This is a genomic window from Cryobacterium sp. SO2 (genome assembly GCF_026151165.2).
Classification (GTDB): domain Bacteria; phylum Actinomycetota; class Actinomycetes; order Actinomycetales; family Microbacteriaceae; genus Cryobacterium.
Window position 1 is genome coordinate 3,463,167 of the sequence record NZ_CP117849.1, and the last position, 57,671, is coordinate 3,520,837.

Annotated in this window: 44 protein-coding genes and 3 tRNA genes (2 of these 47 cut by a window edge); 23 read left to right on the forward strand and 24 right to left on the reverse strand. The window is 68.5% G+C overall.

Going from position 1 to position 57,671, the window contains the following annotated elements; all coding sequences use genetic code 11:
- A protein-coding gene (locus BJQ94_RS16365; RefSeq protein WP_265398545.1) for an NlpC/P60 family protein crosses the window boundary here: on the reverse strand, positions 1-1,306 show its 5' portion. Its footprint begins 86 nt before the window's first position; the window shows 1,306 of its 1,392 coding nt (coding positions 1-1,306); it begins with the start codon at positions 1,304-1,306; the stop codon falls past the left edge of the window.
- Entirely contained in the window at positions 1,299-2,702 is a 1,404-nt protein-coding gene (locus tag BJQ94_RS16370; protein WP_265398544.1) for a M23 family metallopeptidase, read from the reverse strand. The genes BJQ94_RS16365 and BJQ94_RS16370 overlap by 8 nt, the downstream gene beginning before the upstream one ends.
- Before the next feature lie 315 nt (positions 2,703-3,017).
- Between BJQ94_RS16370 and BJQ94_RS16375 the strand changes: the two genes are divergently transcribed.
- From BJQ94_RS16375 to BJQ94_RS16390, 4 genes are all read left to right on the forward strand, one after another.
- Positions 3,018-3,090, forward strand: a tRNA-Glu gene (locus BJQ94_RS16375).
- Positions 3,091-3,167: 77 nt separating this feature from the next.
- Positions 3,168-3,244: transfer RNA gene (locus BJQ94_RS16380), tRNA-Asp, on the forward strand.
- Positions 3,245-3,313: 69 nt separating this feature from the next.
- Positions 3,314-3,386, forward strand: a tRNA-Phe gene (locus BJQ94_RS16385).
- A 128-nt stretch (positions 3,387-3,514) separates the two neighbouring features.
- Positions 3,515-4,306: a transglutaminase family protein gene (locus tag BJQ94_RS16390; RefSeq protein ID WP_265398543.1), complete on the forward strand. Its 792-nt coding sequence runs from the start codon at positions 3,515-3,517 to the stop codon at positions 4,304-4,306.
- 15 nt (positions 4,307-4,321) lie between these two features.
- On the opposite strand, the gene BJQ94_RS16395 is transcribed toward BJQ94_RS16390, so the two are convergent.
- From BJQ94_RS16395 to BJQ94_RS16405, 3 genes are all read right to left on the reverse strand, one after another.
- Entirely contained in the window at positions 4,322-5,338 is a 1,017-nt protein-coding gene (locus BJQ94_RS16395) for a hypothetical protein (protein WP_265398542.1), read from the reverse strand.
- The gene (locus BJQ94_RS16400) at positions 5,335-6,576 is read right to left on the reverse strand and encodes an MFS transporter (RefSeq protein WP_345893454.1); all 1,242 of its coding nucleotides are present in this window, start codon (positions 6,574-6,576) and stop codon (positions 5,335-5,337) included. The genes BJQ94_RS16395 and BJQ94_RS16400 overlap by 4 nt, the downstream gene beginning before the upstream one ends.
- Positions 6,577-6,694: 118 nt before the next feature.
- Positions 6,695-7,078, reverse strand: a complete 384-nt coding sequence (locus BJQ94_RS16405) for a hypothetical protein (protein WP_265398540.1) — start codon at positions 7,076-7,078, stop codon at positions 6,695-6,697.
- 730 nt (positions 7,079-7,808) lie between these two features.
- Between BJQ94_RS16405 and BJQ94_RS16410 the strand changes: the two genes are divergently transcribed.
- The 6 genes from BJQ94_RS16410 (at position 7,809) to BJQ94_RS16435 (ending at position 13,765) form a co-directional block, all read left to right on the forward strand.
- A complete protein-coding gene (locus tag BJQ94_RS16410; protein ID WP_265398539.1) occupies positions 7,809-8,396 on the forward strand; it encodes an acyltransferase in 588 nt (195 codons plus the stop codon).
- Positions 8,393-9,601: a hypothetical protein gene (locus BJQ94_RS16415; protein ID WP_265398538.1), complete on the forward strand. Its 1,209-nt coding sequence runs from the start codon at positions 8,393-8,395 to the stop codon at positions 9,599-9,601. Before BJQ94_RS16410 ends, BJQ94_RS16415 begins: the two co-directional genes overlap by 4 nt.
- 2 nt (positions 9,602-9,603) lie before the next feature.
- Positions 9,604-10,449: a WecB/TagA/CpsF family glycosyltransferase gene (locus tag BJQ94_RS16420; RefSeq protein WP_265398537.1), complete on the forward strand. Its 846-nt coding sequence runs from the start codon at positions 9,604-9,606 to the stop codon at positions 10,447-10,449.
- Complete coding sequence (gene wecC, locus BJQ94_RS16425) at positions 10,442-11,698, forward strand: UDP-N-acetyl-D-mannosamine dehydrogenase (RefSeq protein ID WP_265398536.1); 1,257 nt, start codon at positions 10,442-10,444, stop codon at positions 11,696-11,698. Before BJQ94_RS16420 ends, wecC begins: the two co-directional genes overlap by 8 nt.
- A 250-nt stretch (positions 11,699-11,948) precedes the next feature.
- A complete protein-coding gene (locus tag BJQ94_RS16430; RefSeq protein WP_265398535.1) occupies positions 11,949-12,680 on the forward strand; it encodes a hypothetical protein in 732 nt (243 codons plus the stop codon).
- 80 nt (positions 12,681-12,760) lie between these two features.
- Complete coding sequence (locus BJQ94_RS16435) at positions 12,761-13,765, forward strand: glycosyltransferase family 4 protein (protein WP_265398534.1); 1,005 nt, start codon at positions 12,761-12,763, stop codon at positions 13,763-13,765.
- A gap of 39 nt (positions 13,766-13,804) precedes the next feature.
- Here BJQ94_RS16435 and wecB read toward each other — a convergent pair whose 3' ends face one another.
- Entirely contained in the window at positions 13,805-14,968 is a 1,164-nt protein-coding gene (gene wecB / locus BJQ94_RS16440; protein WP_265398533.1) for a UDP-N-acetylglucosamine 2-epimerase (non-hydrolyzing), read from the reverse strand.
- Positions 14,969-15,356: 388 nt separating this feature from the next.
- Between wecB and BJQ94_RS16445 the strand changes: the two genes are divergently transcribed.
- Positions 15,357-16,856 (forward strand): DUF4082 domain-containing protein, encoded by a 1,500-nt coding sequence (locus tag BJQ94_RS16445; RefSeq protein WP_265398532.1) that lies wholly within the window; start codon positions 15,357-15,359, stop codon positions 16,854-16,856.
- 39 nt (positions 16,857-16,895) lie between these two features.
- Here BJQ94_RS16445 and BJQ94_RS16450 read toward each other — a convergent pair whose 3' ends face one another.
- The gene (locus BJQ94_RS16450; RefSeq protein ID WP_265398531.1) at positions 16,896-17,780 is read right to left on the reverse strand and encodes a glycosyltransferase; all 885 of its coding nucleotides are present in this window, start codon (positions 17,778-17,780) and stop codon (positions 16,896-16,898) included.
- 133 nt (positions 17,781-17,913) lie between these two features.
- On the opposite strand from BJQ94_RS16450, the gene BJQ94_RS16455 reads away from it, so the two are divergent.
- Together BJQ94_RS16455 and BJQ94_RS16460 are read left to right on the forward strand one after the other, a co-directional pair.
- On the forward strand, positions 17,914-18,762 hold the full coding sequence (locus BJQ94_RS16455) for a glycosyltransferase (RefSeq protein ID WP_265398530.1): 849 nt from the start codon (positions 17,914-17,916) through the stop codon (positions 18,760-18,762).
- Positions 18,759-19,967, forward strand: coding sequence for a glycosyltransferase (locus BJQ94_RS16460; RefSeq protein WP_265398529.1), 1,209 nt, complete (start codon positions 18,759-18,761; stop codon positions 19,965-19,967). Before BJQ94_RS16455 ends, BJQ94_RS16460 begins: the two co-directional genes overlap by 4 nt.
- Here the strand turns inward: BJQ94_RS16460 and BJQ94_RS16465 are convergent.
- Positions 19,927-20,619 (reverse strand): hypothetical protein, encoded by a 693-nt coding sequence (locus BJQ94_RS16465; protein ID WP_265398528.1) that lies wholly within the window; start codon positions 20,617-20,619, stop codon positions 19,927-19,929. The genes BJQ94_RS16460 and BJQ94_RS16465 overlap by 41 nt on opposite strands.
- A gap of 117 nt (positions 20,620-20,736) precedes the next feature.
- Here BJQ94_RS16465 and BJQ94_RS16470 point away from each other — a divergent pair, with 117 nt between their 5' ends.
- Both BJQ94_RS16470 and BJQ94_RS16475 read left to right on the forward strand, forming a co-directional pair.
- Positions 20,737-21,450, forward strand: a complete 714-nt coding sequence (locus BJQ94_RS16470; protein ID WP_265398527.1) for a hypothetical protein — start codon at positions 20,737-20,739, stop codon at positions 21,448-21,450.
- A 7-nt stretch (positions 21,451-21,457) separates the two neighbouring features.
- Positions 21,458-22,891 (forward strand): O-antigen ligase family protein, encoded by a 1,434-nt coding sequence (locus tag BJQ94_RS16475; RefSeq protein ID WP_265398526.1) that lies wholly within the window; start codon positions 21,458-21,460, stop codon positions 22,889-22,891.
- 19 nt (positions 22,892-22,910) lie between these two features.
- On the opposite strand, the gene BJQ94_RS16480 is transcribed toward BJQ94_RS16475, so the two are convergent.
- From BJQ94_RS16480 to BJQ94_RS16515, 8 genes are read right to left on the reverse strand one after another with little or no spacing between them, the layout of a single operon-like run.
- Entirely contained in the window at positions 22,911-24,440 is a 1,530-nt protein-coding gene (locus tag BJQ94_RS16480; protein ID WP_265398525.1) for an oligosaccharide flippase family protein, read from the reverse strand.
- Between the two features lie 3 nt (positions 24,441-24,443).
- A complete protein-coding gene (locus BJQ94_RS16485) occupies positions 24,444-25,547 on the reverse strand; it encodes a DegT/DnrJ/EryC1/StrS family aminotransferase (RefSeq protein WP_265398524.1) in 1,104 nt (367 codons plus the stop codon).
- On the reverse strand, positions 25,544-26,788 hold the full coding sequence (locus BJQ94_RS16490) for a glycosyltransferase family 4 protein (RefSeq protein ID WP_265398523.1): 1,245 nt from the start codon (positions 26,786-26,788) through the stop codon (positions 25,544-25,546). Before BJQ94_RS16490 ends, BJQ94_RS16485 begins: the two co-directional genes overlap by 4 nt.
- Positions 26,785-27,456, reverse strand: a complete 672-nt coding sequence (locus tag BJQ94_RS16495; protein WP_265398522.1) for a NeuD/PglB/VioB family sugar acetyltransferase — start codon at positions 27,454-27,456, stop codon at positions 26,785-26,787. Before BJQ94_RS16495 ends, BJQ94_RS16490 begins: the two co-directional genes overlap by 4 nt.
- Complete coding sequence (locus tag BJQ94_RS16500; protein ID WP_265398559.1) at positions 27,453-28,592, reverse strand: DegT/DnrJ/EryC1/StrS family aminotransferase; 1,140 nt, start codon at positions 28,590-28,592, stop codon at positions 27,453-27,455. Before BJQ94_RS16500 ends, BJQ94_RS16495 begins: the two co-directional genes overlap by 4 nt.
- A 14-nt stretch (positions 28,593-28,606) precedes the next feature.
- Positions 28,607-29,617: an NAD-dependent epimerase/dehydratase family protein gene (locus BJQ94_RS16505; RefSeq protein WP_265398521.1), complete on the reverse strand. Its 1,011-nt coding sequence runs from the start codon at positions 29,615-29,617 to the stop codon at positions 28,607-28,609.
- Positions 29,618-29,667: 50 nt separating this feature from the next.
- Positions 29,668-33,633 carry a DUF4082 domain-containing protein gene (locus tag BJQ94_RS16510; RefSeq protein WP_265398520.1) on the reverse strand — a complete coding sequence of 1,322 codons (3,966 nt, stop codon included), beginning with the start codon at positions 33,631-33,633 and terminating at the stop codon, positions 29,668-29,670.
- Positions 33,626-34,702: a Gfo/Idh/MocA family oxidoreductase gene (locus BJQ94_RS16515; protein ID WP_265398558.1), complete on the reverse strand. Its 1,077-nt coding sequence runs from the start codon at positions 34,700-34,702 to the stop codon at positions 33,626-33,628. The genes BJQ94_RS16510 and BJQ94_RS16515 overlap by 8 nt, the downstream gene beginning before the upstream one ends.
- Positions 34,703-35,221: 519 nt before the next feature.
- On the opposite strand from BJQ94_RS16515, the gene BJQ94_RS16520 reads away from it, so the two are divergent.
- The 7 genes from BJQ94_RS16520 (at position 35,222) to BJQ94_RS16550 (ending at position 43,766) form a co-directional block, all read left to right on the forward strand.
- Positions 35,222-36,826, forward strand: a complete 1,605-nt coding sequence (locus tag BJQ94_RS16520; protein WP_265398519.1) for an exopolysaccharide biosynthesis polyprenyl glycosylphosphotransferase — start codon at positions 35,222-35,224, stop codon at positions 36,824-36,826.
- Between the two features lies 1 nt (position 36,827).
- Complete coding sequence (locus BJQ94_RS16525; protein ID WP_265398518.1) at positions 36,828-38,090, forward strand: DUF1972 domain-containing protein; 1,263 nt, start codon at positions 36,828-36,830, stop codon at positions 38,088-38,090.
- Positions 38,087-38,920, forward strand: coding sequence for a CDP-alcohol phosphatidyltransferase family protein (locus BJQ94_RS16530; protein ID WP_265398517.1), 834 nt, complete (start codon positions 38,087-38,089; stop codon positions 38,918-38,920). The genes BJQ94_RS16525 and BJQ94_RS16530 overlap by 4 nt, the downstream gene beginning before the upstream one ends.
- Positions 38,889-39,860, forward strand: coding sequence for a glycosyltransferase family 2 protein (locus BJQ94_RS16535; protein WP_275875515.1), 972 nt, complete (start codon positions 38,889-38,891; stop codon positions 39,858-39,860). Before BJQ94_RS16530 ends, BJQ94_RS16535 begins: the two co-directional genes overlap by 32 nt.
- The gene (locus BJQ94_RS16540) at positions 39,857-41,098 is read left to right on the forward strand and encodes a glycosyltransferase (RefSeq protein ID WP_265398515.1); all 1,242 of its coding nucleotides are present in this window, start codon (positions 39,857-39,859) and stop codon (positions 41,096-41,098) included. The genes BJQ94_RS16535 and BJQ94_RS16540 overlap by 4 nt, the downstream gene beginning before the upstream one ends.
- 80 nt (positions 41,099-41,178) lie before the next feature.
- A complete protein-coding gene (locus BJQ94_RS16545; RefSeq protein WP_265398514.1) occupies positions 41,179-42,639 on the forward strand; it encodes a polysaccharide biosynthesis tyrosine autokinase in 1,461 nt (486 codons plus the stop codon).
- On the forward strand, positions 42,639-43,766 hold the full coding sequence (locus BJQ94_RS16550; protein ID WP_265398557.1) for a glycosyl transferase: 1,128 nt from the start codon (positions 42,639-42,641) through the stop codon (positions 43,764-43,766). The genes BJQ94_RS16545 and BJQ94_RS16550 overlap by 1 nt, the downstream gene beginning before the upstream one ends.
- Here the strand turns inward: BJQ94_RS16550 and BJQ94_RS16555 are convergent.
- The 6 genes from BJQ94_RS16555 to BJQ94_RS16580 form a co-directional block, all read right to left on the reverse strand.
- Positions 43,668-44,753, reverse strand: coding sequence for a glycosyltransferase (locus BJQ94_RS16555; RefSeq protein ID WP_265398513.1), 1,086 nt, complete (start codon positions 44,751-44,753; stop codon positions 43,668-43,670). The genes BJQ94_RS16550 and BJQ94_RS16555 overlap by 99 nt on opposite strands.
- Complete coding sequence (locus BJQ94_RS16560; protein ID WP_265398512.1) at positions 44,750-45,676, reverse strand: glycosyltransferase; 927 nt, start codon at positions 45,674-45,676, stop codon at positions 44,750-44,752. Before BJQ94_RS16560 ends, BJQ94_RS16555 begins: the two co-directional genes overlap by 4 nt.
- Entirely contained in the window at positions 45,673-50,769 is a 5,097-nt protein-coding gene (locus BJQ94_RS16565) for a PKD domain-containing protein (RefSeq protein ID WP_265398511.1), read from the reverse strand. Before BJQ94_RS16565 ends, BJQ94_RS16560 begins: the two co-directional genes overlap by 4 nt.
- A 167-nt stretch (positions 50,770-50,936) precedes the next feature.
- Positions 50,937-51,647 (reverse strand): hypothetical protein, encoded by a 711-nt coding sequence (locus BJQ94_RS16570; protein WP_265398510.1) that lies wholly within the window; start codon positions 51,645-51,647, stop codon positions 50,937-50,939.
- A 97-nt stretch (positions 51,648-51,744) separates the two neighbouring features.
- The gene (locus tag BJQ94_RS16575; RefSeq protein WP_265398509.1) at positions 51,745-53,862 is read right to left on the reverse strand and encodes a PKD domain-containing protein; all 2,118 of its coding nucleotides are present in this window, start codon (positions 53,860-53,862) and stop codon (positions 51,745-51,747) included.
- Between the two features lie 194 nt (positions 53,863-54,056).
- Positions 54,057-55,793 (reverse strand): hypothetical protein, encoded by a 1,737-nt coding sequence (locus BJQ94_RS16580; RefSeq protein WP_265398508.1) that lies wholly within the window; start codon positions 55,791-55,793, stop codon positions 54,057-54,059.
- Between the two features lie 249 nt (positions 55,794-56,042).
- On the opposite strand from BJQ94_RS16580, the gene BJQ94_RS16585 reads away from it, so the two are divergent.
- Entirely contained in the window at positions 56,043-56,576 is a 534-nt protein-coding gene (locus tag BJQ94_RS16585; protein ID WP_265398507.1) for an adenylyltransferase/cytidyltransferase family protein, read from the forward strand.
- Between the two features lie 30 nt (positions 56,577-56,606).
- Here BJQ94_RS16585 and BJQ94_RS16590 read toward each other — a convergent pair whose 3' ends face one another.
- Both BJQ94_RS16590 and BJQ94_RS16595 read right to left on the reverse strand, forming a co-directional pair.
- A complete protein-coding gene (locus BJQ94_RS16590) occupies positions 56,607-57,659 on the reverse strand; it encodes an acyltransferase family protein (RefSeq protein WP_265398506.1) in 1,053 nt (350 codons plus the stop codon).
- Positions 57,656-57,671 carry the 3' portion of an acyltransferase family protein gene (locus BJQ94_RS16595; protein WP_265398505.1) on the reverse strand. Its footprint extends 1,082 nt past the window's final position, so 16 of the gene's 1,098 nt are visible here — the last part of the coding sequence; its start codon lies beyond the right edge, outside the window — the gene reads right to left on this strand; the stop codon is at positions 57,656-57,658. The genes BJQ94_RS16590 and BJQ94_RS16595 overlap by 4 nt, the downstream gene beginning before the upstream one ends.

Below are 57,671 nucleotides of genomic sequence, written 5' to 3' on the forward strand. Positions count from 1 at the left end.
CGAGGATCTGCCCGCCGCCGACGTAGATCGCCACGTGGTAGTAGTCGCCGGGCACGCCCCAGAACAGCAGGTCACCCACCTGCACATTGGAGAGCGAGACGAGTTTTCCCTGGCTGGCCATGGTGTTGTACTGGTTGGTGGCGGAGTGCGTTCCAATGTAGATGCCGGCAGCGGCATACGCCGCCTTGGTCAGGCCGGAGCAGTCCCACACGTCGGGGCCGGAGCCGCCGAGCGCATACGCGTCGCCGAGCTGGGACTGCGCGAAGGCCACTGCGGTGGCCACGGCGGAGGCGCTCGGCGCGGCGGGGGCCGCGGGCGCCGGAGCCTCGATGGGCGTGGACCCGCCGGAGGCCGGCGCGCTGGCGGGCTCTTCTGCGGCCGGGGCCGCGGGAGCCGCCGGAGCGGCCGGAGCGGCAACGACGGGAGCCGCCGGAGCCGCGGGGGCAGCCGGGGTCTCCGGAACGGACTCGGCCGGTGGCTCGGCGGCGGCGGCCTCGGCGGCAGCGGCCTGCGCCGCGGCGAATGCGGCGGCAGAGGCGGCGGCATCCAGCCCGGTCTGGTACTCGCGTTCGACCTCGGCGGTGGTGTCCTTGAGCAACGCCAGCTGTTCGTACAGCTCGGCCGACTTCTTCAGCTCTACGTCAAGCGCCGCCTGGGCGCTCACCGCGGCGGCGTTCGCGGAGTCGTACTTCTCCTTGGATTCCACGGCCAGGCGCTTCCGCTCCGCGGTGGCCGCGGCGGCCTGGGCGATGAGGGATTCCGCGGTGTTCTTGTCCTGCACGGCCTGCCGGTAGATGGTCTCCGACTGCTCGCTGAGCTTGCTGGCGGTGCCGAGCTGGCTGAGCAGATCGTCTGCGGTGTTGCCGTTGAGGAAGAGGTTCAGCGAGAGGTCCTGGGCACCGGTCTTAGCCAGGTGCGCGGCGATCAGGCCGGCCCGCATCTTCGACGTGTCTGCGGCGGTCTGGGCGACGGCGGACTGCTTGTTGAGGCTGTCCTCGCGCGCTGTGGCCGCGTCGAGGTCGTCCTGCGTGATCCGATAGGCCTCAGCGGTCATCTGCGAAGCGCGCGACGCCGCCGAGGAGGACTCCTGCAGCCCGTCGAGCAGGCCGGTGAGATTCGTGATCTCCGTGGCCTTGGTGGCCTCACTCTCCTTGGCCTTGGCCACCTCGTCCCAGCTCGGGTAGTCCTCGTCGGCAAATGCCGGCGCGGCGACGCCGGCTGCGGCGGTCACGGAGCCGATCATCGCGGCGGACAACAGTGCTGCCGAGGTGCGCCGTGAGCGGCGGATGGGTGTGGTGTCAGCCAAGTGGGACTCCCCTATCGGACATGAACGGAACGGCATTGATGCGGTTGCCGCCGGTGCGCACCTCGAAGTGCAGGTGGCAGCCGGTGGATGCGCCGGTGGTGCCTGAGCTGGCAATGTTCTGCCCGACGTCCACATGCTGGCCGACCGAGACGAAGATGCCGCCGTCGCGGATGTGCGCGTAACCGGTTTCGACACCGTTGCCGTGGCTGATCAGGATGAAGTTGCCGTAGGTGCCGTATCGGCCGGCGTAGGTGACGGTGCCGGTTGCGGCAGCGTAAATGGGGGCACTGCAGCCGGTGCCGATGTCGGTGCCGTAGTGGAACGAGCCGCTGCAACCACCGCTGCAGATCACGGCGCGCGGGCCGTAGCCGCCCGTGATACGGCCTCCGGCCGGGACGGCCCAGCCCTGGGTGCCGATCTGTCCGCCGGCCAGGCCGGCCCCCGCGGTTCCGGTGGCCGCCCCGCTGGACGAGTTGGCCGCGGACGCTGCGGCGGCCGCGATCGCCGCCTGCCTGGCCCGCTCGGCTTCCTCGGCCGCGATGCGCGCCCGTTCGATCACGCCGGCCTGGTAAGCGGCCGCCGTGGTGGCCTCTGCGTCCTGCATAAACTGCAGTTGCGCCTCGAGCTCAACGCTCTTGGCCTCGGACTCGGAGAGAGCGCCCGCCGCGGCCTCCGCCGCCTCCTGCGCTGCGGCCATGGCGGCCTCTGCGGCGATGCGGAGGGTCTCACGCTCGGCCTGGGCGATGGCGGCCTGGTCGCCGAGGGACTGCGCGGTGTTGTTCGCGGTCTGCGCCTGCTCGTAGACATCGGTGCTGCGCTCGACGAGCTTGCTCATGCTGCCGAGCTTGGACAGCAGCTCGTCGGCGCCTTCGCCGCTCTCCTGACCGTCGATGAAGAGGTTCACGCTGAGGTCACTACCGCCGGTGCGGTAGAGCTGGGCGGCCAGCTGACCGGCCTGGCGGGTGGCGGCGTCGGCCTCGGTCTTGCTGGCGTCAGCCTGGGTCTGCAGGTCGGTGGCACGGCGGCTGGCGTCGTCGAACTTCTCCTGGGCCTCCTGCAGTTCGAGCCCGCGGGCCTCAGCCTCGGCCTGGGTTCGAGTCACCTCGGCCTGCAGGCCGGCGATGAGGTTCTGGATCTCGGTGACCTGGTTGGCGGCGGCGGCGGTGTTGGACTTAGCGTTCTGGAGGTCGTCCCAGCTGGGGTAGTCCACGGCCATGGCCGGACTGATCGGGCTGGCGAGGGTTACCGCGAGAGTGAGGGCCGCGGTGAAACCGGTGATGCCCATTCCGAGCCGGCGGGCGCTCGAGCCCGGCCGGGCCTGGTGCCGTCGGGTCGGCCGCATCCGGTGCAGACCAGCCTTCATCGTGCGGCTGATCACGGTTGCCGTGCGCTTCATAACTCCCCGATCGGGCTTTTGTTAGTCACATCCGTCACTGTGGTAACACTCGTCACAATAACAAACCCGGCTGAACGCCCAGGCTCGGTCAAAAATCTAACCCGCCGACCCCCGAAAACCCGAACCATTCGCGGGCGCGGTGCGAAGCGACACGCCGAACCGGTTGGACGCCAAACCGGTCGACTCGCCCGGAATCATTGGGCACACGGCCCCCCGGCGAATTCCGCCCGACGCGCCGGAGTGGGCCGATTTGGGCAATCGGCCTTTTGCCACTTATGATTATGCGTCGGAAGTTGTCAAGCTTCCGGCGAGCAAGGCCCCATCGTTTAGCGGCCTAGGACGGCGCCCTTTCACGGCGTTAACACGGGTTCGAATCCCGTTGGGGCTACGCATACTGTAGGTTGTACTAGGCAAGAAAAGTAAGACAGAAACACCAGCACCACAGCACGACATGTAACAAAGTTTGGCCCTGTAGCGCAGTTGGTTAGCGCGCCGCCCTGTCACGGCGGAGGTCGCCGGTTCAAGTCCGGTCAGGGTCGCCAAGGCGACAGGCCCTTTCGAAAGAAGGGGCTTTTCGTCCTTTCGAAGGCGTCTCTTGCAGCCGCATTCGAGGCCCTGTAGCTCAGTTGGTAGAGCGTTCGACTGAAAATCGAAAGGTCACCGGATCGACGCCGGTCGGGGCCACTGGCCATTCCCTGGGCTTCTACCGGGGGGTGGCCTTCTTTTATGCCCGCAAGCCGTGAGCTGAACCCCCAAAGCGGGCGCGTTCGGGGTTCTTCTCACAGCTCGCGGATGTATGCGACGATGTGGGCATGACACGCTCTGCTTCCGCGCATCTCGAGCTCGAAGCCCTCGGGGCCGCCGAGCTGGTCCTGTCCATCACCGTCGCCGCGGATGCCACCGCCACCGAGCTCCTGCGGATCGTGCAGAACGGCATCCAGCTGGAATACCGGGAGACCCTCGACCAGCACGGCACCCGCCTGCAACTCATCTCGGTGCAGGCCGGCCGGATCGACATCGACTACACCGTCGAGGTCACCGGCGAGTCCGAGGCGCCCGAGGTGAGCGACATCGACATCGTGCGGTACCTGCGGCCCAGCCGGTACTGCGAGTCCGATCACCTGTGGCCGACCGCCCAGGCCGAGTTCCGCGGGCTCACCGGCACCGCGTTGCTCGAGGCGATCACCGCCTGGGTCGGCTCCCATCTCAGCTATGTGCCCGGCGCCAGCCTCCCCACCGACGGCGCCGTGCGCACCCTGCTGGCCCGGCAAGGGGTGTGCCGTGACTACGCCCACCTGGTCATCGCCTTCCTGCGCGCACACGACGTGCCGGCCCGGCTGGTCTCCGTATACGCGCCGGGGCTGTCGCCGATGGATTTCCACGCCGTGGCCGAGGCCTATCTCGACGGCGCCTGGCAGGTCGTCGACGCGACCGGTCTCGCGCCGCGCCAGTCCCTCATGCGCATCGCGACGGGTCGGGACGCAGCTGATACCGCCTTCCTCTCCTCGGCCGGTGCCGCCGTGCTGCTGAATGTACTCACGGTAACGGCCGTGGCCGACGTACTGCCCCGCGACGATGTGACCGAGCTCGCGCGGTTGCGCTGATAGATCTGCTCGCCGTCAGGGGCCAATGACGGCGGGTGACCAGGCGTGTTCGATGAGTCGCTCCGGCGCCCCGGTCCCGTCCGCAGGGATCGACCAGACGTCGCTGTCCCCCGGAGCATCCGCCCGGGCAAGGCCGTAGAGCAGGGTGGAGTCGTCCAGCCACTCCACCTGATCGTCGACGCTGCGATCCTCGGGCAGCACTATCTGCCGGTTGGTCGCAAGGTCGAGCACGGCGATGTTCCAGTCAGCGGCGGATGCCGCGTCGACACGGGTCTTGTACGCCACCCTGGTGCCGTCCGGCGACAGCGACGGACACTCGGCGTTGTCCCGGATCGCGACAAGAGTGCGCGCCGCCAGATCGCCCCTCAGTAACCAGGTCTGGCCGCCGGACGCCCCGGTGGCGTAGAAGGTGTTGTCGTCCGTGCCGAAGGTCACCCCCCAGAAGTTGCGGTCCGCGCTGGTCACGGGGTCTCCGTTCACGGTCAGGGTGAAGTCTTCGAGGTCGACCGGGGCGGCGGTGCCTTCCAGCGCGACGATCGTGGTGGAGATGGAGAAGCCGATGGTGGCGTATGACTCCCCGGTGATGAACGCGCTGTACGCCACCAGCCGGCCGTCGTCGGAAAACCGGGTGCGGCTCGGCACTCCGGGCAACGGCCAGGTGGCCAGCGGCTGCCACTGGCTGTCGTAACTGGTGGCCGTGAAGGTCGTGACCACACCGCGGTCGATGCTGAGGCAGATACGGCTCGATGCTGTTGCGTCGACCCGGTCGCAGGCGACCGGCATCAGAGCTCGTTCGCCAGAGGGGTCGTCCCGCGACACGCTCGCCACCGCGCCGTAACCGGCACCCTGGGCGGTGTTGCGGAACAGTATCGCCGCCTCAGTGTCGCCCATGCCTGCCGGGGCGGTGACGGTATCGACCTCGCTGGGCGCTGCCTGCCTGGCACGGTAGCCGAGGAATTCGGTGCCCGCGTAGGCCAGGACGGCGATGAGGATGGCGACCGCGCAGGTCGCCGCCACTGCCCGGCGATTCACCGAGCCGCCGGTCCCACCGGCCTGGCCGGCCTGCGCAGAATGAACCAGGCCACGGGGAGCATCAGCAGCAGGGCAGCGGCGAAGCCGAACAACGCCTGGGTCGAGCCGACCGCGTACCAGAGCACCCCGAATGCCGCCGAGGCCAGGAACCGGGCGACGGCGACGACCGTCTGGGCTCCAGCCAGGCTGGTGGCGGTCGATCCCGCCGGCGCGAACTGCGCGGCCAGTGCGGCGAGCACACCGTCGGTCGCGGCATAGAACACACCGAGCAGCAGCAAGCAGATGATGGTCGGCGCCACGGTGCCGAGCGGCACTGCGGCGCACAGATACGCGGCGGCGAGGGCGGCGTGGCCCCCGACGAAGACCCTGGCCCGCCCCCAGCGGTCGGCCAGCCGGCCGAGCGGCACCGCGAAAGCGAGGAACACCACGTTGGTGCCAACGTAGAGCAGGGGAAACCAGGCCGCGGCGAAGTCGGTCCTGGCCTGCAGCGCCAGATAAACGAAGCCGTCACCCACGGTGAACAGGCCGCAGAGCCCGGCGACCAGGAGCACCTTGCGCAGCCCAGGGTCGGCCAGAGCGCGCCACCTGAAGGACGGGCGCACCGCTGTCGCTGCGTTGGTGACGTTGGGCGGAGAGCCGATGGCTCCGACCGGGTCGCCCCTGGCAGGCTCGGGCGGGGCCGGGTACGGCGCCGGGTGGCGGGGAACCAGCAGCCCGAGCACCACCAACCCCACCAAAGCACACCCCAGCGACAGCACAAAAACTGTGCTGTACCCGGTTGGCATCAGCAATAGCACCAGGAAGGCCAGCAACGGCCCGGCTGCAGCGCCGATCGTGTCCAGCATCCTGTGCACACCGAACGAGCGGCCGAGGTCGTCCGGGAGCGACGCGGCGGTGATCATCGCGTCCCGCGGCGCCGTGCGGATGCCTTTGCCCAGCCTGTCCAGGGTGACGATGCCGACAATGGCCCCGAAACCCGTGGCCATCAGGAAGCCGACCCGGGCGAGCGCCGAGATGCCATAGCCCGCTACAGCCACCCATTTCGGTTCCGAGCTTCGATCGGCGGCCCACCCGCCGAAGATCCGCACGATCGCACTGACCCCCTGGTAGAGGCCGTCGATGACTCCGTAGGCGATCGGCGACAGACCGATGACGGTGGTGAGGTACAGGGGAAGGATCGCCGCGACGGACTCCGACGAGATGTCGGTGAGCATGCTGACGATGCCGAGGCTGACCACGACCGACGAGACCCTCGTGGTCGCGGTGCCTCGCCGTCTCGGGGACGAACCACGGTCCGCAAAAGAGATGTACATGTGCGCCGCCCGTCAAGCCCCGGAGGGGCAGCTGGGCCCCGGCTCAGACGGCGACAAGAGTTGCCAGGATCGAGTAGCCGCAGCCTCCGGCGGCGCTCGGCGTCAGTGTCACCGTCACGCTTTCCGCTCCGCGGGTATAGACCCACGCCGTTGACCCACCGACGGCCGGGGCCGGGGCCGGCTGCAGAGCGACCTGACCGAAGATCTCATCGAAGTATTCCCGAACGGTCTCCGGCGCTTTCTGGCTGGTAGCCGTGAACGCCGCCTGCACGTTGGCCCCCTCCGAGGTCACCATGGATGCCGAGACCCGCGAGTCCGGGGCCGGCTTGATGAAGCTGGGGAATCCGGCGACGAGTTCCCCCTCCGCGGTGGCTGTGGGCGGTGCGGGGGCCGGCAGGAGAGGGGCGACCGATTCTGACGGAGGCAAGGCCGGCTCCTCGGCACCGTCACCGGCCGGAGGCTGCACCTCGACCCCCGAGTCCGGGTCGACGGCGGGACCTTCCGCCAGGGGTTCCTCAGGTGCGGCGCTCGACGTCGAGGTGCCGCCCGGTGGCGTGGCGGCGGCATCCGGTGCCGCCGACGTTGGACCGGCAGGAGTGTCGCCCGCGCCATCAGGCTGGGCCGACGAGCTGGGTGTTGCGCCCGCTTGCGTCGGACTTCCGGTCAGGACAGGTCCCCCCAGTGGCGCCAGGGCAGCCACCGCAATGCCGCTACCAGCGGCGACCGCAAGTACCAATCCCAGCATCAGGCCGCGACGGCGGGCGAGAGCAGTCATCGTCCTCCCCCCTCTCGATCGACCGGCGGCGTCGGTGCAGACAGTATCCGGGTCGCCCTGCGGTTGCGACCCTCGTTTGTGGGGCAACGGCCCCGAATATGCCCTCTGGCCGGGGGTGCCGCTCGCCCCCGAACGGGTCACAGCGGGCCAATACCCATCCGAGTATGGTCTGGTCGTATCAAGCTGAGAGATCGTCAGTTCGTGACCAGTCCTCCAGCCCGCGGCTCCAGTGATGGCGGGCCCAGGACCACCCGAGGCTCCACCCGTACACCCGAACGGCAGGGAATCACCGTGACTCTCCCCCGACTACCCACCCGAACCCCCAATCCCTCACCGCCGCAACCGGGAGCAGCGCAGCCGGTCCCGCCCGGATGCGGACGCGATGATGGACATCGCCACTACCGCCGACATCGACCCCACGGCCGTCATCGGCCCTGGTAGTGCGATCTGGCACCTCGGCCAGGTGCGCGAATACGCCCTGCTCGGCCCCGGATGCACTGTCGGCCGCGGAGCGTACATCGGTCCTGGGGTGATCCTCGGCAAGAACTGCAAGGTGCAGAATTACGCTCTCCTCTACGAACCGGCTCTCCTGGAGGACGGGGTGTTCGTGGGCCCCGCGGCCGTTTTCACGAACGATCAGTTTCCGCGGGCGATCAACGTCGACGGTTCGCGAAAGTCGGCCGACGACTGGGTCCTGGTGGGAGTAACGGTGCGTACGGGGGCATCAATCGGGGCCCGGGCGGTCTGCGTCGCGCCGGTGACCGTCGGGCGCTGGGCCATGGTGGCCGCAGGCGCCGTGGTCACGCGGGACGTGCCGGACTTCGCCCTGGTTCGCGGCGTGCCCGCACGGCAGGTCGGTTGGGTGGGTCGAAGCGGGATTCCTCTGACGAGGGAGGGTGCCGGGGAGTTCAGCTGCCCGGCAACCGGCGAACGCTACCTGGAACACGAAGGGCAACTGACCCTCCAATGACATCCCCACCCCCCACTCCCGCAGCGCAGCGGCGTGATCCCACCGACCCGGCACGGGTGGACGCCCTGGTGACCCTCGCCGTGCGCGGCCTTTCTGCCTCGTTCATCCCCGACAGCGGCGGTTTCGCCCAGACCATGCGGGCCGTGCGACTCCCGGACCGCATCGACCTCGTTCGCGAAGGTCAGAGCCTCCGATACGCCGCCATCGTCGCCCTCGGTTTGTCCCGGCTCGGCGGCAGGGACCAAGCGAGCGTGCTGGGGTCTGTCACCCTGCCCGAACTCGTGACCGCGCTGACGGAGCAGGCCGCCCACGATGCAGACCCCGGCGCCATCGCTCTCGCGGCCTGGGCCTCGGCCGAAGCCGCCGGCGTTGCGCACGACGGCCTCATGCAGCGAATCGAGCGTCTGCTCACCGGCGCCCGCCCGTTGCCCACCGTCGACGTCGCCTGGATGCTCACCGCGGCCGTCGCCTCCGACCGAGCCGTCGCTGCTGCGCCGACGCTGACGGCGCCCGGCATCACCGACCGGGCCCGGCGCGTCACCCTGTTGGCGCGTGACCGGCTCCTGGCCGCCCAGGGGGAAGCGGGCATTTTCCCGCACGCGCTCCCCGCCCGGTCGCTGGGGCGCTGGCGCGCCCACGTCGGTTGCTTCGCCGACCAGGTGTACCCCATCCAGGCGCTGGCCCGGCTGGCCGGCCTCACCGGTGACGCCATAGCGCTGGCCGCGGCCAACCGCGCCGCCGCACAGATCTGCGCCCTGCAGGGTGCGGCCGGCCAGTGGTGGTGGCACTACGACGCGCGCCTGGGCACCGTCGTCGAGGGATACCCCGTGTACAGCGTGCACCAGCACGCTATGGCGCCGATGTCCCTCGCCGACCTCGCGGCAGCCGGTGGGGACGACCACGCCGACGCCATCCGGCTGGGCCTGGATTGGCTGGAGACCCATCCTGAGGTCATCGACGATCTCATCTCCACCCAGTGGGCGCAGGTGTGGCGCAAGGTCGGCCGCCGTGAACCCGCGAAGGCCGCTCGCAAACTCTCCGCCGTCACCACCTCGATCCGGGCCGACTGGCATCTACCCGGACTCGATACTGTGCTGCCGGCCAATCAGATCGACCACGAATGCCGCCCGTATGAACTGGGCTGGCTCGTCTATGCCTGGGGATCCACGGACCGACCCGGCCCGCTCCGAGGAACGGAGGACTGACCATGTCGCACGACTCAACCACCGACCATTCCCGGGATACGCACAGCGCCCGGCAGCCTCTCTTCGGCCTGGAAATCGACGCCCTGACCATGGGCGAAGTGCTCGACCGGGCCCAGCACGGCACCGAGGAACACCTGCGGTTCCTGATCGGCGTCGTCAACGCCGCGAAGATCGTCAAGATGCGAACGGATACGCAGCTGCGCTCCTCGTTGCTCGAGGCCGACGTGCTGCTTGCCGACGGCCAGTCAGTGGTCTGGGCCAGCCGAATCCTCGGCCACCCGCTGCCGGAACGGATCGCCGGAATCGATCTTTTCGAACGGCTCCTCGAAGCGGCGAACCGCGAGAGGCGCTCGGTCTACTTCCTGGGCGCCAGAAGAGAGGTCCTCGACCAGCTACTGGAGCGGGTAAGAATGCGGTATCCCCGGCTGATCGTCGCCGGCAGCAGAGACGGCTATTTCGCCGACAGCGAGGCCGCCGGCATTGCCGCGACCATCGCGCACAGTCGGGCCGACATGCTGTTCCTGGGCATCTCGTCGCCGAAGAAGGAGAACTTCCTGGCACGATACGGCGCCGAGCTCAACGTGCCCCTCCTGCACGGCGTCGGCGGGTCATTCGACGTGTTGGCCGGAGTCACTCGGCGCGCTCCAGAGCGCTGGCAGCGTCTGGGCTTCGAGTGGGCCTACCGCCTCTTGCAGGAACCTGGCCGGCTCTGGAACCGGTACCTCTTCACCAACACCGCGTTCATCGCACTCACCCTGAGGGAGCGCATCCACCCGACGACGACGTACACCGTGAACGGGCCGACTACTGCACAGCGAACAGAGACGGGCGACCCCGAAGATGGATGACACCTTCACCGGACGGGTTGCAATCCTGGGCCTGGGATACATCGGGCTGCCCACAGCCGTGGCCCTGGCCACCCGCGGAATCGAAGTCGCCGGCGTCGACATCAACGAGGCGATCGTCGAGGCGGTGTCACTCGGGCGGGTTCCGTTCGTGGAACCCGACCTCGCGATAGCCGTGAGCGGCGCCGTCAGTGTGGGCCGGCTCACCGCCTCAACGGTCGTGCCCGAGGCCGACGCCTTCATCATCGCCGTGCCGACCCCCTTCCTGCCAGACCATTCGGCCGACCTGTCCTACATCAGGGCTGCCGTCGACCAGATCGCCCCCAACCTCAAGCCAGGCAACCTCGTTGTGCTCGAATCCACTTCCCCGCCGGGCACCACTGACCAGGTCAGCAGGTGGCTGGCCGTCCTGCGGCCCGACCTGCGGTTTCCGCACGAGGTCGACGGAATGTCCGACGTCTGCGTTGCGCATTGCCCCGAACGAGTGCTTCCTGGCCGGATCATGATCGAGATGATCACGAACGACCGGGTGATCGGTGGCATCACCCGCCGCTGCGCCGACAAGGCGGCTGCCCTGTACCGGGTGTTCGCCCAGGGCAAGATCCTCACGACCGACGCCGCCAGCGCGGAGATGGCGAAGCTGGTGGAGAACGCCTACCGGGACGTCAACATCGCGTTCGCCAATGAGCTGTCGCTCATCAGCGAGCGGCTCCGGCTCGACGTCTGGGAGATCATCGGCCTCGCCAACCACCATCCCCGGGTCAACATCCTCAGCCCGGGGCCGGGTGTGGGCGGGCATTGCATAGCCGTCGATCCGTGGTTCATCGTCGGCGCTGCGCCCGACCTCGCGCGCATTATCCGCACCGCGCGTGAGGTCAACGATTCCAAGCCCCTGCACGTGGCACAGCAGGTCGGCGACAAGGCCTCACGGTTCCGGGAACCGACCGTGGCCTGTCTTGGCCTGTCGTTCAAGGCCAACGTGGACGACATGCGGGAGAGCCCGGCAGTAGATGTCGTGGTCGCCATCGCCGACGCCCACCCCGACCTCGACATCCGGGTCGTGGAGCCCTTCACGCTCTCCCTCCCGGCCCGCCTCGACGGGCGGATAAATGTGCGCCTGCAGGACCTGTCGGGGGCGCTCGACGACGCCGACATCGTCGTCCTCCTCGTCGACCACGATCAGTTCACCTCGATCCCGAAGACGCGCCTGGAAGGCCGGGTGGTCTTCGATACCCGGGGCGCCTGGCGCTAGGGTGGCGAGAGGGAGGACCTGGCTGATCGTGGCGGCAGGCTCAGTTGCCGTCATCGTTGGCGCGGCCCTGGCAATCACGGCGCTGCAGGCTCCCCCACCCGCCCCATCCGCGGTGCCGGCACCGACCATAACTCCTGCTCCCGTGCCGACAACGGCACCTGGGCCTGCCCCAGGGGCCGCCTTCGCCGGGCCAGGGAACACCGGCCCATTCGCTGCAGGATTCGCTCCCACCTCCGGATACGCCGGGCCGATGACCGTCACCGTCGACGGAACGGTGATCACGAACCGAGTCATCCCCGCCGGCCTGGTCATCGCGGCGAACGACGTGACCGTGCAGGGCAACATCATCGAGGGCCCCACCGCGCTGTCCTTCGACCAGGCGGCCCTCCGGGTGGAAGGGGAGCGGGTGAAGATCCTCGACAATCTGATCAGGGGAACCTCGGCATCCGACTGGACCCAGGACCCGATCAACGGTGTGAAGTTGGTGGGCGCGTCGGTACAGTTCGCGCGAAACGACGTCAACCACATCGCCGGGGACGGCATCAGCCTGTATGGCGAGGGCGCCACGGTCATCGGAAACTGGGTTCATGACTTCGTGGTGCGCGACGGGGGCGCTCACTACGATGGCCTGCACTACCCCACGCCAGGGAACGATCAGGCCATGGCCGCCCTCATCCAGGACAACACCATCGAACTCTGGGTTCTCGGTTCGGTCGACAGCGGCATGACTGCGGCCCTCGGACTCCCCGATCTCTCGCCGGGCATCGTGGTCGACCACAACCTCATAGCTGGAGGCAACTATGCCCTCATGGGAGGCGGCCCCGGCACGACGATCACCAGAAACCTGTTCTGGACCAAATTCTCTGACGAGGTCGGCTTCTATGGCCCGGCCGCGTACGTGGGAGAGAGCGGCGACGTCGTGTGGACTGACAACGCCTATACGGACGATGGCTCAAGCGAGGGCGCTCCCCTCGGGCCGTAGCCGCGCGGTCGCGATCGCGCTAACGTCCAGACACGACTCGTGCGGGGCAACGACTCAGGAAACGGTGGTGGCAGGTGCGCGTGGAATTCGGTTTCCCCGCAGAGACGGATCTCGGCGAATGGACCTCGGAACACGCCAACGGCCGCAGGCCGGACGCCCTTCCCTACGGGATGAACAGGCTTCGCGACAGCGGCATCGACCTGGTCACGTCTGCGCTGCCTCGACTGAGCGCGCCGGACAAGGGACGGCTCCTGGCCGGGCTCGTGTCCCGCGACGCGTCTCCGGACTGGTCTATAGCCTGGGACGAGCATGCGGCGCTTAGGCTGCGCGCTGGCGGCCACGGTGAACGATTCGCCTTCGGGGTGGTCTGGGCCACAGAACGGGACCGGGGTGCGTTGGCACGTGCTCGCGCCGGTGCCATCCTCCGCATGCTGGGCACGCCTGACCTCGTCTGGGTCACGAGTGACGCCCAGCTTGAACCGCTGCGAAAGATGGTCGGACCACGAGTGCGGGTTGAATTCTTGCAATTCGGCGTCGACACGGACTTCTTCGTCGGCCGCGAGCAGCCACAGGAACCCGCCGTCCTCTCGGTCGGCAACGATGCGGACCGGGACATACCGACCCTGCTGTCCGCCCTCTCGATCGTGCATGGCGAACGACCGGAGGTGGCTCTTCGCGTCCAATTCACGGGTGATCTGGCGGTACCGGCCGGCGTCACCCGGCTGCCCCTGATGAGCCACGCCGCGCTCAGGGAAGAGTATGCACGGGCGAGCGTCGTCGCGGTCGCCACCCGGCCCAACCTGCACATTTCCGGACTGACGGCGACCCTGGAGGCAATGTCCACCGGGCGTGCGGTGGTGGTCACAGACAGGCCAGGGGTTCAGCGCTACGTCGGCCACGACCGGTGGGGATTGCTCTCTGAGCCCGGAAGCGCCGACGCCTTGGCGTCGAACATCCTGAGCGCCCTCGACCCGGCCCGCGGAGCGCGTTTGGGCGCCGCCGGGCGCCGGGCCGCCGTCGAGGAGTTCAACACGGCCACAATGGCTAGCCAGCTGGCGGTGCTTCTGAGTGGCCACAGTTTCTGAGCGACCACAGCTTCCGAGCGACCACCCCCGGAGGCCGGGTCACACCGTGACGGCATCCCGCGTTGCAGCCACGAATTCCACCGGCCGCTCACCGATGCCGAAGTAGTGCTCGATGGCCCCGACAATCCTCCCGGCGGCCTGGCCGTCGCCGTACGGGTTGATGGCGTGCGCCATCACCGCGTAGGCGACCGGGTCGGTGAGTAGCTCGGTTGTGGCGGCCACGATACGGTCTTCATCGGTGCCGATCAGGCGCACCGTATTGGCGATGACGGCTTCGGGTCGTTCGGTCGTCTCCCGCAACACCAGCACCGGCTTTCCCAGGCTCGGCGCCTCCTCCTGAATCCCTCCGCTGTCGGTCAGCACGAGTGTGCAGGCACCCATCACATACGCCAGGTCGACGTAATCCAGCGGCTCTGTGACCAGTACATTCGGCACCCCGACCAGGGCAGGCAAGAGCGCTTCCCTGACTGTGGGGTTCAGGTGGGCTGGGAGCACGAAAAGCACCCCGGGGAAGCGGTGGGCAAGCCGGGCAATCGCGCGAGAGATGCCGACCATCGGAGCACCCCAGTTCTCGCGCCGGTGGCTGGTGACCAACACGACGCGCTCGGCGCGATCCACCCGGGACAACACCGGGTTGATCGGGGCGATCTGGCGTGCCGTGACGTCCAGCAGCGCGTCGATCACGGTGTTCCCGGTGACGTGGATGGTGTCGGGCCGGATGCCCTCAGCGAGGAGGTTCGCTCGCGAGGTGGGCGTCGGTGCCAGGTGCAGCGATGCCAGGGCGGTGGTGAGGCGACGGTTGATCTCTTCGGGGAATGGGTCGTAGCGGTCCCCCGTGCGCAATCCCGCCTCAACATGGGCAACCGGGATACGTGCGTAGAAGGAGGCGAGCGCCGCCGAGAACACTGTGCTGGTATCCCCTTGCACGACCACCAGGTCGGGCCGGCGCTCCTGAAGGATCGGGCCGAGTCCCGACATCACCAGAGAGGTGATTCCGGCCAGATCCGGTCGGCCCGTCAGAACGTCGAGGTCGTAGTGGGGGCGGATGCCGAACAGGGTGTTCACCTGGTCGAGCATCGTCCGATGTTGGCCGGTGACGACGATCACGGGATCAAGGCTCTGAGACGCGTCCATCGCACGCAACACCGGTGCCAGTTTGATCGCTTCCGGCCGAGTTCCGTAGACCACAAGGATGGTGAGCATGAACGCCCCAATGCTTCATCTGTCGAGAGCAGACTCCCTGATGAAAGCCCGCATCCTGCTGAGTGACGCTTGGCCAGATCATGGTGGGAACCCCGACCGCTCAACCATGATAATTCCTCATCAATCGAGTGAGGTATCCCCCGTTAGGGGACTTGATTCTTCCTCACAGGTGACCTTCGAGAGAGTTCCAGGCTTCCGGTTTCGTTTGTTTTCCTCGGATGGGCAATGTAAGGATGGGCTTTCCGGCGGGCCATTTGGGGGGCGTCTTCCCGTCGGTTTCCCGGCACTTTGAATCCCTACGTTCTCTGGGTCCACGTTCCTATGTACTTGGAGATGTTCCATGCAATTCCGAACCATTCATTCCCGCCCGCGATCGGCAATCGCGGGCGTGGCAGTCGCCGCGGCCGCCTCATTGGCGCTCGTCCTCGGCGCGGCCGTTCCGGCCACCGCGCTTCCTCTCGCCTCTGCCACGGCACCCGCGACCGAGACCCTGTGGGGCACAAAGGCTCCTCCTGGGGCCGTCGTCGACAGCGATCGTGCCAGCGTCGAGTTGGGCACGACCTTCACCGCCAAAAAGGCCGGCCAGATCCTCGGTGTGCGGTTCTGGAAGACCGCCGAGAACAGCGGAAAGCACACGGGTACCCTCTGGTCGGCGAGCGGAGCGAAGCTCGCCACGGCCACGTTCACGGCCGAAACAACCAGCGGCTGGCAGACCGTGCGCTTCTCGACTCCCGTCTCGGTGAAGGCGGGGACTCGCTACGTTGCCTCCTACCACGCCCCCAACGGGCGCTACGTGGCCACCACCAAGCTGAACGCGCCGGCGGTTTCGACCACCTCCCTGTCGGTCGCGGCCGGCAGCGGAACGTACGCGTACGGTTCGGCCCCGGCATTCCCGACGAAGTCCTGGAATTCGGCCGGTTACTGGACGGATGTCGTCTTCTCGGCCTCCAGCACGTCCACCTCCGCACCGACGCCGGTTCCTGCACCCACAACGGCTCCGACCACGACGCCGAAGCCGACTACGACCCCGACTCCGACTCCGACGCCGAAGCCGACCTCGGCGCCTGCCCCCGCGGCAGGAGCGTTCGCCGGGGCCACGAATACCGGTGCCGCTGCAGCCGGATTCAACCCGACCCAGGCGTACACCGGCCCGTTGACCGTCACCGTCCCCGGAACCGTCATCACGAACCGCATCATCCCGGCCGGTTTGCGCATTGAGGCCGACGACGTGACTGTGCAGGGCAACATCATCCAGGGGCCCACCGAAGTCTCCTGGGACCAGGCCGCTCTGCATGTCACCGGTGACCGCGTCAAGGTGCTCGACAACGACATCCGGGGAACGTCAGCCACAGACTGGACCAAGAACCCCATCAACGGAGTGAAGCTGGTCGGCGAGTACCCCGAATTCAGCCGCAACAATGTGTCCCGGATCGCCGGCGATGGCATCAGCATCTACGGCGACAACGCGAAGCTCGTCGGCAACTGGGTGCACGACTTCACCTTCCGTGACGGCGGCGTGCACTACGACGGCCTGCACTACCCCGGCCAGGCCGGAGACGACACCACGGAGCCTGCCCTGATCAAGGACAACACGGTTGAGCTGTGGGCCTCGGGCGGAACCAGCGGCATGACCGCGGCCATGGGATTCCCCAAGATCGCTTCGAAGATCGTCGTGGACCACAACCTGGTCGCCGGCGGGAACTACTCGATGTGGGGCGGCGGAAGCGGCATCACCTACAAGAACAACATGTTCTGGACCAAGTTCTCGTCGAAGGTCGGCTATTACGGTCCCACCGCCTACATCGGTGAGGTGGGTCCGGTGACCTGGACCAACAACTCGTACACCAACGACGGCAAGACCAGCAGCGCTCCGATGAGCAGCTACTGATCTCAGGCCGCCCCATCGCCCCCGATCGGGCGTAGGCGTTCAGGGAGTGGGTCCGGCGATGCCGCGGCCCACTCCCATCAGCGCACGCGCTGCCGCCCGGCGAACAGGCCGGTTGACCCGGATCAGCTCACCCACCAGTGCGCCGGCCCAGAACAAGGTGCTCGGCACCCGGCCGTGCCTCGACCTGAACAGCTTCACCCGGTTGCGGGAGAGTAGGGCAAACAGCGCGGCGGACTCATGGGAGTCGCCCTCGAAATGCACCGCGACAGCGGCCGGTGTGTAGCGCAGCTCAAAGCCGGCGTCCCTGGCTCGCAACGCGAAATCGGTTTCCTCCGAATACAGGAAGTACGACTCGTCCCAGGGGCCGACCGCCACCCAGCAGGGCCGTGAAATCAGCAGCGCCGCCCCCGTGGCCCAGTCCGCCCGTCCGGGCCGGTCGTACAGTTCTGGGCGCTCCTCCACCTCGCCCAGCGCCGGGATGCGGCCCGCGCGATGGCCCCCGAGCATGGCTTCACCCCAGGCGCGCGCGACGGTCGGTTCCCGGCGGAGGGATGATCGAAGCGCACCGAACTGGTCGGTCAGCCGGGGGACGACGATTCCCGCGCCCGTTGTGTGCATCTCGTCGACCATGGCCTGTATGGCGCCCGGCGCGAGCCTCACGTCAGGATTGACCAGCAGGAAGGCGTCGGCCCCTTCGGCCGAGACCATGCCCGCGTTCGCGCCGGCAGCGTAACCGGCGTTGCGGCCCGTCTGCACGATCTGTGCGTCGGGCATGAGGCTCCGGACAAGAGCCACCGACCCGTCCTGGGAGGCGTTGTCGACCACGATCAACCGCACACGGCCATTGACTTCGGATGCCTGTACGGACATGATCAGGTCGCCCAGAACCGCGGCGCTGTTCCAGGTCACAACGATGACGGCCACTGTAGTGTCCGTCGTGGGACTGTACGGCATCTGCTGGACCCCCTGGGCTTGTCGAGGCATTATGCACTGCAGGTGGCGTCACCGCCAGCCGACCCGGCAGTCGATCGCCGACAATCCGCATTTGGAGGCCCCCGTGAGTTCACCGCTGATTGCCACGGTGATCGTGCCCGCGCACAATGAGGAGTCCGGGCTTCGCCGACTTCTTCCGCAGCTCCTGGGGTCCGCCGCAGCCGGTGAGGTCAAGGTCATCGTCGTCTGCAACGGATGCACAGACCGAAGCGCTGCCGAGGCGCGCTCGTTCGGCCCGGATGTCGAGGTGGTCGAGCTGCCGGTGCCGTCCAAGGTCGCGGCGTTGGAGGCAGGCATGGCCGTAGTGGGCGACTTCCCGGTCGCCTTCGTGGACGCGGATGTCGTGCTCACCACCGACGGCCTCCGGGCCCTCGCCGCCCAGCTGAGGCATCCGGGGGTGCTGGCGGCCGCCCCGCGACGGGAGCTGAAGCGCGAGCGGGTGTCCTGGGCCGCCCGCTGGTACTACGACGTCTGGGAACGGCTGCCCACCGTGCAGGCCGGACTCTTCGGTCGCGGAGTCATCATGCTCTCGACGGCCGGTTTCAGCCGGATTGCCGCGCTGCCCCGATTCATGTCTGATGATCTGGCCTATTCCGAGGCGTTCAGGCCCGGTGAACGCCGCATCGCCCCCGACGCCATCGCCGAGGTGTGGCCGGCACGCACGTGGCGGGCGCTCCTGAACCGGCGCATCAGGGTGGTTCGCGGCGTGAACGAATTGAATCGTGCCGGTCGGCTCTCCGCGTCGGCGTCGACCGGGCCTCGCGACCTGCTGCGCATCGTCCACAACGAGCCCCTGCTGGTCGGCCCGCTGCTGCTCTTTCTGATCACGACGGCTGTCGCCCGGTGGGTGGCTCGCAGCGCCACGCCGGGGCCACTCGCCTGGAACCGCGACGACTCAAGCAGGACAGCGTGACGACCAGGCGGCCTGGCCGCGCCGATGGCGACGTCGGCAGCCAGGACTGGGATGGGCTGGTCGTGATCGCGGCCGGTGTTTCCTGGGATGACACCTGGTTGAGCGAGAAACACCTCGCGGTCCACCTGTCCCGCCACGTACCCGTGCTCTATGTGGATCCCGCTCTCTCGCTGCTCACCCCACTCGGGAAGCCAGCCCTGAAAACATCGACTCGCGGTCCGAGGCTGCGGGTGCTGGCCCCGAACCTGGCTCGGCTCACGCCGCTCACCCTTCCCGGTATCAGCCGGCCCGGATTGCGCGAGCTTGCAGCATGGTCCACCAGGCGGGCGATAGCCGGGGCGGTACGGGCACTCTCGGCGAGGGCCGACGCCCTGGTCGTGGCGTGCCTCGATGATGTCTTCAGTTCCTGGCCCGGGCTCAAGGTTCTCTACGGAACCGACGACTGGGTCGCAGGCGGCAGCCTGATGGGACTGTCGCCTGAGTGGCTGCGGCGCCGGGAACGAGAGCAGCTGCGGATGGCCGATGAGGTCACCGCCGTGTCTGAACCTCTCGCCGCCCGATGGTCGACCATGGCACGCTCCGTCGCCGTCATCCCGAATGGCTGCGACACCGATCACTTCAGCCAGACGGCATCAGCCCTCCCGGCCCCGGAGGTGACCCTTCCTGACCCCATCGCAGGGTTCATCGGACACCTGTCGGAGCGAATCGACCTGGAGGCTCTGGAACGTATCGCCGAGACCGGCACGTCGCTCCTCCTCGTCGGCCCCCGTCAGCCCACCTACGAGTTGGAGAAAATGGAGGCCCTGCTCGGCCGGCCCAATGTGCAGTGGGTCGGTGCGCAACCGTTCGACCGTCTGCCGTCCTTCATGAACCGCATCGCCGTCGGTCTCACACCGTATTCCGACAGCGCGTTCAACCGGGCCAGCGACCCCCTGAAGACACTCGAATACCTGGCGGCCGGCAAACCCGCGGTGATCAGCGACCTGCCCAGCACCCGGCGGATACCGGCCGACCTTGTCGATGTCTGCACGAATCCGGCGGACTTCGCAGCACGAGCCCTCGACGTTCTCCGGCGGCCGCCTGATGCGGACTTGGTCCGGCGTCGCATGGCCTACGCCCAGGGTCAGGGCTGGGATGCCAGGGCCCTCGACTTCCTCAGCCTGATCACGAAAGCGCGCGCGCCGTCGGCGCCGTCCGCCGGCTGAGGTCCGGGGGCAGGCGGGGCAGGTGTCGTCTCGGCTGCCCCGCGGCACCGAGCAGAGCGGCAGTGACAAGCAGCCCGATGAGCCCGGTAGCGGTGGCGGCCCGCAGCCGGCTCCCCCCTTCCTCACGAACCTGGATCGCGTCGGGGTTCAGCGTCATGCGCACGCGGGCACCCTCTGGAACGCTTTGCTCGTCCTGCATGCTCGCGAGGACAGTCTGGATCTGTGCGACGGCCGCATCGGCGAGGGCAGAGGCCTCACCGGACGTCGCCGCGACGGCCTGCACGTCGAGGATCGGGTCGGTGAACTCGTACTCCCACTGCCCGCCGAGATTCGCGTGCCGAACCACATAGCCCTCATGCACTCCCTGACTGGCCAGGGTGACGTCCGGCGACACGGCATCCGCCCGCACCGTCTCCCCCGAATCACGAATCTGGCGAGCCACGACCCCGGCGAGGTCGACCAGAGCCTCGGAGGTTTGGGCGTACCCGTTCGGCTCCAGGGAGACCGGTGCCAGCAGAACCACTCCCACCCTGGCGGAGTAGACCGGGGGTATGGTGGCGACCCAGAGCACCGCCGGTGCGGTGAGGAGGAGACCGGCGACGATCACGGCCGAGCGGCGCAGCGTGTTCCATTCCCCGAGCCACGCCGTCATCCGCCACCTGAAATCTCTCGACAATCCCGAGCAAGCTTTGCGAACGCATCATATACTCGCGCTACATTCCAGCAATGCCCAGAGAGGACTTCCGTGAAAGTGTCCGTGTGGCTCCGCGTGATTCGTCGAATTTGGTGGGTCCTCCTCGGTGGTGGCATCGTCACGCTCGGGCTGGTGAACCTTACTTTGCACCTCGTGCCGTTGACCTATGACGTCACCGCCTCCGTCGTGCTCCTCCCACCCATCACTTCAGTCGAGGCCAACGGCAATCCCTTCCTCGACCTCGGCGGACTTGACGTCGTAGCCGGCGTCCTGGCCACGGCGATCACGGATTCCGAGTCCACCGAGAACGTCGCTCCCGCCGGCTCCGGGGCCAGCTACACCGTTCAGAAGGACGCCAGTGTGTCCGGTTCAGTTCTGCAGGTTGCGGTGACCGATACCTCGCCGGACGCCGCGTTCAGCACCCTGGATGCCGTCCTCACCCTGGCGAAAGATCGCCTGGAGGAACTGCAAGTGTCGGTGTCGGCCCCCGCCGAGGACCATGTCCAGCTGATGGTGATCACGAACAACGTCATCGCCGAACCCAACACATCGTCGCTGATCCGAACACTGATCATCGTTCTGGCCGCCGGTCTCGCGGCCACGGTCGCGCTCGCCGTCGCCGTGTATTACCCGTTGCGTCGGCGCGACTCGCTCTCGGATGAAACGATCGATGCCCCGGTCGGCGCTGAACGAGTGCCGGCCGACCTGGACGAATCGGCCGAACCGGCAGGGCCGCCGGCGTCGACCGAGACCGGGGATACAGCGACGCGTGTTCCGGTACGCCGGTGATACTCGCGTGAGCGGCGCATCGCGGCCCAACAGGCTCGGGAGTGATGCATCCGGTCTGCGACGTGCTGGCCAGGGACGACCGCTCCACCTGGCAGCCGGTTGGCACGGTGTCGCCGCCCGCTGGCTGGTCACGGTTTACATCCTGCTGTTGCTCCTCGTGCCGGCTGTCCTGACCGTGCCGGCGCTGGGAGCAGCGGGTACCCCCGCGCTCATGGTCGGGCTGCTCGGACTGGCGTGGTGGCTCGGCGCACGAATCCTCAGGTCCCCTGTCCCGGGTCGGGCGCCAGCGAGCCGGGGTATCCGCTGGGCCCTGTTGGCCTTCACCGTCGCGGCCCTGGCGAGCTATGTGGTCGCGACGGTGCGTCCGATCGACGGCATTGAGCTGACCGCCGCCGATCGGGGCCTGCTGATGCTCGCTTCCTGGCTGGGCATCGCGTTGGTCACCGCCGATGGTCTCGGTGGCAGAGAGGTGCAGGTGGGAACGATCGGCGCACCTGCCGACATCGGCCGGGTCGAAAACCTCCTGCGCGTGATGGTCGCCGCCGGCGGCATCGTAGCGATGGTCGGCATCGCACAGTTCGTCACCGGGCGCGCGCTCGTCGACGCGATCTCGATCCCAGGGCTGTCGGCCAATACGACGCTCACCAGCGTCTACGACCGGGACGGGTTCAACCGCACCGCGGGCACCTCAACCCATCCAATCGAATTCGGCGTGATCCTGGCGATGATGCTGCCGATCGCCCTGCACTTCGCCGTCACGGACACCCACCGGAACGTTTTCTGGCGGTGGCTGCCTGCTGCCGCGATCGCCCTCGCGGTCCCCGTCACACTGTCCCGTTCCGCGTTGGTGGGGGTGCTGGTCGTGCTCGTCGTTCTCTTGCCGACCTGGCCCGTTCGGTGGCGCCGACGCGCGTATCTGACCCTCGCAGTCCTGGCTGTTGCAATCTTCGTGCTGATTCCCGGCATGCTCGGCACCCTGTCCCGTCTGTTCACAGGGATCAGCGAGGACAGCAGTGCGCTCTCTCGGACCGACAGCTACGCCCTCGCCTGGGAGTACATCCAGCGGTCACCGCTCGTCGGACGGGGCCTGTTCACCTTCCTCCCCGAGTACCGCATCCTCGACAACCAGTACCTGGGACTGCTGATCGAGGTTGGCGTCGTCGGCACCGTCGCCTTCATCGCCCTTCTGGTCGTGGCCATCCGCAGGGCAGCGCTCAGCCGCAGGCTGATCACCGACCCCAGGGCGCGCAGCCTCGCACAGTCCCTGGCGGCGATGATCTCGGCCGGTGCCCTCGGCTTCGCGACGTTCGACGCACTCGGTTTTGCACAGGCTGCCGGTCTCCTGTTCCTGGGCATCGGCTTCATCGGAGCCGTAGCCAACTCCGTGGACCGCTCAGAATCTGACTCTGCCGGGCTTCCCTTGTCGCCTGCCCAGGAGTGACCGGTCCGCCACAGGCTGGTCAGGTGGAGCGGGCCGACCTGCGCCGACCGGGTGTGCGGGGCTCTGGCCGTGCCCCGCGGAGGGCGCGCAGAATGCGCCAGAACCTGGAACCAACGATGGCGGCATACACGACGGTGCCCACAACGCCGCCGACGGCAAGCTCGGCAAAGCCGGACGGGAGGACGCTGGAGACCAGGTAGGCGGAGACCAGCACGGCCGCAGCGCCGGCTGCAGGCAGACCCAGGTCAGCCACCAGCGGCCAGATCCGATTTCCGGCCCGTCGAAGCACGATTCCCAGCGCCGGCACGACAACCAGCATGACCACCAGGGCGTGCGCCCACGCGACGCCGCGAATACCGAAGTAGGCGGCACCCAGCACCAGTGCGGGCACGAGTACCACCAGCCAGACGGCATGGACCCAGGCGTTACCCAGGGTTCGACCCACGGCCACCAGGTAGTCGTAGGTCAGTTCCACCAGGATCCGGCCCAGGCTGAGCACCACGAGGGCGGGGAGGGCCGCGGCGGCAGGTGCCCACCGTTCGCCGTAGAGAAAGACCACGATGGCCGGCGCATAGGCGGCCAGGAGCGCGCAGAGCAGCCCCCCGAGGGCCAGCAGCAGGAACAGCGCCTGGCGGAACCCGGCCTGGCCGTCACCGCGCTCGTGCAGGCGAGCGAACATCGGCGTCGTCACCCTGCGTGCGGCCGTGGACACCAGCGTCATCGGCCAGGTGCTCAGGTTGAACGCGAGCAGGTAGAAGCCCAGTTGTTCCGTGCCGAGGAGACGCCCGACAACGACGAAGTCGACGTTCATCAGGGCGAGGAGCAGCAAGCTCGCTCCCGCCAGCGGCAGTCCGAAGCGCAACAGGCTGACCGCGATCGTGCGGTCGAAGCCGGGCCGGAAGCGCTGAGGCGCCCAGAGCAAGGACAGAAGACCCGTCACCGCGTTCCCGATCACCGCGCCCCAGGCCAGGCTCCACGCGCCCTGCCCGGCCAGGGCGAACAGGATGGTGGCCGGCGTGCTCACCGCGAAGGCAATGAGATCGATCTTCGTGCGGGTCGCCTGCATGAAGTCCCGGGTCAGCATGGCCACGGGCACGGAGGCGATCCCGTCGATCAGCACCGCGGTCGACATCAGACGGACAACACCAGCGGCCTCTGGCACGCCCATCGCACCCGCAAACGGTTCAGCTGCGAACCAGCTCGCCACGAAGAGCACCAGACTGGTTGCCACAGCCACCGTGGTCACCGTGGGCGCGATCGCCGCGACCGGGCCTGGATGCCGAACCAACGCGACACTGACGCCCAGCTCATTCATGCTCAACAGCAGGTTCAGGGCCACCAGGGCGACCGCGTAGACGCCGAATTGCTCGGGGGCAACGATCCTGGCTATGACGATCCCGGTCAGCACGGAGCCCAGCCGGCCGATCAGCGTGTTCACGAAGCTCCAGCCCAAGCCGTTCCAGACCCGGCTCTCCAAGGTGCCGGCCAGCTCCTCGGCGGTCTCCGCACCACGCCGGGCGGCGTCGCGGTCGTCCGCGGCGGCGGCCATTGCCTAGACCAGCCCCGTCAGCGCCTCGACAACCCTGTGCTGCTGGTCCGGCGTGAGGTGGGGGGACATGGGCAGCGACAGCAGTTCTGTGGCCGCCCTCTCCGCGACCGGGAAGTCCCCCAGCCGCAGGCCCAGGTGGGCGAAGGCGCCGGTGAGGTGGATCGGCGTGGGATAGTGCAGGGCGGCACCGATACCCGCGTCGTTCAGCCCCGCCAGAATGCGGTCACGCTCGGCAACCCGGATGGCGTAAATGTGCCAGTTAGGGATGTTGCCGGGAAGCGTGACCGGCAGCCGCACCCCATCCACGCCGGCGAGGAGCTCGTCGTACCGGCGTGCTGCTGCCCGCCTGGCCTCGTTCCAGGCTTCCAGTCGGGCCAGTTTGGCGCGCAGGACGACCGCCTGGATCGTGTCGAGGCGCGAGTTGAAGCCCACTTCCTCGTGCACGTACTTGCGGGCACTGCCATGATTGGCGATTCGCCGCACCCGGGAAGCCAGCTCGTCGTCGCTGGTGAGGACGGCGCCGCCATCACCCGCGGCGCCAAGGTTCTTGCCGGGGTAAAAACTCGTGCCGGCTATGAGCGACAGTGAGCCGGCTTGGCGCCCGTGGCGGGAGGCACCCTGGGACTGGGCGGCGTCCTCGAGCAGGAGCACGCCCGCACGCCCGCACACGAGTTGGAGCTCCTCGATCGGGGCCGGCTGGCCGTACAGGTGCACCGCCATCACGGCGGCCGTGTCGGGACCCAGCGACCGCTCCAGGCTCGCACCGTCCAGCAGCAGCGAATCGTCGTCGATGTCGGCGAACCGCACCGCGGCTCCAGCGCGAACGATCGCCCCGGCCGAGGCGATGAAAGAATTCGCGGGAACGAGCACCTCCTGGCCGGTCAGGTCGAGGGCGCGCAGGGCCAGCTCCAGGGCGTCGGTTCCGTTACCCACACCGATGCAATGTGAGACAGAGCAGAACGCGGCAAACTCCTCCTCGAACGTCGCGACCGCTCTCCCACCGATGAAATCCCCTCGCCGCAAAATCTCCGCGACCAGGGGGGCCACCTCGTCGAAAATCTCCGACTGCTGCGATCTGAGATCGATGAACGGCACGGTGTCGGTCACGGGGCTGGCTCCTGTTCGTGTTGGGTCTGCATCGACTGCAGGGAATTGAAGTCGTCAGTGGGGACTCCGTGGAGGCGCCGCATCACCTTGCGGGTCATCTCATACCGAATCACCGACAGGTATGGGTGCAGCAGCCGCGACTTCCCGAGCGGCTGCTCGCGGTTGTGGCTGATCGTCTGTCGGTACAGGGATTCGACCCGGTCGGTGGCGCCGGACAGGCCGTACCGTTCTGTGACGATCCGGCGGGAGAATTCGCCTAACCGAGCGCGGTCGGCGGCGCTGGCCAGGAGCGGACGCAACAGGCGCACGAGTCTGCCCGTGCCGTCCCCGCCGTCCCCGATTCCAAACCAGCCGTTCTCCGTGAACTCTCCGATCGAGTCCGGCTCAAGGACGCGCCAGAACCCGCTCTCCCCCTGCACCACGAGCGGTTTGCCGAAGGCCATGGCGCGCAGCGCAGAGCCTCCCATGGCCAGGGCGATGTCGCCTGCGGCATAGACCGGACGGGGATCGGACACATATCCGGTCACCCGCACCACCTCGGTTCCGGCTGCTGCGTTCACCATTTCCGCGGCCAGATCCACCTCCCTGCGGATCGGCCCGTCTCCGGCGATCACGAGGAGGATCCGGTATTCCACCGCGAGAACACCGATGGCCGCGATCGCCGCGAGGATTCCCTCGCGCTTGAGTTCGACCGCCAACCGGCCGACTAGGGAGATGACGATGGTGTCCACGCTGATGCCCAGGCTCTGCTTCGCGGCACAGGTATCGGTCGGCCGGTCGTGCGCGGTGTCGACCGGCGGTTCCAGCAGGCTGACTCGCGGCCGGCGGCGAGACTCTGCCCTGAGCAGCCGCTGCGTGCCGACCGTGAGCGGCAGCCAGGCCGGTAGGAACGGTGCCACTGACATGGACATGATGGAGCAGACGACCGGAACATCGGACCTGAGGTACGGGCCGAAGACGGCCTCAGCGGCCGGCGGCCACTCGAACGCGTGCACGATGTCGGCGCCCAGTCCGTCGACCGCGGCCGAGAGCCTGCGCATCACGGCAGGAGACGGCCGGATCCGAGGCCGGGGAGCGAGCATCAGCGGCAGGCCACGCTCCCGCACGAGAGCCTGCAGCGGCCCGGGCTGCCCGAAAACCAGCACCTCATGACCCCGCTGGGACAGCGAGGTGGCCAGGTCGATCGCGTTGCGTTGGCTGCCACCGACCTCGAGGGAGTGCGGGTAGACGACTATCCTCATGTCACCCACGCGTCCCGGGCCAGGGCGGGCGGCGCGTCAGTGCCCGGGAGACGAAGCGGTCGCGCGGGAACGTGCGCCCAGGTCTCTCCATCGGGCACGTTCTGCAACACCACGGCCCCCATCCCTACGGTCGCCCCGTCTCCGATTCGCACGTTTTGGCGCACGCTGGCGTTCATGCCGAGATAGCTTCCCGCGCCGATCACGACGGAGCCACCGAGGGCGACACCGGCGGCGATCGTCACAAAGTCACCGATCACGTTGTCGTGGGTGAGGGTGGCGTGCGGCATCACGACCACGTGTCGACCGATGGCGACATCGGCCGTGGCCACAACCCCGGCCAGCAGGACACTTCCCGCGCCGAGCACGGTACCGGTGGGGATCATGGCGCCCGCCGCGACGACGGTGGCATAGCGGTTCTCGCCGACGCCGAGCCGGCGCAGGCGTTCAACAATGCCCCGGCGGCCACTCCCCGAGCCGATGCACACCAGCAAGTCGGCATCGGAGGCGGCCGCACTGTCGATGGTGCCGAGCACCGGGATCCCGCCGGCCTCCCGGCCGTACCAGGCCGGGTCGTCGTCGAGGATGCCGCGCACCCGGTGGGTATCCCGCACCGCCGCCGCGACCTCGCGGGCCAGCCCGCTCGCCGCGAGGAGGAGGAGATCCCTCATGTCGACTCCGTGACGAGGTCCCTGGTCGCGGCGCGCATCGCGTCGATGACCCGGTCCTGGTCGTCGTCGCTGAGCTGGTGATAGAGAGGAAGGATCAGGGTCTTGTCGGTGAGCCGTTCGGTGTGCGGCAACAGAACGGTGCCTGTGTCCCGTCCGCGGTAGGCAGGCTGGCGGTGGGCGGCCATTATGCCGCGGCGGGCGGAGATGCCGGCCCGGGCGAGGGCGTGCAGTGCTCCGTCACGGTCGGTGGGGAAGGGAGCGGTCACCTCGACCCAGAAGGACTGGAAGTTGCCGGTGCCCCAGGTCGGGTCGACGACGGGTCGGAGCCCGGGCACGTCGGCGAGCTCGGCGGTGTAGCGGGCCGCGAGCTCTCGTCGGCGCCGAACGATCTCCGGCAGCCGGCCGAGTTGCACCAGGCCGATCGCCGCCTGCAGATCGGTCAGGCGGAAGTTGAAACCGATCTCGGTGTAGTCCTCGGCCGGGGCGAGGAGGCTGGCCTGGCGGTCGCTCGCCGAGACGCTCATGGCGTGTTCGCGCAACCGGCGCGCCCGGGCCGCCCACTCGGCATCGGAGGTGGTGAGCATGCCGCCCTCTCCCGTCGTGAGGAGCTTGCGAGGATGGAACGACCACGCCGTCAGCACGGCGCCGGCCCCGACCGGACGCCCGTGGTAACGGGAGCCTGCACCGCAGGCGGCGTCCTCGATGACGACGATGCCACGGGGGTCGCAGAGCGCCCGGATCGGGTCGAGGTCGACGGGCACGCCGCCCTGGTCGACCACGATGACCGCACGGGTGCGCTCGGTGAGCGCTGCGCGGACAGTCTCGGCGGTGACGTTACCGGTGGTGGGGTCGACATCCGCGAAGACCGGTCGGGCACCGACGTAGGTGGGGGCGTTCGCGGTGGCGATGAAGGAGAACGAGGGCACCACCACGTCGTCGCCGGAATGTACGTCGGCGACGATCAGGGCCAGGTGCAGAGCGGTGGTGCAACTGGAAGTGGCGACGCCGAAGGGGGCTTCCATGGCCTCGGCGAACGCCGTCTCGAATCGGGCGACCCTTGGGCCCTGGGCAACCCAGCCTGACTCGATCACCTCGGTCACTGCGGCGATCTCTTCCGCGCCCAACCAGGGCACCATCACATTGATCCGGTTCACGAGGCCACCAGCGACCGGCCCGACGCAATTTCCTCTCGGAGCGGCTTCCACCAGTCGACAAGCTGCCGCAATCCGTCGGCCAGGGCGACCTCGGCCTCGAAGCCGAGGTCCAGGCGGGCTGCCGCCACATCAGCGAGCCGGCGAGACACGCCGTTGACGGCACGGTCCGGACCGTGCTCGACCGGAAGGTCGGAGCCCATCGCCACGAGCAGGGCCTCGGCCAGCTGCAGCAGGCTGGTCTCGGTGCCGCTGGCGATGTTGTAGACACCCTCGGAGATGTCGCTGGTGGCGGCGAGCAGATTGGCTCTCGCTATGTCGCTGGTGAACACGAAATCCATCGTCTGCTGACCGTCGCCGAAGATCAGCGGAGGGCGGCCGTCCATGATGCGTTCCATCCAACGCACGAGAACCTCGGTGTAGAGCCCGTGCACGTCCATGCGCGGACCGTAGACGTTGAAGTAGCGCAGAGCGACGTAGTCGAGGCCGTTCATGGCGCGGAAGCTGCGCAGCAGCCCCTCGTTGAAGGACTTGGCGGCACCGTAGAGGGTGTCATTGTTGTGGTGGTGGTGACGCTCGGGGGTGGGGAAAGTCTCCGCCAGCCCGTACACCGAGGCGCTTGAGGCGGCGACGACCTTGCTCACAGAGTTCCGCACGGCGGCCTCGATCACGGTGAAGGTGCCGTCCACGAGCACTTCGAGCGCCAGCCGGGGCTCCTCGGCGCACTGGGTGATGCGGATCGCGGCTTGGTGGAAAACCAGATCCTTGCCGCGGGTCACGTCGTGCACCAGGTCGCGGTCACGGATGTCCCCGACGACGAGCGACACCCGCCCCGACCCCAGGGCATCGGCGAGGTTGGCCGGCCGGCCGCGCACGAGGTTGTCCAGCACGTCGATGTGGCCGACTCCCGCCGTGAGCAGCTGGTCGACGATCGCCGAGCCGATGGTTCCGGCGCCGCCGGTGACCAGCACGCTGGCCCCGGTCAGGTTATCGGTGGTCGCGGTGTTCATGAGTTGCTCCTGAATCGTTGGGACGCGGGCGGTGGAATCGGTGGGCCGCGTCAGTTCGGCGTGAACACCACGTCGACGAAGTAGTTCGATGCGTTGTAGGTGTACTGGGGGTATCCGCCGGCGGTGCCATAGAGATAGCGGCCGTTGCCTGTCGCCGGTGCGGTGAGCGGACCACTCGTCTTGGCCGCGCTGAAATAGGCGCCGGTGTAGGAATACCGGCCGACCGGGGCCAGGTAGGACACGACGTATGAGGCGCCGGCGGTCAGCGTGACGGGAGTGCTCAGTTGGGCGGTTTGCCAGCCGGTCGCGGTCTCGTTGGCGAACGTCACCGTGGCGAGCTGGGAACCGGCACTTGACCACAATGAGCCGGTGTGGGTGCCTGTGTTGCCCGAGCCCTTGAAGAACCGGATCGCGGTCACGGAACCCGCCTGGCCGGCGCTGAATGCCATCCCGAGTTCGACGGCAGACGAGTCGGTGGCGGCCAGGACGGCGGGCGTCTCAGTGCCGAGGAGCGTATAGGCGGTGGTGCCGCCGGTCGCGCTCAGGGTCTGGAACCCCCAGGTCTGGGTGGGGAGCGCGGCACCCGCGGTCGAGACGGCTCCGGACAGGGTGGCCGTGATTGCCGATCCGGCGGGGAGCGCCTGGGCTGCTGTGAATGTGACCGTCCGGCCGTCGGACGACAGCGTCGTCGCGCCGGCAATAGCGACGGTTCCGGCCCTCACGGCCAGGGTGTACCCGGGTGCGATGGCCGCCGACAGCGTGACGGCGACCGCCGTGGATGTCGGCACTGCGACAGCACCGTTGGCCGGACTCTGGCTCACCACGGTGATGGCCGCGGCGGTCGACCGGTTGAACACGACGTCGACGAGGTAGTTGGCGCCGGATGACGACGCCGGATACCCGGCGGAGTAGGTGTAGGCGCCGGCCGCGTTACCTGCCGTGAGGGGTCCCCGCGTGATGCCGCTGCCGGAGAAGTCGCCCAGGGTGGCGGAGTAGGTGCCCGTCGGACTCACGTAGGAGGCCAGGTACACGGTGTCTGGGGTGATTGTGACGGGGGTGGCGAAGGTGACGGTCTGCCACCCTGAGGCGGACTCGTTCGAGAATGTCGCAGTGGCCAGTTGGGCGCCGTTCGGGCCCCAGAGCGTGCCCGTGTGGCTGCCGGTGTTGCCCGCGCTCTTGTAGAACTTGATCGCGGAGACCGTACCGGCAACGGAGCTGCTGAACCTCACGCCCAGGGTGACCAGGCGATTGTCCGAGACCTGCAGGATCGATGGCACGGTCGCGTCGGTAAAGAGGCTGCAGGGGCACAGTCCGTCCTCGGCCGGAGGCTTGACGGTCGTGAACGACCAGCTGCCGCCGGAGGTCAGGGTACCGCCACCGGTGGCCGTGGCCGCCAGGACGACGGAGTAGGTGACGAACCCATTCAGCGGTGCAGTGGGCGTGAAGGTCGCCGTGCGAGTGGCGGCGGCGTAAGACACGGCGCCGGATACTGTCGCACCCAGCTGGTCTTTCACCGTGACGGTGACCGACGCCGGGTCCACGTCTCTGGACAGGACCGCGCTGACCGTCGTGGACAGTGGCACGCTGGAGGATCCAGGCAAGGGCCATTGGCTTGCCGCGGTCAACGGGGAGCCATCGGTGGTGGTGAATACGGCATCGACGAAGTAGTTGCCGTTTTGGTAGGAGTCCCGGGGGAACGCTCCCATCGTGGTGTCGTAGACCCCAGCCGGTGCGGCGCCGAAGCCGCCGGCGACGGTCAGCGGTGCCGCGCTGATTCCGCGGTAGGCCCAGTAGTACGGGGTGGCGGCATAGTGCCCGGCCGGAGCCGAGTAGGACACCGTATAGGTCGTCCCCGCGGAGACGGGTATGGACGCCGAGAACGCCGCGGCCTGCCAGCCTGAGGCGGACTCGTTCGCGAATGTGACGGTAGCCAGCCGGGTGCCCGCACTGTTCCAGAGCGATCCGGTATGCGTACCGGAGTTGCCGGCGCTCTTGAAAAAGCGCACCCCGGACACGAAACCACTCTGGCTCGGGGTGAATTTCAGCCCGAGTTCCACCGCGGAGGAGTCTCCGGCGTCTGCCACCGCGGGTTGCTCGGCACCGAAGACCGAGTACGGCGCCGTGCTCGTGACCGACCTGGTCGCCGGGGTGCCGGTGATGTTGGCGCTGTCATCGACAGCCCGCACCCGGATGGTCTGGGATCCCACGCCGTGCTGCACATAGCTGTAGGTCCAATTCGTGGTGCCGGTGGCCCGGTGCCAGCTGGCTCCGGCGTCGGTGGACACTTCCACGCTCGCGACGACGCCCCCACTGTCGGCAGCGGTTCCCGCTACGGTGACACTCACGCCGTTGGCTATCGCGGTTCCGGCTGCCGGGGTGCTGATAGTGACGGTCGGCGCGCTCGTGTCCGTACTCGCCGTCGCGGCGACCAGGCCGCTCGTGAGCGTGGCGGGCTGAGCGCCCATGTCGGCCAACAGGTTCACCTGCGCCTGTTGCATCCGCGCATCGGCGGGCGCCCCGTCGCCGTCATGCTCCTGATCGAGGCCCCAGGCCCACTGCACACTTCCGGCTGAGAACACGAGAGCCCCGCTGCTTGCCCGGTACAGAGTGAGGTGGTGGGTCGTGGTTCCCGCGGCCACGGTGTTCCCGAAGTCTTGGAGGTACTCGGGGACGCTGCCCGTCGTGGTGGACAGGGTGATGAGGCCGTCCGGCCTGAACCCGTTGTCGAGGTCTTCGTCCGACTCATATCCCACTGTGTGCGCGGCGAGGGCGACTGTGCTTCCCGCCGCCAACTGCGCGAGAGATGTGTTCCGCCAGAGCCGGTACTTCCCCTCCGCCGCGGACACTGTGACCGGGAGATCAGAGAAGTTCGATTGGTACATGGTTCCGGTCAGCGCATTCTCCGGGCGGCCTCCGCCCACGGCGGGTGCCGCGAATCGCGGATCTCGCCAGGTGCCCGTCCACTGGGTGGACGGATCGATCTTCGCGTTGCTCCAGGTCTCTTTGTAGGACACCAGAGTGCGGTGATCCCCCGCGGAGCTGGTCGGCGAGGCTTCGTACCGGGTCTTCCAGTACACCTCGTTGCCGGAGAGGAACTGCAGGTTCACCCCGGCGTCCCGGGCGGCTTCGACGTTGGCGCGTTGGGCGGCGGACCAGTATTCGTCGTGACCCACTGAGAGAAACACTGTGTGGTTCAGCAGTTTCGCGCCCAACCGGTCGGTGTCGACCCCGCTGAAGTACGAAACGTCGTAGCCGTTCTTCTCCAGGAACCGCACCATCGGGTATTCATTGCTGAAGTAGAAGTCCCGGCCGCCCGGGCCGCCGCGAGTGGCGACCGGACGGTTGTAGCTGATCTTGTAGGCGCGCCCGTTGTCCGCGCCCTGGTAGAAGTCACTTCCCCCGTAGGTGTTGTACGCCTGCCAGGTCGGATCAGAGGTCTGGAAAAGTACCTTCGAGTGGCTCGCCTCATTGCGCACGATGAAGGTGATGTGGCTCTGCCCTCCCGTGTCGGCACGGGTGAGAAGAGCAAAGTAGACCCCGGACACAGCATCGGCCGGGAGCGTCCAGGTGGCGGAGAGCGCCCACGTTCCGCAGTCATAGAGCTCGGTCGTGAGATCGCTCAGACACTGCGGCTGGGTCTGCGGCAGGGCCGCGGACGGGGTCACGTCGGCGATCTTGCGGGCACCGAGACCCTGGTACCAGCCGGTGCGGTAGATCTCGATCGAGTAGGCCCTGGCGTTGGTGTCGATCTTGAAACCGATGCTGCCGCCGACGTTCACGCTGATGTCGGTGGCGAACCCCTGGATGCTGGGGTCGCCGGAATCGTCGATGTCCCACACCGAGGGAGCGACGCCCGGGAGGGCGTTCTCGCACACGACCGGATTCGCCGCAGCGTTGCATCCGGTGGCCGCGTGCGCAGGGGCCGGCGCAGCGCTCAACGAACCACCCACCAGGGCGAGCACGGCCAGCGCTGCGGCACCGACGAGCACGCCCGCCGAACGTCGCGGCCTAAACACGAGCCGTCCCCCCAGCGAGCATGGCTTCCCGCTCGACGCGCAGCGGCATGGCCCCGCCGCCGGCAGCGAGACTGCGGCTGGCTGCCTCGAGGATGCCCAGGACGCGCAGACCCGCAGAACCGTCCGTTCTGGCGCTCCGTTTGTCGCGGATTGCCGAGGCGAATTCGGCCACCATTGATCCGAGCGCCTCGGTCTCCGGCAGGGCCGGCGACCAGGTGTCACCGAGCCGGTAGGACACCGTTGCGCTCCGGCGGTCTGCGCCGTCCAGAACCTGCAGGCCAAGATCGACGCCGCGGTCATAGACACTCAGTCGCTGCTGGGGATTCAGGTCGTCCCACACCAGCGTGCGGCGTGAGCCGCCGACGATCATCTGGCGGATCTTGGTGGGGCTGAGCCAGTTCACATGCACATGCGCAATGGCCCCGTCGGCGAGCGGAAGGGTGAGGTAGCCGATGCAGGCCTTGCCCGCGTTCAGCGGATCTGCTCCGACGGCGCTGACCGTGATCGGTGTGAGGCCACCGGGGAGGATGAAGTCGATGATCGAGAGGTCATGCGGTGCCAGGTCCCAGAACACGTCCACGTCGGGCTGCACCAGGCCCAGGTTGATCCGCACAGAGTCGATGAACAAGACCTCGCCGAGATCGCCACCGTGAATCAGCTCCCGCATCTTGAGCACCGCCGGGGTATAGCAATAGGTGTGATCGGTCATCAGCACCAACGATGACTCGGCCGCGGCCTGCACCATGGACTGGCCGCGCTCACCGGTGTCGGCGAGCGGCTTTTCCACCAGGACGTGCTTGCCCGCGGCGAGCGCGGCGTGCGCGATGTCGTGGTGAGTGGCCGCCGGGGTGGCGATAGCAACGGCGTCCAGGTCGTCATCGGCGAGCAGGTCGCGGATGGAGTCGGTCACCTTCACGTCGTGTCCCTGGCCCGCCAGCCGCCTGGCGCGGTCGAGATCGAGGTCACAGATCGCCGCGAGTTCCCAGTGCGGACTCGCCCGGAAATTCCGGGCCAGATTCGGTCCCCAGTAGCCCGCGCCGATAACGGCGATCCGTAGCGAGTCGGTCACAGTAACCCCAATGGCTAGACGGTTGAAGGAGCGAAACTGCGACCACGATAGAAAGTGAGGGTCGCTCACCCGCCCAGAGTGCCACCGTCAGTGCCATCGCACAGTCCCCCAACCGGGGGGACAAATCGCCTCGCCACCTGGCCCCCGTTCAGGTCACAGCGCCAAAAACGCGTTTCGGGTTATGTTCACCTCGTGAGTCGCTGAGAATCTGTCACTACCGCCACATCCGTCCCACCGGCACCCGCCCCACCCGCAGCCAGCCCCATCGGCGCATTCGACCTCAGCAGCTTCGCCGCTTACCCGCTCTACCCGCACCCGCAGGCCACCCACCCAGTGGCCTGCCGCTGTACCCGTTCCATCACCCGCCCGAACCTGTAACCCGAAATGCAGGGGACCCACCGTGAATACGTCAGTGACGTGTCGGCCTATTGGTCGACCCCAAAAGTGCCAGCTGCCCCCTCCAAGCAGCGGCAATCCGCGCTACGCCTGCCCGAATCCGGCCTGGAGCGCCGGTAGCCGATGAGCACGCCCAAGCCCGGCCCTCCCCTGGCCGGGGCGACACCGGCCGGATACCGGGCACCGTTGCACCTGGTCAGGCCGGTGTCCACCGGCCCCGTCTCGACGGATCTGCCCCTGGCCGGTGCCGTACCCGCCGGCGCGGTCCCCGGGCTTTCGCCGGCTCCCGCCGTCACTGGGCTCTCCGGTGCGGCCTGGGCGCGGCAATATCGCATCAGGCTCACGCTGACCGACGCGGCCGTGATCGGCTCCGCCGTCACTGTGGCGTTCCTCGCTCGGTTCGCAATGGCCAACCCGATAGGCGACGCCCCGCGAATTCCCCTCTCCTACTGGGCAGTCACCGTGATCGTCGCGGTCACCTGGATCATCACCCTTGGCACCTTCCGCACCCGAGATGCCCGCATAGTCGGGGTCGGCGCGACCGAATACAAGCTCGTCATCAACGCGAGCGCACTGGCCTTCGGGATGCTTGCCATCGCCTTCCTGCTGATGCAGGTTGACACGGCCCGCGCATACTTCGTCTTCGCCCTCCCGCTCGGAGTGGCAGCGCTGGTTCTGGAGCGCTGGTTGTGGCGGAAGTGGCTGATCCAACAACGCCGCTACGGCCATTACCTGGCCAGGGCGATCGTCGTGGGTGGCCGGGAGGACGTTGAATACGTCGTCAGGCAGATCAACGACAAATCCGGGGCTGCCTACCAGGTTGTGGGGGCGGCTCTGGAGGGCGACAGCTCCACGAGCGTCATCGCTGCCGGGCACCGGGTTCCCGTCGTGGCTGACTTCGAGCACGTGGCCAGCGCCGCACAGTCTCTGGGGGTCGACGCCGTCATCGTCGCGGGGCACCCGAGCCTCGGAAACACCTTCATTCGGAACCTCGGCTGGGACCTGGAAAAGACGTCGGCGGAGCTGGTGCTCTCCAGCCGGTTGACCGACGTCGCCGGTCCCCGCATCCATTTCCGGCCGGTCGAGGGGCTCCCGCTCATCCACGTGGAGATCCCCCAGTACGACGGGGCCAAACACGTGCTCAAACGTGCACTCGACATCACCCTGGGCGCCCTGGCACTGATGGCGATCAGTCCGGTGCTCCTGGTGATCGGTGTGCTGGTGAAGCTGGACAGCGCCGGTCCGGTTCTGTTCCGCCAGGAGAGGGTCGGCCGCAACGGGCGGCCGTTCCACATGCTCAAGTTCCGCTCCATGGTGCGCACAGCCGAGGACGACCTGGCCGGCCTGCTCGACCAGAACGAGGGCGCTGGAGTGCTTTTCAAGATTCGCAGCGACCCGCGCATCACCAAGGTCGGGCGGGTCCTGCGCAAGTACTCCCTCGACGAATTGCCGCAGCTGTGGAACATCGTCGTCGGCCAGATGAGCCTCGTCGGGCCACGCCCGCCGCTGCCCGCCGAGGTCAAGAACTACGAGTCTCACATGCACCGGCGGCTGTATATCAAGCCAGGCCTCACCGGCATGTGGCAGGTCAACGGGCGCTCGGACCTCAGCTGGGAGGAAAGCGTGCGGTTGGACCTCTACTACGTCGAGAACTGGTCGTTGGCCGGCGACCTCATGATCATCTGGCGGACCTTCAAAATCATCATTCGACCTCTGGGGGCGTACTGATATGGCTGCGACGAACGACACCGAACCGAACTCCGGCGAGAGCGCACGCGCCCTGCACATCGCGATGATCGGTACCAGGGGGGTGCCGGCGGCCTACGGCGGCTTCGAGACAGCCGTTGAGGAGATCGGGCGTCGCCTGGTGGACCGCGGGCACGCCGTGACCGTCTACTGCCGATCGCAGAGCGGCACGCCCGGAGCGGTCCGGCCGCCCACCGACTATCTCGGCATGCGACTCGTGCACCTTCCGGCGCTACACATGAAGGCCCTGGAGACGCTCAGCCACACGGCGTTCTCGGTCGCGCACGTCACCACCCGGCGCCGCCCGGATGCCGCGTTCGTCTTCAACGCCGCTAACGCGCCGTTCGTCCCATTCCTGCGTCAGCGCGGCATCCCGACGACCGTGCACGTGGACGGGCTCGAATGGAAGCGGGACAAGTGGGGCGGCACTGCGCGTCGGTACTACCGTTGGGCCGAACAGCTGTCTGTGCGGTCGGCGGATGCCCTGATCGCTGACGCGCAGGGGATCGTCGACTACTACCGCGACGAGTTCGCGATCCCCACGGAACTGATCAGCTACGGCACCCGGGTGTTGCACGACCCGCCGACCACCCGGCTGGCCGAACTGGGCCTGGAGCCCAAGGGGTATCACCTCGTGGTCGCCAGGTTCGAACCCGAGAACCACGTCGACGTGATCATCGACGGATACCGGCGCAGCAGCGCCACTCTCCCCCTGGTGGTCGTCGGATCTGCACCCTATGCCGGAGCGTATGGCCGGAAGATAACCGCGCTGGCCGGCGATCCGCGGGTGCGGCTGCTCGGTGGCCTCTGGGACCAGGACCAGCTCGACCAGTTGTACGCCCACTCGGTGAGCTATCTGCACGGGCATTCGGTCGGCGGCACGAACCCGTCCCTCCTGCGCGCGATGGGAGCCCGTACCGCGGCGATCGCCTGGGACGTGTCGTTCAACCGTGAGGTGCTGGGCGCCTACGGCGCGTACTTCCGCGACCCGGCGACGCTCGCCTCCTTGATCGAAGACGCCGAACTCAACCCCCACCACACCGAGGAGGTCGGCGAAGCGCTTCAGCGGCGCGCGGCCGCCCTGTACAACTGGGGCCACGTGACCGACGGTTATGAGGATCTGGCCCAGCGCCTCGTCTCCGGCCACAGCACGCAGGGCATGAGCGTCGGGCGCATCGGCCGCAGGCCGTGGAACCAGCCGGAACGGGCCCAGCGCCCCGCCACCGCGATGCGGAGTTCGCTGTGACCGGCACCGTCGCGGGTGCCGCCCTGGCCCCGACGGACACGCTGGCCGCGACGGTCAAGCGGCTGGCGTCTGCCCAGAAGGGCGCGGCGAGGGGCGCACCGGCCTATTCGCTCTACGTCAACCGTCCCCTGGGCCGGGTACCGGCGGCGCTCGCCTTCCGGCTGGGTTGGACGCCGAACATGGTCACCGGGCTCAGCGCACTCGCCAGCCTGGCCGGAGTGCTGGTGATCGCGCTGGTACCGCCCAGCGTGTCGATGGGGATCGCCGTCTGGCTGTTGCTGGCGGGCGGGTACGTCCTCGACTCCGCCGACGGCCAGCTGGCGAGGCTTCGCGGCGGCGGCAGCACCAGCGGGGAATGGCTGGACCATGTCGTCGACGCATGGAAGATCTCCAGCGTGCACCTCGCCGTGCTGGTGCTGGCCTACCGGCATCTCGACCTCCCTGATCCGGCCTGGCTGCTTGTGCCCGTGATCTTCACGATCGTGGCGGCCGTCTCGTTCTTCGCCATGATCCTGAACGACCTCCTGAAGGCCAAGCACGCCGTCGAACCGGCGCGGAACACGGCGAGCACACCGTTCCGCTCGATCCTCGGGCTGCCCACCGACTACGGCATCCTCTGCCTGTCCTTCGCCCTGCTCGGGCTCCCCGCCGTGTTCTTCGGCGTGTACACTGCCCTGTTCGCGGCGAACACCCTCTACCTGGTCCTCGCGCTGGTGAAGTGGTTCGGCGATATGCGCGCCCTGGGCGCTACACCTGCTGGAGCGCCCGGCGGCGCAGCTGCGCCACGGCATCGGTCCGATGAGTGGAGCGACCATGTCCCTGCCCGGTGATCTGGGGATCGTGGTTGTCAACTACGGCTCCCCCGCGCTGCTCGAACTCAACCTGGTCGGCCTCGCCCGCGGGCTTGCCGGCGAGCGCATCGTGATCGTGGATAACTTCTCCGGCCTCGCCGACCGGGCGGCCACGACGGCGTTGTGCCAGCGGGAGGGCTGGACTCTGCTCGCGCCGGGGCTGAACCTCGGCTTCGGAGCAGGGATGAATGCCGGCGCGGGGCTGCTGATCGCGCGCGGCTGCCGTCGGCTGCTGCTACTCAACCCGGATGCGCTCATCGACGAAGCCGGGGTCCTCGCCCTGGCCGAGGGCTGCGCCGAGGATCCACAACGCATCCTTAGCCCCCGGATCGAACGCCCCGACGGTTCCCTGTGGTTCGGTGGCGGCACCGTGCAAGTCGATCGAGGACGCACCCACACGGGAACCACCGCCGACAGCTCCGCACCGTATGGTTGGCTGAGCGGAGCGTGCCTGATGATCCACGCCTCCCTGTGGCGGTGGCTCGGCGGATTCGACGAGCGATACTTCCTCTACTGGGAGGACGTCGACCTGTCGTGGCGGTGCGTGGCGGCCGGCGGCAGCCTCGCGGTACGCGACGACGTCACCGTGGTGCACAGCGTCGGGGGCACCCAGTCCGGCTCGGGCAAGTCCGTGCTCTACGTTTACTCCAACTGCCGGAACCGGCTCGTGTTCGCGGCTCGCCACCTCAGCCGCGGCCAGGTGGTCCGCTGGCTGGTGCTCAGCCCGGCCTATGCCCTGCGGGTGCTCCAGCGCGGGGGGCGCCGCGATCTGGCGCGCCATGCGGGGCCGCTCCTCTTGGCCGCCGCGCGCGGCACCGGAGCGGGCGCGATCCTGGCACTCCGCGCGCTCGCATCCGGGCCGCCGCGTGCCCGTCAGACGGTGACGCAGCGGCTCTACCCGGTCCGTGAGGAATCATGACCGTGACCACCGGCGTGGGCAGCGCCGTACTGATTGCACACCCCGGCGCCGAGCTCTACGGCTCCGACCTGGTGTTGCTCGAGACGGTATCAGCGCTGGTCGGCTCCGGGACACAGGTCACTGTCGCGCTTCCCACACTTGGGCCGCTGGTCGGGGAACTGACCAGTCGTGGCGCCCACATCGAGCTCTGCCCCACGCCGGTGTTGCGCAAGAGCATCCTGCGACCCGTCGGCGCCCTGCGCTTCCTGCGGGACGCTCTGCGCGGCATGGCCGCCGGGATCCGGCTGCTCCGGCGGGTGCACCCCGCCGTTCTCTACGTGAACACGGTCACGCTCCCGCTCTGGGTGCTGCTCGGCCGAGCCGCCCGGATTCCGGTGATCATCCATGTGCACGAGGCCGAGCGCAGTGCCTCCGGGGTGGTGCGCCGGGCGTTGGCCGCCCCGCTGCTGCTCTGCGACACCGTCGTCTCCAACAGCCAGTACTGCATCGACGTCCTGTGCGAGTCCTATCCGCGGCTACGGGAGCGGGCCAGGGTGGTGCGGAACCCGATCGGCTGGCCCGGCCAGACCGTGAACGCGCGCTCCGAGCTCGTCGGCCGGTTGCAGCTGCTGTACGTGGGACGGCTCTCCGAGCGCAAGGGCGTCGATACCGCGGTGCTGGCCCTGTCCGCGTACCGCTCGACGGGCCATGACGCCGAGCTGCATCTGGTGGGAGACATCTTTCCCGGCTACGAGTGGTATTTGGACCGGCTGCGCGAGTTGGTGCGCACCGAGGGGCTGAGCGACCGGGTGCACTTCCACGGCTACCAGCGCGATGTCTGGCCGTTCCTGGCCCAGAGCGACATCGTGCTGGTGCCTTCCGTGCTCGAGGAGGGGTTCGGCAACACGGCCGTTGAGGGCGCCCTGGCCGCTCGGCCGGTGGTGGTGAGCGACACGTCTGGGCTGCGCGAGGCCTCGGCGGGGTTCGCCTCCGCGGTACGGGTGCCCCCCGGTGCCTCCGCCGCCGTGGCGAGTGCCCTGGGGCAGATCGTCGCCGATTGGCCGCACTATCGGCTGGCGGCCGGCACCGACCAGTTCCTCGCTCGCGACCGCCACGGCCTGGCCGGGTACCGGTCCAGTATCAGGGACACCGTGCTCGCCGCGGGTCGCTCCCCCGCCCAGGTCGCACGCCCGGCCGCTGCCGCCTCCGGCAGGCCCGAGCCTGGCCGCACCGGGCACGGCAGAGCCGCCCACGGCTGAACCACCCGGCCGAGCAGGGCCAGGCCGGGAACCAACCATCGATCACACGCCGACACCGGCGAAACAAAGGGGACAACATCATGGAACCGGTCGAATATCTGAGGTCGATCGCGCGGAGATGGCTGGTTGTCATTCTGCTCGGGGCGCTGGGAGCCGGAGCCGGTCTCGCCTACGCCACGTCGCTGCCCCTCCTGTACCGGGCCACCAGCAGCGTCTTCGTCTCGAGCCCGCGCGGCGAGACCACGAGCGAGCTGGTGCAGGGCTTCACCTTCACCGAGAAACTCGTGCAGTCGTACGCGCAGTTGGCGACGATGCCCGCAGTACTCCAGCCGGTGATCGACGATCTGCAACTGGACACGACTCCGTCGGCCCTCGCGTCGAGTGTCTCGGCTTCGACGCCGCTGGACACTGTGATCATCGAGGTCACCGTGGTCAACAGGTCATCGGAGCAGTCGGCACGGATTGCGAACGCCATCACCAGATCCCTCGCCACGACGGGGCAGGACCTGGCGCCGGAGGGACCGGCCGGCACACCATCCATCACGCTCGAGACGGTCTCCACCGCCCAGCCTCCCTCCCGTCCGTTCTCACCCAACACGACGCTCATCGTCATCACCGGCCTTCTGGTCGGGCTCGGGCTGGGTGTGGCCTACGCGGTTTTGCGGGACATGCTCGACACCAGGGTGCGCGACGAGAAAGACCTCGAGCGTGTCACCGACGCTCCGCTCCTGGGCAAGGTCGGCCAGAAGGGCCGGAAGGACCCCGCCGGCATCGCCATGCGGGTCATGCCGCGGAGCACCATCGCCGAGGCATACCGGCGCATCCAGGCGAACCTGGAATTCATCGACGTCGATCACCGACCGCGCACCATCGTGGTCACGTCGGCCGTCACGAGGGACGGCAAGTCGACCACCTCCGTCAACCTGGCCCTCGCCCTTGCGGAGCGCTCCTCCCGGGTGCTCCTGATCGACGCCGACCTGCGGCGCCCGAGCATCGCCGACATCTGCGGGGTAGAGGGCGATGTCGGCCTCACCACGGTTCTCGTCGGCGCGATCTCCCCCGAGGAGGCGATCGTGCCCTGCGGCGACAGCCTCTCGGTGCTGTCGGCGGGGGCCCTGCCGCCCAATCCTGGCCAGCTGCTCGGCTCAGAGGCCATGCGCACCCTGTTGGGAACGTTGTCGGCGCGCTTCGATTACATAGTGATCGATTCACCGCCGTTGCTCTCCGCCACGGATGCCCTGGGGCTCTCCCACCTGGCCGACGGCGCCATCGTCGTCGCGCGCTATCGTGCCACGAGACGCGCCCAGCTGAAGGACACCATCGAGTCGTTGGAGAACGTCAACGCCCGCGTCCTCGGTATCGTGCTGAACTTCGTCAAGGAGCGTAAGACGCCCGCGTATTACGGGATGGAAAACGTGCCGGCGGCCGATCCGGCGACTCCGGCGACTCCGGCAGCCGAGGCCGATCAGGTGCCGACCGCACCGGCCATCCCGAACGGGCGTCGGGCCGCGAAGGTCACCGAGAAGACCCGGTCCAGGTGATGCGCGTCCTGCAGTCGTTCCCGACCGGCCGTGCCACCACCAACCCCTATCTGGTGCAGCTGGCCGACCAGCTGAGCCCGGATCCGCAGGTTCTCGGGTTCAACTGGCGGCGGGCGCTGGCCGAGCGCTACGACGTGTTCCACGCGCACTGGCCGGAGGCCCTGTTGCACGGCACGACGGCGACGCGCAGCTTCGCCAGGCGCCTCCTGTTCCGCGCCCTGCTGCTGCGGCTGTGGCTACACCGGAATCGCACGGCAGTGGTGCGCACCGTGCACAATGTGCGCAGCCACGAGGCCGGCAGCCGGGCCGAACGCGCATTGCTGGCCCGGTTCGACCGCCGCACCACACTGTGGATTCGGCTCAATCCGACGACAGACGTCCCCTCCGACTCTCCTGTCCGCACCATCGCGCACGGCGACTACCGTAGTTGGTTCCAGTCGGTGCCCTTCGAGCCTCCAGTTCCGGGGCGGGTGGTGTACTTCGGACTGATCCGCCCGTACAAGGGTGTTCCCGATCTGATCGAGACGTTCTCCGCCCTTCCTGCCGGCCCGGACGGTGAGCCACTGTCCCTCCGGGTGGTCGGCCGCCCCACCACGGCAGACATCGGCGCCGAGGTGCTTTTGGCCGCCCTAGCCGACGACCGGGTCTCGGTGTCCCTGGGTCACGCGTCCGACATCGAGCTGGCCAGGGACGTGACCCAGGCCGAGTTGGTCGCCCTGCCGTATCGCGAGATGCACAACTCGGGCGCCGCGGTGCTCGCGCTTTCCCTGGGGCGACCGATCCTGGTGCCGTCGAACCCGGTCACCGAGGCACTCAAGGCCGAGGTCGGTCGCGGCTGGGTCTTCACCTACCGGGGCGTGCTCACTGCAGCGCTCCTGGGCGGAGCATTGGAGCGGTGCCGGGCCGAACACCCGACAGGTTCCCCCACCCGCCCTGATCTCTCCGGCCGGGCCTGGTCCGTCATCGCCGAGCAGCACCGGGAGGCGTATGCCGCGGCGCTGTCCCAGGTGCGTGGGAACGCCGGCCCGTCAGGTCGCGTCGCCGAACAGCCACTCGTCGGCGGCGAGACGTCCATCGACGGGCGGCAGATCGTGGAGCACAGCAGACTGCGAACGGTCCGCCCGTAGGGCGCCGGCCACGGCGCGCGCCCACTCGAGCGGTGCGGCGGATGCGTCGACAACGGCGTGGCCATGTGCGTCCAACCAGCCCGCCAGCCCGGTCTCGGTGCTGGTGACGATGGCCGTCCCGTGCGCGAGCCCCTCGCAGATCGGCAGGCCCACCTGTTCCCGCCAGCCGGGCGTCGGCTGTGACGGCAGCACGAGTACCCGGCTGCGACGCAGTTCGGCGTGGATATCGGATCTGGCCGGGTCGATGTGCAGCTCCACAGCGGCGTCGGCGTCGGCAAGGGCCCTGGCCCGCTCTTCCAGCGGCCCGCTGCCGAGGATGACCAAACTGACATCCGGCAGCCATACCTTTAAATAGGGCCACGCATCCAGCAGCTGCGGGAACCCCTTTCGCGCGGCCAGCGCGCCCAGGAACACCACTCGGGGGGCGGTCGCCCTGCCCTCGCCCGGGCAGGTGCAAGCCGAGGGGAGGGCGGGGATGTGGGTGCGGTGCGCGGGGCCGGCGGCAGCACCGAACACCGATGCGTAGGTCTGCTGCGCCGACTCGGTTCCGAAAACCATCCTGTCGAGCGACGCCCAGACGAAGCGGGCCAGCAGCTTGTCCTGCAGCCGGGTCAGCCTGGCCCGCCCGCGTGCCTGGCTGGCGAACGGGTCGGCGTTCTCGATGGCGTAGCTCACGCACTGGGTGCGCGGGCCGCCAAGACGATGCCGCAGGTGCAGCACGGCCAGGGTCAGGGCAGTGCGGCGGAGGCTGGCGAGCATCAAGGGTTCGTTGACCTCGAGCTGACGCACCCGGGAGCGGGCGAGGAGCCAGGCGGCCCTGATGGGTCCGGCGGGTATCAGGTCGAGGTCTCTGGCGAGGGCACGATCGAAGTCGTAGCGGGTGGCCCGGTAGAGGATGGTGGCCGGCGCCAGCGCCCTGGCCCGCTCCAGGTGGGCTGTGCGCACTGTCTGGTACAGCCGTGCACGCTCGGTGACGACGCCGGTCACCGCACCGCGCTCCGGGAGTATTCGCTGTAGACGGCGCCCAGCGATCCGGACAACATGCCGGCGCCTCTCGCGGCCGTGCGCATGCCGCGGGCGCGGTGGCGCAGTTGCCCGGTGAGTACGCCGGCGAGGCAGCGGAGCGAGCCGACGGCCAGTCGGACCACGCCCCGGGTGAGCAGGATCACGCGCAGCGCGAGCCGCCGGCCGGGCCGGGTGCCGTCCAGCACAACCCGACTGGAGGCATTGCCGATCCGGTAGGCCTTGCGCAGGACCCAACCGCGGGTGAGCCGGGCGGCGGGCACGACATCGATCACCACGGCCTCATCGCACCAGAGCATGCGTCCGCCGCGCTCGACCAACTGGCGGGTGAACAGGGTGTCCGACCCGCCGCTCAGGCCGAACCGGCCGTCGAAACGCAGGCCGTTCGCCCGCACCCAGGGCAGGTGCAAGAGGAGGTTATTGGTGGCAGCGACCGTCACCGGCGTTCCCGTCGGCATCCGGCGCCTGTCGAAGAATCGACCGGCCTGCACCCAGGGGCTCGGCGAGACGTCGTACCGTGACACCACCGGACCCACGACGGCCACCGGCCGGTGCCTGCGGTACTCGGCCAGCAGGGACTCCAGCCAGGACTCAGTGGGGCGTTCGTCATCGTCGATGAAGACGAGGAGCTCTCCGGTGCTCTCGTCGAGTGCCCGGTTCCTGGCGCTCGCGATTCCCGGTTCGGGTTCGTGGGCGTACCGGATCGGCGCTCGGGCGCCGGCCGACCTGACCTGCGTCTCGGCTCCGCCCGCCGGATCGTTGTCGACGACGAGGATGTCGACGTCCGCCGGGGCGTCCTCGGCCTGGCTGACCAGGATCGGCAACAGTTCGGCGAGGTCTGCCGGGCGTTGGTAGGTGAGGACCGCGATGGTCACCCGCTCGGTCACGGCAACGGTCCAGCAACGAGGTCGTCGAATCGGGCCGTCGCCGGTGTGTTCGTCGTGGAGCCGCCGAGGTACAGGGCGATTCCGATCCCGCCCGGCGCCTGCATGGCTGCTGTCGCATCCGTTGCCTCGAGCTGCCACGCCGTCGGTTCGCTCTGACTGGCCAGCCACACCCGGGAGCGCAGCGTGGTCGGCGAGGTTCCGGCCACCTGGAGCCGGATCGCGAGCTTGTCCCCGACGGCCGGTTTCAGCCCGGGTACCAGGAGGGACCGCAACGCCGTCGAGCCGTGCATCAGTTGGAGGGTCACGGTGCCGTCGGCGTTCAGCCGGACCCTGGCCCGGTAATCGTCACTGGCGACGGTGCGGCCGAGGAGGGAGAGGTAGGTTCCGGAACCGGTCGCCGCTTGCTGCACGGCTGCGACGACGCGCACATCGGTGGCCGTGGACGACACCGTGCTGAGCTTGGCGGTCTCCATGGCACCGGCGATCGGCGATCGCAGGGTGGCCACGCCGGCGCCGACGGAGTAGTTCGACGTGGAGCCGGTGGTCGACCAGGCGCCGCCGAGGTCGGCGGCTCCGAGGCCGGCGGCCACCGTGCGGCCGAAGGCGTCCCTGGCCAGGTCGCCTCCGACCGGGGCGGCGCTCACCGTGACCGGCGTGACCGTCGTGGCCGATGCACCGTCATCGTCTGTGACAGTGAGGGAGACCTGGTACGTTCCCGGCGTCGCGAAAGCGTGGCCCGCCGTTGACCCGGTGGCTGTGGCGCCGTCGCCGAAGTCCCAGGCGTATCCGGCGATGGTGCCGTCGGCGTCGGTGGACCCTGCCGCGTTGACGGCGACGCTGAGATTCGTGGCCGTCGCGGTGAAAGCGGCCACCGGGGGCACATTGACCGGTGCGGGCGGCGGCGGAACGGCCCCGGTCTGGCCGGCCCAGAGGTTGTCGAAGGCGGCGGTGACCGGCACCGTGGTGGAGGTTCCGCCCAGGTAGAGCGACAGTCCGATCGCCCCGGCAGTCTGCAGCGACGCGGTACTGTCGGTGGCGGTGACCTGCCAGTCCGCCGGCTCGGTCGTTCCGGAGAGCCACACCTTGGCGCGCAGGGTGGTCGGCGACGTGCCGGTGACCTGCACCGTGACGTTCAGTTGGTCGCCCGTGGCGTAGAGCAGGCCGGCGATGGTGGTGGCTTTGAGGGTTGTCGCCCCGCGCAGCAACTGCAGTTGCACGGCGCCCGTCGACGACACCTTGACCCTGCCGCGATAGTCCTCGGTGCCGACCTTGCGGCCGAGCACGGACAGGTAGGCGCCGGAGCCGGTCGCGGCCTGTTTCAGGGCGGCGGAGACCCGCACCTCGGTGTCGGTCGAGCTCACCCCCGGGAGAGTGGCGGTGACGGTCGAACCGGCCGTCGGCGCCCGGAGTGTGCCCGTTCCGCCGGTCACCGCGTAGTTTCCGGTCGAGCCGCTCACCGTCCACGCCCCGCCCTGGTCGGCCAGGCCGAGTCCTCCCGTGACGACGCGCCCGAAGGCATCCGTCGCGAACGATGTGGCCGTGGGGGCGGCCGCAACTGTCACGGTGTGCACGATGGCGGCGGTGGCGCCGTCGTCGTCGGTGACAGTGAGTGTCACCGTGTAGTCGCCCGCGGTCGGGTAGCCGTGGCTGGCCGTCACACCGGTCGCCGTCGCCCCGTCACCGAAGTCCCAGGCATATCCGGCTATCGTTCCGTCGGCATCGGCCGATCCGGTGGCGTCGACGTTCACCGTGAGCGCCGTGGCCGCGGTGGTGAAGACCGCGGTGGGCGCCTGATTCTGCACCGGCGCGACGGCCGTGACGGTTTTGCTGACGGATCGCACCAGCCCGGCGTTGTCGGTGACCGACAGTGTGACCGTGTAGTCGCCCGCTGCGGTGTAGTTGTGGGTGGCGGTGGCCGTCGCCGCCGTTCCGCCGTCACCGAAGTCCCAGGAGTACCCGGCAATACTGCCATCGGCGTCCGTCGAGGCCGAACCGTCGACGCTCAGGGCCAGCTTGTCGATCGTGGCGTCGAAGACCGCGGTCGGTGGCGTGTTCTGCGGCTCCCCTGCCGTTCCGGTGGCGAAGTGGTTGCGGATGACGACCGCGCCGATGTCACGTGCGTACACCGCGACCTCGTCGATCACTCCGGCGAAGTAGGGGCTGCTCGACCCCCAGGTCGGGTCGCCGCCCACCCGCCAGTAACCGGAGTACGCCTGAGCGCCGGTCTGCGGGTTGGTGCCGACGATGGCGCCGTCGACGTAGAGCTTCATGCCGTTGCCGGACTGGACGGCGACGACGTGGTGGCGCCGACCGTCGTTGTAGGCGTCCGGTGTCGTGATGGTGTTCGTCTGGCCGGTCCAGGTGCCGAAAACCAGCTTGCCGTCGTCCTGGAGATAGACGTGCCTGTCGTAGTTGCCGGACAGACCGGTCTGCTGGTCGCCGAAGCCGATGATCTTGCCGCCTTGGGTCGACGTCGTCGAGAACCACGCCTCGAGGGAGTAGACCCGCGGGTCGGCCACTTGCACGGTGCTGCTCACGATCCCGCCGGAGAACGTGGCCGCGGTGTTCCCGGTGCCCGTGACCAGCCCGGCCGATCCCTGGCTGACCTGGCCCGAGTACGTTCCCGGGGTCATCGCCCGCGATGAATCGGCGGCGACGGAACCGGAGGCCTCGCCCAACCGCCAGTACAGTTCGGGGTCGGCGTTGTACACGGCAGTGCCGTAGGCATCCGTTGGCGCTGCCGGGGCCGGCGAGGTGCGGCCGGAGGCTTCGTAGTGCGCGATGACCTGGGCGAGGGTGAGCGGCGCCTGGTACACGGCGACCTCGGCGATGTCGGCGGCGATGAAGGCGCTCGACGGCTGGCTCGGCCACCCGCTGATGTTGTCCCCGCCGATCCGCCAGAAGCCGTCGTAGGCCTGGCCGCTGGTGACGTCGGACCGCTGGGCGACCTTACGGCCGTCGACGTAGAGCACCATGCCCGCCGACCCCAGGGTGGCGACGATCTGGTGCCACGCGCCGTCGTTGTAGGCGGCGGTGCTGTTCACCGTGCGCACGTCGCCCGGGTAGACGCCGAACCAGATCTTGCCGGAGTCGTCCATGTAGACGTGCCGGTCATAAGAGGAGGAGGTGCCGGTGCTGCTCGCACCGAACCCGACGATCTTGCCGCCGCTGGTGCTCGTGGTCTTCACCCACGCTTCGACGCTGAATGTGTCGGTCGAGGGCTGCGCGGTGTCGGTGGATGCGTACCCGTTGGCGCTGCCGTCGAACCCGCTGGCCGTACCCGAGCTGCCGATGATCGCTCCCTGGGCACCGCGGGTGACTCCGGAGTGCACGCTCGCATCGATCCCCGAGGCCCAGTCGAAGGCCGTGCTGCCACTGGGCTCGCCCAGAGGCCAGTACGAGCGGGCGGAATCGTTCAGCACGGCCGCGGCGTAGTCGCTCAGTGAGCCGGCGGCGGCGACGGTCACCGGCACCGAATTGCCGGTCTTCACGTTGCCGAACGGATCGGTGACCCGCAGCCGGTACGAGTAGGACTGGCCGCTTGTCAGCCCGGTGTCCGTCCAGCTGAGGATGGGCCGGTTCCAGTCGGAGGAGGCGGCGACGATGGTCTTCACGCTCACGCCGTCGCGGAGCACCTCGTAGCTGAGGTTCTCGTTGTCGCGGTCGTAATTGGCCTGCCAGCTCAGCCGGGCCGTTCCGGATACGAAGGAGGCTACCGAGGGCACGAAGTCGGCGCCGGTGAGGCGCGGACCCTCCTTGTTGGGTGCGATGGCAGAGGTGGCGAAACGCACCAGGCCTTGCTGCTTCTTGTTGTTCACGATGGTGAATTCGCCACCGTAGAGCACGTAGTCCTCGTTCGCGGCGACACTCCAGGGTCCCTGGCCCTGGCCGGTGTAGGTGCCCGTGTTGATGTCGGGGTAGAAGGTGAGCAGGCTCGGCCGGGGCGTGCCGGCGAAGTTGTAGTAGCCGAGGGGATCGGCGGTGATGGTTCCGGTGGCCTGCATGCCGAAGGTGAGGGTGCGGTGGTACGTCCACGGGTTCGCCTGGGGAAAGCCGCCGATGTTGCCGCAGTAGTGCGGGTGACCTGTCGTGTACACGGCGTCCCGGACCGGGGCGGCGGAGTAGGTGTCGCCGTGGCAGTCTTCCAGCCAGATCAGAGTGCCGTCCGCCCAGCTCGCGCGAAAGGTGCCTTCGAGGTTTCCTCCGGTGCCGAAGACATACCCGGTGCCGAAGACTCCCTCGGCCGAGGAGGTCAGGCTGAGGATCGAGGCCTGCGGGCCACCGTTCCGCACCAACGAGTTCACTTTCCACGGCAGTGACGCACCGGTGACCGCATCGGTGGCGGCCATGCCGTAGCCGGGCTCAGAGCCGCCGTTGTAGGCGGTGAAGCTGCCGCCGACGATGACCTTCGTGCCGTCGGGCGACACCGTGAGGGTGTTGACGTTGCCGCCGGTCGGGGCGCCCGTCCAGGCCTGCACGGCGCCGGTGCCGGCCGAGAACGCGGCGAGGCCCTGACGGGCGACACCGTTGGCGGACGAGAAGATACCGCCGACGTAGACCGTGGATGCGCTTATGCCCACCGTGGTGACGCGGGCGTTCACTTGCGGCGCCCAGGAGGTGACCAGGGCACCAGTGCCCGTGCTCAGTGCGGCCAGCCGGTACCTGGCCACACCGTTGACCGACGTGAACGCTCCGCCCAGGTAGACCCGGCTGCCGTCGGGGGACGCGACGATGGACCGCACGGCGCCGTTGACGCTGGGGGCGAACGTCGTCGACAGCACGCCAGTGGTGAGGTTGTACGCGAGCAGGTTGTTGCGCTCCACCTCGCTCGTTCCCGCAGCGGCTCCGGCCGGGCGGGCGCGGGTGAATTCCCCGCCGACGTAGACGGTGTTGCCCACAATCAGCTGGGTCCACACCACACCGTTGATCTGCGCGGTGGGAAGCGCATCGGCCGCCACTGTCTTCGGTGTTCCGACGCCGTCCGGTGCCGTATCCGCCCGTGCGGGCGGCGCCGACAGCAGCAGTGCGGCGAGCACGGCGACGACAGTCAGGACCGCGACGATCAGCCGGCGCGGTGGCACGGAGGTTGGCATCGGGAGACGCGGGGACAGGAAAAGGGCCGGAGCACCCATGAATGCCTCAGTTCGGGTAGGGACGGTGGCCTTCGGGTGGCCACCGCACGCAGCGAGCATAGTGACGATCTCTCACCACTCGCTGTCCCCTTTTCGGGGCAGCATCGGGGATATCGCCCGTAGTGGCCTTACTCCGGTGCGGCGCCCTCGAAGACGACGATCGGGACGCCCACCGTGTAGTCGACGCCGACCTTGACCTGGCCGCGCTCGTCAACGGGGACCGCGAAGACGAACACACCGGTGACGCTGCCGCCGGCGGCGACCTCGTCGGGCAGCGGAACAGCGCCGGGCTGTTGCAGGTCGATCATGGGCAGCTGCTCCGAGCCGGCATAGAGATTCACCACGGTGGACATGAGGGAGACCGTGGCATCGGTGTCATTGCGCACGGTCAGGGTGAATCGCAGCGCGGGGCCGCCGACCTCGCCCGGGCCCTGGGCGACACCCTCGACAGACTCCAGCCCGTCGATGCCGAAGACCACCCCAGGCACCGGCGCGACCTGCTCGGTCAGGGGTACCGCCGGCAGTTCGGCCAACGGCGCGGCGGACCCCTCGGTGGGCCCTGGGGCCGGCGTCTCGGTTGCGACCGGCGGGGACGCCTCCGGTGCCGGCGCGGCCGACGGGTCAGTGGGCGTGGCCGACGGAGCGGACGAGCCCGGGGCCGTCGTGGCACCCGGTGATGCCGCCCCCGTCGCCCCGGCGAGGGGCGACGCCCCGCCCTGCGACAGCCACACTGTGGCCACGAGGAGGAGAACGGCCACTCCGACAACTCCGCTCACGCCCACCCACCGCCACCGCCGCGGTACAGTCGCAGCGGTGTTGTCCGGGTCGTGTGTTGCCATTGGGGGCTCCTGACGGTGAGGCCTGGTGGGGTCGGCGAACCGGTCGGTCACCTCGTGCTGTCATTTAGACACGGTCCCGACCGGCTGCCAAGGGGTACTAATGCACGCTGGAGTCCGTCGGGGTTGGCGGGGGCGTGGGCGTCGGGGTCACTTTCGCCCCTGCGCCGGGTGCGTCGGAGGCCGGCGGACCGGCGGTCGGCGGAGTCGGGGTCGGAGTCGTGCCGGCATCCTTCGGTACCGGCGGCGTCGCGGGCGCGGGGTCGACCGGCGGCGCCGGGTCGACCTTCGGGGCCGGGTCCGGCGCGGCCGGTGCAGTGACGTCGACGGGTCGGGTGATCGTCAGCGCCACTCCGTCGGCATCCGTGGCCGTGAGCGCGACCTGGTAGGTGCCCGCTTTCGCATACTCGTGGCTGGCGGTGGCCCCGCTCGCGGTGGAGCCGTCCCCGAAGTCCCACTCGTAGGAGCCGATCTGTGCGCCGGAAGCCGAGGTCACCGCAGAGGCGTCGACGGCCAGGTTCAGCTCGGCGGCCGTCGCAGCGAAGCTGGAGGCGACGGGAGCGGCCTGTCGGTTGGCCGCGGCACCGCCCACCGTGATACTCACGGCGTTCCCGGTCTTGGTGTTGCCCCGGGGATCCGTGACCTTGATGCGGTAAGAGTACGTTCCGGCCGCGAGGCCGGACTCGGTCCAGCTGAGGGTCGGCCGCTTCCAGTCCATCGAGCGTCCGGTCAGGGTCGTCACGGTGACTCCGCCGCGCTGCACCGCATAGGTGAGCAGCTCGTTGTCCCTGTCGTAGTTGGACTTCCAGGTGACCTTCACTGATCCGGCCGCCGGGGAGCTCAGGGTCGGCGCGAAGTCGGCGCCCGTTGCGCGCGGTCCTTCCTTATTCGGGGCGATCGAGGCGATCGCGAACCGCACCAGGCCCTGCTGCTTCTTGCCGTTGACCGTCGTGAACTCGCCGCCGTACAACACGTAGGAGGCATTGGCGGCGACATTCCACGGGCCCTGGCCCTGCCCCGTGTATGTGCCCGTGTTGATGTCCGGGTACCAGGTGAGCAGTGACGGACGAGGCTTTCCACCGTAGTTGGAGTATCCCTTGATGGTGTTCGTGGCGATGGTGCCCGTCGCGTTCATCGAGAACGAGAGGGTGCGGTGGTAGGAGCGCGGGGAGGTTTCGCCGAACCCGCCGATGTTGCCGCAGTAGTGCACGTGCCCGGTCGTGTAGACCACGCCGGCAGTGGGGGCCGCCGAGTAGGTGTCGCCGTGGCAGTCTTCCATCCAGACCAGCGTGCCGTCGGCCCATGAGGCCCTGAAGGTGCCCTCGAAATTGCCTCCACTGCCGAAGTCATAGCCGGTGCCGAAGACGCCGTCACTGGTCGAGGTGAGGCTGAGGATCGCCGCGGTGCTGCCGCCGTTGCGGAGCGTGCTGTTCACCTTCCAGGCGGAGGAAGCGCCCGTGCTGGCGTTGGTGGCCGCCATCCCGTAGCCGGGATTACTGCCGCCGTCGTAGCTGGTGAACGAACCGCCGATGATGACCTTGGTACTGTCGGGCGAGACGGTCAGGGCGCTGACGGTGCCGCCGGCCGGCGTGCCCTTCCAGGCCTGCACCGCGCCGTTCGAGGCGGCGAAACTGGCCATGTACTGACGCGCCTGCCCGCCGGCCGAGGTGAACGCACCGCCGGCGTACACCGCAGTGCCGCTCACCCCGAGGGCTGCGACCCTGCCGTTCACCTGGGGCGCCCAGGAGGTGACCAACGCGCCGGTCGCGCTGGCGAACGCGACCAGGCGGTATCGGTTCGTGGCGCCGGCCTTGGTAAATGTGCCGCCTGCGTAGACCCGCGAACCGTCCCGTGCTGCGACGAGGGCGCGCACGGCGCCGTTCATGTTGGGGTTGAACGCGGTGAGGGCTCCGGTGGACAGGGTGTAGGCGAGCAGGTTGTTGCGTGTGACCTCGTTGACCCCGGCCGCGGAGCCGGCCGGCCGGGCCTTGGTGAACTCGCCGCCGACGTAGACGGTGTTGCCGACGATCAGCTGCGCCCACACGACGCCGTTGATCTGGGGTGTCGGCAGTGCGTCTGCGGCCACGGTGGCCGGGGTGCCGGCATCCGGTGGATTGGTGTCGGCCACGGCGGCCGTCCCGGTCAGGGTGGCGGCCGCGGCCAGCGCGATGACGGACAACAGGGCGAGGAGCGAGTTCCGGGCGCGAGTGAGCATCATCAGCCTCATCCATCAGCGGCCGGCATTCGGGTGGCCGGCACGATTTGGTGAGTATATGACGAATCCTCAGTTATACTGTGCCCTCTTCGGGGGCGAAGTGACGCCCCCTCGGGGGTGAGGATACAACGACGGAATCCCGCGTGCCAGGCACGCGGGATTCCGGTTGTCACAGCGCGGTGACGCGGCCGTGCGGGTTAGCCCTTGTGCACGGTGACGGCAGTGCGGTCAGGCACGTAGAAGTTGCGCGCCAGGTCGATCTTGGTGGTGGACTTGGCGATGATCGCGCAGTTGGAGACCTTGGTGTCGCGGCCGAAGGTGTTGTCGGCGATCTTGACGCCCTGCACCGGACCATAGGACTTCTCGGCGATGTTCACCGTGCAGCCTCCGCCGTTGGCGTAGTTGCCCGTGAAGGTGAAGTTGGAGACCTTGCCGGTGTCCTGGGTGATCTGGATCCCGGAGTTGAACGCGCCGCTGATGTTGTTGTTGGTGACGCTGATGTTGCTCCCCTTCTGGATCTGGATCGAGTCGTCGTGGCTCGGGCTGCCGCCGTGGTTGGGGTCCTTGGCGTAGTGCAGGTTGTTGTGCAACCAGGACTTGTCGATCGAGACGTTCCCACCGGTGAGGTGGATGCTGTCGATCACGCCGTGGATGTTGACCCTCGTGGCGGTGAAGTTGTAGCCGTAGATACCCATCGCGTACGGCGACGCGGTGGACGGGAACAGCTCGGTGTCGGTGATCTTGAGCCCGGACTGGCCGCCGAGGTTGTTGATCAGCGGGGCGACGCCGGTGAGCGCACGACCGCGGATGACCGAGTTCTTGATGGTCACGTTGGGCGCGCTGATCTTGACCAGGCCACGGATGTCGAGCCCGTCGAGGACCGTTCCGGCCTTGGTGACGTTGATGTCACCGTTGTGCACGGTGAGCTTGGTGCCGGCAGGCACGCCGGTGTTGCTGCCGCTCGGGGTGCCGGTCGCAGGTGGGGCGGGAACCGGAGCAGGCGCCGCGGTGGGCGCGGGTGCCGTGGTCGGCGCGGGCGCGGGCGCCGCGGAGGTCGTGCCGAAGCTGACGCCCGTGGTCTTCAGCTGCACGCTGGCCTGGCTGCTGGTGAGCGTGAGCTTGCCGTTGTGGCCGGACTGCAACGGCAGGGTCACCGTGGCGGAGGGCTTGCCATCCTTGGTGGCCGTGAACACAGTCTTCTGGGCGCCGTTCGGGCCGACGGAAGCCTTGACCACGGTGTTCTGCCAGGCGCCGGAGCCCTGCACGGTGAACTTCACCGAGGTGGCGCCGGCGGGGACCGTGCCGAGCGAAATGGTCTTCTGGCCGCCGGACGGCACGACCACGGTCTCCAGCGAGCCGGCGCTGGACGTCGCTGCGGCCGGCTTGGCGGCCGGCTTGGCGGCCGGCACCGCGAAGTTGGTGACGGTGCTGTCAACGCGCACGCTGGCCTGGCTGCTGGTGAGCGTGAGCTTGCCGTTGTGGCCGGACTGCAGCGGCAGGGTCACCGTGGCGGAGGGCTTGCCATCCTTGGTGGCCGTGAACACAGTCTTCTGGGCACCGTTCGGGCCGATGGAAGCCTTGACCACGGTGTTCTGCCAGGCGCCGGCGGCCTGCAGGGTGAGGGTCACGGCCGTGGCGTTCGCGGGGATGCTACCCAGCGAGATCGTCTTCTGGCCGCCCGAGGGCACGACGACGGATTCCAGGGCAGTGGACACGGCCGTGGACACGGCAGCGACGGTTGAGGGCGACGCGCTGGCCGCCTGGGCGGGAGCCGCCGCAAAGCCGGTGAGTCCGATGACCACGGCGAGGGCCGCTGATGCGGCAATGAGGGGACGTTTCTTGAATGCTGCGCCCGCGACACCGGACGAGGCCAGGTCGGGGGCGGATGGGATCGTCCTGGGGGACGACTTCGAGCGCAAAAGTGTGGGGATCATGTGGGGGGAGAGTGTTTTCTGATGGTGCACACGTTCGGGACATGCGGGATGGAGCAACCGTAGGGGGCCACCGATCGTTTATCTAGCTTTGCTCACTTTCCTCATTTGGTCAAACGCTTACACGATTTTCCTAGGTTCGGACCGCGCCAACCCTATGCAGAACGATGGAGTCTGGCTACTGTCCCCTACGACCTCTTCACCGGATTCCCCGGCGCGATGCCGGCGGCCGTCAGAAATCGAGGGACCGTTATGAGCGCTGATCCCCCCCGTACCGCGCACCCCACCGGGCACCGTGACGGCCGGCTGCGCGTCGGCTACGCCGCGGGCGGTTTCGACCTGTTCCATGTCGGGCACCTCAACATCCTCCGCCAGGCGAAAACCGCCTGTGACTACCTGATTGCCGGTGTGGTCTCTGATGAAATGCTGCTGCTGACCAAGGGGGTCCGACCGGTCGTGCCGCTTTCCGAGCGGCTCGAAATCGTTCAGCACATCACCTTCGTCGACGAGGCCGTGGCCGAAACCGTGCCAGACAAACTCGACACCTGGCGCTCACTGGGGTTCGACATCTTCTTCAAGGGCGACGACTGGCGCGGCACTCCCCGTGGTCTGACCCTCGAACGCCAGTTCGCCGGGGTCGGGGTCGAGGTCGTCTATTTCCCCTACACGATGCACACCTCCAGCACGGCTTTACGCCGCGCATTGGAAGCGCTTTCTCCCCAGGGGCTGTCCGCCGCGCTGGCTGCGGGCTCCGTTACCGACGACTCGGGCGAGATCCGGGCCTGAATAATTCGCGGTGCAGCAGAGTGAAGCCCATCAGGGTGAGCGGACGGGCCCGGCCGTACGGGCCGGCACCGGCTGCAGCCAGGCCGTGACCGGGACTGTGAAGAGCCCGGGCACCCGACCGAAGACCCGGAACGCGGCGAGCGCGATGATGATCGCGACCGCGCACAGCAGAATCGGCAAGGCTGTGCCCAGGACGACGTTCAGGACCGTACCGGATGGCGTGCCCGTCGCCACGATGGTCGCCGCGACGAGGATCATCGGGAAGGTGTGCACCAGATAGATCGGCAGGGTGCGTGTTCCCAGCGCGCGCAGCCAGTCGAGCGCCGGCAATCGTGCGAGCAGCACCGAGACGACGATGCCGACGGTGACGGCGAGGGCGCTCGTGGCCAGCAACACGAACGGGACGCGCAGGAGGTCGAGGCGGACGACGACGGCCGTCACCGCGGCGTAGAGACCGGCCGCCGCCGCCGCATGCCACCAGCGCACGGCGGGCACCAGCCGCCGCACCTTCGGACCCAGCCAGATGGCGGCGATGAAGAACACCAGGTAACGGCCCATTTTGTCCCATGGTGTGCCCGTGTGCAGCAGGAAGGACCCGAAGCCGGCCGCGACGAGCGCTGTCAGCGTCACCTGAAGCGCCGGCGGCCAGCGGCGCATCAGCCAGGCCAGTGCGAAGAACAGCGGCAGGGCGTAGATGAACCAGAGGTTGGAGTTGGGCCGTACGAACAGGGTGACCAGGTCGAGCGGCCGCGCGTTCACCGGCGCCTGGCTGATCGGCGGTATGAAGAGCAGGAGGATGGTCTGCAGCGTCACCCAGAGCACGTAGAGGTAGAGCAGCAGCAGCATCCGCTTGCGGAACAGGGCCGCGAACGGCAGCGCGACCGCCCGTGCCGCCAGGAGGCCGGACATGAAGAAGAACAGCGGCATGCGGAAGGTGTCCAACAACGGATTCAGAGTGGCCAGCGGGCCGGTCACGCCGGCGCCATCGAGGTACATCACCGAGTGGAAGAGCACCACGAGGATGATCGCGATGCCCTTCGCGACGTCGATCCACGTCTCGCGTGGGGGTGCGCCGGCGTTCACCGGGTGTCCCTG

Bases quoted from the DNA above. Each gene is read 5' to 3' on its own strand.
- BJQ94_RS16490 (WP_265398523.1), bottom strand. From the start codon at position 26,788: ATGAGGATAGTCGTCTACCCGCACTCCCTCGAGGTCGGTGGCAGCCAA.
- BJQ94_RS16390 (WP_265398543.1), top strand. From the start codon at position 3,515: ATGACACGCTCTGCTTCCGCGCATCTCGAGCTCGAAGCCCTCGGGGCC.
- BJQ94_RS16550 (WP_265398557.1), top strand. From the start codon at position 42,639: ATGCGCGTCCTGCAGTCGTTCCCGACCGGCCGTGCCACCACCAACCCC.
- BJQ94_RS16540 (WP_265398515.1), top strand. From the start codon at position 39,857: ATGACCGTGACCACCGGCGTGGGCAGCGCCGTACTGATTGCACACCCC.
- BJQ94_RS16565 (WP_265398511.1), bottom strand. From the start codon at position 50,769: ATGCCAACCTCCGTGCCACCGCGCCGGCTGATCGTCGCGGTCCTGACT.
- BJQ94_RS16525 (WP_265398518.1), top strand. From the start codon at position 36,828: ATGGCTGCGACGAACGACACCGAACCGAACTCCGGCGAGAGCGCACGC.
- BJQ94_RS16535 (WP_275875515.1), top strand. From the start codon at position 38,889: ATGAGTGGAGCGACCATGTCCCTGCCCGGTGATCTGGGGATCGTGGTT.
- BJQ94_RS16465 (WP_265398528.1), bottom strand. From the start codon at position 20,619: ATGACGGCGTGGCTCGGGGAATGGAACACGCTGCGCCGCTCGGCCGTG.
- BJQ94_RS16570 (WP_265398510.1), bottom strand. From the start codon at position 51,647: ATGGCAACACACGACCCGGACAACACCGCTGCGACTGTACCGCGGCGG.
- BJQ94_RS16545 (WP_265398514.1), top strand. From the start codon at position 41,179: ATGGAACCGGTCGAATATCTGAGGTCGATCGCGCGGAGATGGCTGGTT.
- BJQ94_RS16585 (WP_265398507.1), top strand. From the start codon at position 56,043: ATGAGCGCTGATCCCCCCCGTACCGCGCACCCCACCGGGCACCGTGAC.
- BJQ94_RS16420 (WP_265398537.1), top strand. From the start codon at position 9,604: ATGTCGCACGACTCAACCACCGACCATTCCCGGGATACGCACAGCGCC.
- BJQ94_RS16500 (WP_265398559.1), bottom strand. From the start codon at position 28,592: ATGGTGCCCTGGTTGGGCGCGGAAGAGATCGCCGCAGTGACCGAGGTG.
- BJQ94_RS16580 (WP_265398508.1), bottom strand. From the start codon at position 55,793: ATGATCCCCACACTTTTGCGCTCGAAGTCGTCCCCCAGGACGATCCCA.
- BJQ94_RS16430 (WP_265398535.1), top strand. From the start codon at position 11,949: ATGACCGTCACCGTCGACGGAACGGTGATCACGAACCGAGTCATCCCC.
- BJQ94_RS16575 (WP_265398509.1), bottom strand. From the start codon at position 53,862: ATGATGCTCACTCGCGCCCGGAACTCGCTCCTCGCCCTGTTGTCCGTC.
- wecC (WP_265398536.1), top strand. From the start codon at position 10,442: ATGGATGACACCTTCACCGGACGGGTTGCAATCCTGGGCCTGGGATAC.
- BJQ94_RS16520 (WP_265398519.1), top strand. From the start codon at position 35,222: ATGAGCACGCCCAAGCCCGGCCCTCCCCTGGCCGGGGCGACACCGGCC.
- BJQ94_RS16370 (WP_265398544.1), bottom strand. From the start codon at position 2,702: ATGAAGCGCACGGCAACCGTGATCAGCCGCACGATGAAGGCTGGTCTG.
- BJQ94_RS16415 (WP_265398538.1), top strand. From the start codon at position 8,393: ATGACATCCCCACCCCCCACTCCCGCAGCGCAGCGGCGTGATCCCACC.
- wecB (WP_265398533.1), bottom strand. From the start codon at position 14,968: ATGCTCACCATCCTTGTGGTCTACGGAACTCGGCCGGAAGCGATCAAA.
- BJQ94_RS16480 (WP_265398525.1), bottom strand. From the start codon at position 24,440: ATGGCCGCCGCCGCGGACGACCGCGACGCCGCCCGGCGTGGTGCGGAG.
- BJQ94_RS16410 (WP_265398539.1), top strand. From the start codon at position 7,809: ATGATGGACATCGCCACTACCGCCGACATCGACCCCACGGCCGTCATC.
- BJQ94_RS16495 (WP_265398522.1), bottom strand. From the start codon at position 27,456: ATGAGGGATCTCCTCCTCCTCGCGGCGAGCGGGCTGGCCCGCGAGGTC.
- BJQ94_RS16505 (WP_265398521.1), bottom strand. From the start codon at position 29,617: ATGAACACCGCGACCACCGATAACCTGACCGGGGCCAGCGTGCTGGTC.